Raw genomic sequence first — 54,989 nt, 5'->3', positions numbered from 1 at the left:
AACGGCATTCGTTTCGCCAGCCGCGCCACCAAGGGCGTTACCATCTTCAACACGGCTGAAGGCGAAAAGGTGGTTTCGGTCGAGCGGATCTCGGAACCGCAAGCGGACGAAGAAAGCGAGGAGACGGTCGAGGGCGGTGCCGATGCCGCTACGGCGCCTGATGCCGGTCCGGACGGTGCGGACTAAGTCCGGAACCCAGGTGTTGACATAGCAACGCCGGCCAGTTGGCCGGCGCGGCAGCAAGTTCAGGCTTTATCAGTAGTGGCGATATGGCTTGCGCGGGCCGAAGCCTTCGAAGCGCTTGGTGTTTGCCTTGACGCGGATGCGTTGCGCCTCCTGATGCAGCCCAAATACGGTGGCGATCAGCATGGCGACGGTCATTGCGGTGGCGAGCATGTAGATCAGCATGTGCGTGTTCTCCTGCGCCTAACAACGGATAGATGGGATTTTGGTTTCATCTTATTAAGGTGCAACCTAGTGAACGCTGCGTGAAGGCTTCGTGATCAGCGTGTTCATCTGTCGTTCATGTGTCGGAAAAGGTTCACGGCCGGCGCGCCGATCGGATTTGCCTTTGCGAGAGAGGCTCGCTAGAAGCACCTGCCATGACTGAACGCATCGCCCTCTATGCCGGCTCCTTCGACCCGCTGACCAACGGCCATCTCGATGTGCTGAAGGCCTCGCTGGCCGTGGCCGATATCGTTTATGCGGCGATCGGCATCCATCCAGGCAAGCAACCGCTGTTTTCCTTCGAGGAGCGGGTGAAGCTGATCGAAACGGCGACGAAGGCGGAATTTCGCAGCGACGGCGCCCGCATCAAGGTCGTCGCCTTCGACGGGCTGGTCATCGACGCAGCCAGGAAGCATGGCGCCTCGATCATGATCCGCGGCCTGCGCGACGGCACCGACCTCGACTATGAGATGCAGATGGCCGGCATGAACGAGACCATGGCGCCTGAGCTACAGACGGTTTTTCTGCCCGCCAGTCCTTCGGTACGCACCATTACCGCCACACTCGTCCGCCAGATTGCCTCGATGGGAGGCGACATCCGCCCCTTCGTGCCGGCGGCGGTTGCCGGTGCTCTCATCGCCAAATTCAAGAAATAAGATCCCGGGAGATAGATATGCAGCTGAAAAAGCTCGCCTCGTTCCTCATTGTGCTTGCCGGTCTTGTGACCGCATCGGTCTCGGCTTTCGCCGCCGACCCGGAAAACACCATGATCATCACGCTGAAGGACGGCGACGTCACCATTGCGCTTCGGCCCGATCTGGCGCCCAAAAACGTCGCGCAGATCAAGAAGCTGGTGCGCCAGGGCGCCTATGACAACGTCGCCTTCCACCGCGTCATAGACGGCTTCATGGCGCAGACCGGCGACGTCAAGTTCGGCAACATCAAGAAGGGTTTTAGCGCCCAGGCGGTCGGCACCGGCGGTTCCGATCTGCCCGACCTGCCGGCCGAATTCTCGCAGACCGAACATTACAAGCGCGGCGTGGTCGGCATGGCCCGCTCGCAGGACCCCAACTCCGCCAATTCGCAGTTCTTCATCATGTTCGCGCCGGCGCCGCCGCTCGATGGCCAGTACACCATCGTCGGCAATGTCGTCAGCGGCATGGAACTGGTGGACCACATCAAGAAGGGCGACCAGGCGGACAATGGCACGGTTTCCGATCCCGACCGGATGATCAAGGTGCGCATCGCCGCAGACAAGTAAAATTGTCAAATAACTCTGTTTTCTCAAAAGGATATCTGACATGGCCGAAATCAAGGACCGCGAGAACGCGCTCATCATGGAAACGACCAAGGGCACGGTCGTCGTCGAACTTTTCCCCGACCTGGCGCCGGGCCACGTCGCCCGCATCAAGGAACTGGCCAGGGAAGGCGCCTATGACGGCGTGGTCTTCCACCGCGTCATCGAAGGCTTCATGGCGCAGACCGGCGACGTCAAGTTCGGCAATTCGAGCAAGCCTTCCTTCGCGCCGTCCCGCGCGGGCATGGGCGGCTCTGAAAAGCCGGATTTGAAGGCCGAATTTTCCAACGCCAACCATGCTCGGGGCACCTGCTCGATGGCCCGTTCGCAGAACCCAAACTCGGCCAATTCGCAGTTCTTCATCTGCTTCGACGATGCCGCTTTCCTCAACCGCCAGTACACGGTCTGGGGCCAGGTCATCGAAGGCATGGACAATGTCGACAAGATCAAGCGCGGCGAGCCGGTGCAGGATCCCGACAAGATCGTGTCGCTGAAGGTCGCGGCCGACGTCAAGTAAGGGCAAACGACAATGATGGGCGTCGTCTGGTCGCTTCTCGGCATCCTGTCCGGCGCCTTCATTGCCATTCAGGCGCCGATCAATTCGCAGCTGGCGCGCGGCCTGGGTCTCCCGGTCGCGGCGGCTGCGTTTTCGTTCCTGTCGGGCGCGATCGTGCTCGGCATCATCTCCGTTACGGTGGTGAAGCTGCAAGGCATCTCGCTCGACTGGAAAGCGCCGGCGCCCTGGCTGTTCGTGGCCGGCGGCATGCTGGGCGGTTTCTATGTCACGCTGTCGACTATCCTGACGCCACGCATCGGTGCCGCCGCGCTGATGGCGTTTCTGGTCGCCGGCCAGTTGCTGGCCGGCATGCTCATCGACCGCATCGGCTTCCTCGGCGTCGCGGTGCGTGAAATCTCGCTCGGCCGCATCGCCGGCGCGGTGCTGCTGCTGGCCGGAGCGCTGCTCGTCCGGCTCTACTGATGCGTGTCGACCTCTTTGACTTCGATCTGCCGGAGGAGCGCATCGCGCTTCGCCCGGCGGAGCCGCGCGACAGTGCCAAGATGCTGGTGGTCAAACCTAGCGAAGGGCTCGACGACCGCAGGGTTGGCGACCTGCCGTCCTTGCTCAGGGCCGGCGACGTGCTGGTGTTCAACGACACCAAGGTCATTCCGGCGCAACTCAAGGGCATCAGGCAGCGTGGCGAGGCACAGGCGCAGGTCGAAGCCACGCTGCATATGCGCATGGCACCGGACCGCTGGCTGGCCTTCATGCGGCCGGGCAAGCGCATTGCCGCCGGCGACCGCATCCATTTCGGCCATGACGGCAATTCCTGCTTCCTCGGTCAGCTCGACGCCACGGTGATCGAGAAAGGCGAGGGTGGCGAAGCGCTGCTTGGCTTCGATCTGTCGGGGCCGTTCCTCGACGAGGCCTTGCACGCGGTCGGCCACATTCCGCTGCCGCCCTACATCGCCTCGAAGCGCGACGACGACGAACGCGACCGGGCCGATTACCAGACCATCTATGCAAGCGAGGAAGGGGCCGTTGCGGCTCCGACCGCGGGCCTGCATTTCACCCCGGAGCTTTTTGCAGCGCTTGACGCCAAGGGCATCGAACGCCGCTTCGTCACCTTGCATGTCGGCGCCGGCACGTTCCTACCGGTGAAGGCGGACGACACCGCCGACCACAAGATGCATGCCGAGATAGGCTCGGTAAGCGCGGAAACAGCCGACGCGCTGAATGCGGCCAAGGCGAGGGGCGGGCGCATCGTCGCGGTCGGTACGACCTCGCTGCGTCTGCTGGAGAGTGCCGCGCGTGAAGACGGTACTCTGGCTGCGTGGTCCGGTCCGACCGATATCTTCATCACGCCCGGCTACCGTTTTCGCACCGCCGACGTGCTGATGACCAATTTCCATCTGCCGCGCTCGACTCTGTTCATGCTGGTTTCGGCCTTCAGCGGCCTCGACACGATGCGCGCGGCCTATGCGCATGCCATCGAGAACCGCTACAGATTCTATTCCTATGGCGACGCAAGCCTGCTTTTCCGAGCGGAGACGAGCGACCGCCAGTCGCTCGACAATCAGGCGCCGGACGCCCCGATCCACGACAAGGAATTCAATGGCTAAGCCGTTCAGCTTCAAGGTTCTGGCAACCGACGGCAAGGCGCGACGCGGCGTGATCGACATGCCGCGCGGCGAAATCCGCACGCCGGCCTTCATGCCGGTCGGCACCGGCGGCACCGTCAAGGCGATGTATATGGACCAGGTGCGCGGTGTCGGCGCCGACATCATCCTGGGCAACACCTACCATCTGATGCTGCGGCCCGGCGCCGAGCGCGTGGCGCGGCTCGGCGGCCTACATGAATTCGCCCGCTGGCCGCATCCGATCCTGACCGACAGTGGCGGTTTCCAGGTGATGTCACTGTCGAAGCTGAGAAAGCTGACCGAAAAGGGCGTCACCTTCCGCTCGCATATCGATGGCGCCGCCTACGAGATGTCGCCGGAGCGGTCGATCGAGATCCAGGGACTGCTTGATTCCGACATCCAGATGCAGCTCGACGAATGCACGGCGCTGCCGGCCGAGATGAAGGAGATCGAGCGCGCCATGGAGCTGTCGCTGCGTTGGGCCGAGCGCTGCAAGACGGCGTTCGGCGATCAGCCAGGCAAGGCGATGTTCGGCATCGTGCAAGGCGGCGACAACGCAGCGCTCAGGGTGCGTTCGGCGCAGGCGCTGAGCGCGATGGAGCTGAAGGGCTACGCGGTTGGCGGCCTGGCCGTCGGCGAGCCGCAAGCGGTGATGCTCGACATGCTCGACATCACCTGTCCGGAACTGCCAGCGGACAAGCCGCGCTATCTGATGGGCGTCGGCACGCCTGACGATATCCTGAAATCGGTGGCGCGCGGCATCGACATGTTCGACTGCGTTATGCCGACACGGGCCGGCCGGCACGGCCTTGCCTATACAAGGCGCGGCAAGGTCAATCTGCGCAACGCCCGCCATGCCGACGATCCGCGGCCGCTAGACGAGGAAAGCGATTGCCCGGCGGCGCGGGACTATTCCCGCGCCTATCTACACCATCTGGTGCGCTCGCAGGAGGCGCTCGGCGCCATGCTTTTGACCTGGAACAATCTTTCCTACTATCAAAAGCTGATGCAGGACATCCGCGCTGCGATCGAGGCCGGCACCTTCGAGGCGCGCGGCGCGGAAATCACCGCGGGCTGGGCGAGGGGCGATATCCCCTTGCTGTGAAGCTTCAGGTGCTGAGCGAATTCGAGGCGCGCAGGCTGCAGCCGGTGATCTGGAAGGTGCCGTCGGGCTGCTGCTGCAGCGTGTAGACCGCCTCGTAATCCTTGCCATCGGGGCCGACGATCAGCACCTGCTGGACGATCGAACCCGGAGCGGTCTCCTCGACTTTGCCGAAGGAATAGGTCTGCGGCTTGCGCACCGGCGGATAGCCGTTGGTCACCATGTTCATGAAGGCATCGACGGTCGGGAAGATCCGCTTCACATTCGGGGCGGCAAAGCTGTAGGCGGTGGCGCCGTCATTGGCGATGAGGGCCTTTAGCTGACCGTCGATGACAGACTGCCCTGCCTTGATCTCGGCATCACCGGCGAATGCCGACGACGCGAAGAGGAATGGAAAGAATGCGAATGCGAAAAAGGCGCGGCGCATGGCCTGTCTCCGTTGTCCCTCGAAATGCCTTCCCTCAAAAACAGTGCTGTCCGAAGGCGCATCATAACATACGCTTGGCAGCGCATCGCGGTTTCAGCGATTGCGAATATTCGCTGGCGATCGGCGGCAGGCGGCATGCCGGTGTAGAGCTGCGGAAGATCGCGGCCCAGGCCTGGGCCGGCTAAGTACGGATTCCAGCGCTTGAAAGCCTGCCTCCAGTCTGCCAGAAGGGCCGCTGGACTTGGACGTTTAGCGGGACGAAGCCATGAAGGCGTTTTTCGTGCAGATAAAATGCGAACTCGGCAAATCCTATGAGGTTGCCAGCGCGCTTGCCGATGCCGAGATCGCCTCGGAAATCTACTCCACCGCCGGCAACTACGATCTGCTCGCCAAATTCTATGTCGACGACGAGGAAGACGTCGGCCATTTCGTCAACGAAAAGGTGCAGATTCTCCCCGGCATCAAGGACACGTTCACCGTCGTCACTTTTCGCGCTTTCTAGCTGGTAAACGCATTTGCCCGGGCACGAGGCAAAGGCTGATCAAGGTCATATTTCAGCTGCCTCAATTTTAGGCAGGCGCAACATACTGACCGCCCGTATCTCCCAAATCACCGATTGCGCTTGATTTTCTCCGGCGACGCCAGTGAAATGGCGTCACAGGGGAGTATGCGATTGGCAGCGTTCGATGAAATGCTTCCGGAAGTCTCCGGATTGAGAAGACCATATTCGGCTTATGATCGCTGGCTGAAGGAGCAGGACCCAGCCAGGTTGACCGAGAAGATGCAGGACGCCGAACGCGTCTTCCGCAAGACAGGTATCACCTTCGCCGTTTATGGCGAGCAGGAAGCCTCCGAACGGCTGATCCCGTTCGACATCGTTCCCCGCATCATTTCAGGCAATGAATGGCGCCGCCTCACGCAAGGCATCGAGCAACGCGTGCAGGCGCTGAACGCCTTCCTCGACGACATCTACCATCGCCAGGAAATCCTGCGCGCAGGGCGCGTCCCCAGGGAATTGATCGCCAGGAACGAGGCCTTCCTGCCGGAGATGATCGGGGTCAGGCCGCCGGCCGGCGTCTACACCCACATCATCGGCGTCGACATCGTCCGCATCTCGGAGGACGAATTCTACGTGCTGGAGGACAATGCGCGCACGCCGTCGGGCGTCTCCTACATGCTGGAGAACCGCGAGACGATGATGCAGCTGTTCCCCGAGCTGTTCCAGAAGATCAAGGTGCGGCCGGTGGAAAACTACCCGCAGCTTCTGCGCCAGTCGCTGGCGGCGGTGCGGCCGCAAAGCACCAAAGGTGCGCCGACCATTGCGGTGCTGACGCCCGGCAGTTTCAACTCCGCCTATTTCGAACACGCCTTCCTCGCCGACCAGATGGGCGTGCAGCTGGTCGAAGGCCAGGATTTGCGCGTGGTCGACGGCCATGTTGCGATGCGCACGACCGAAGGCTACAAGCAGATCGATGTGCTCTACCGGCGCGTCGACGATTCTTATCTGGACCCGCTGACCTTCCGGCCGGACTCCGCACTTGGCATACCCGGCATCATGGATGTCTATCGCGCCGGCAACATCACCATCGCCAATGCGCCTGGCACCGGCATCGCCGACGACAAGGCGATCTATTCCTACATGCCCGAGATCATCGAATTCTACACCGGACGCAAGGCGATCCTGGGCAACATTCCGACCTGGCGCTGCTCGGAGCCGGACAGCCTGAAATACGTGCTCGAGCACATCGACGAGCTGGTGATCAAGGAAGTGCACGGTTCCGGCGGCTATGGCATGCTGGTCGGGCCGGCGGCAACCAAGAAGGAATGCGAGACGTTTGCCAAGAAGCTCCAGGCAAAACCCTCGAATTATATCGCCCAGCCGACGCTGGCGCTGTCGACATGCCCGATCCTGACGGAAAAAGGGTTGGCGCCGCGCCATGTCGATCTCAGGCCCTATGTGCTGGTCTCTGACCGCATCCAGATCGTGCCCGGCGGGCTGACCCGCGTCGCGCTGAAGGAGGGTTCGCTGGTTGTGAACTCGTCGCAGGGCGGCGGGACAAAAGACACTTGGGTGTTGGATGATTGAAACGAGCAGGGGGACGCAGCAATCATGAGACGCCTCCTTCCTTATTCGCTACTCGCTACTCGCTATTCGCTCGACACCGGAGCAAGCTGATATGCTTTTAGGCCGCACCGCCAACGGGCTCTATTGGATGAATCGCTATATCGAGCGGGCGGAGAACATGGCGCGCTTGGTCGATGCCGGTTTGCGCATGGCGCTGACTCGTACCCAGAGCGCCTCGGAAGAGTGGAATTCGGTGCTGCTCAGCGCTGGTTCCGACGTCACCTTCAGCCAGAAATATTCTGACTATACCGCCGCCAATGTCGCCGACTTCCTGTTGCGCGACACGTCGAACCCATCGAGCACGATGGCGTCGATCGAGACGGCCCGTAACAATGCGCGCATGGTGCGCACTGCGCTGACGCGCGAAACCTGGGAAAGCATCAACGAAGCCTGGATGTCGCTGAAGCGGATGCTGGCCAAGCCGATCGACGAGCGCGACCTGCCCAGCGTGCTCGACGCGATCAAGCGCGAGACGGCGCTGATCCGCGGCTCGTTCTACGGCACCATGCTGCGCAACGAGATCTTCGACTTCTCGCAGCTCGGCACCTATGTCGAGCGCGCCGACAACACGGCGCGCATCCTCGACGTGAAATATTATGTGCTGCTGCCATCGATCTCCTGGGTCGGCTCGACGCTCGACAATTATCAGTGGGAATCGATCCTGCGTTCGGTCTCGGCGCATCGCTCCTACCGTTGGGTCTACGATGCTGATTACAAGCCGACCAACATTGCCGACTATCTGATCCTCAATGTCCGCATGCCGCGTTCGCTGATGTTCTGCTATCGCTTCCTGTCGGAGCATCTGAAATTCCTCGGCGACGATTACGGCGAGCGCCATGCCTGCCACGCAACGGCCGAGAAGACGCAGACAATGCTGAGAGCCGGGTCGATCAAGGGCATATTCGACGCCGGGCTGCATGAATTCCTGGCCAATTTCATTCGCGACAACACCAAGCTGGGCGAAGAGATCGCACAAGATTATCGGTTCAATTGAGCATGGTCCCGAAAGATGGGAGCCGGTTTTCTCAGACAAACGAAACCGTTTATCCGGAGATCGTGCTCACAAACGGAATAGAAGCATGCGGCTGAAGATCACCCATCGGACCGAATATCGCTACGATGCGCCGGTGCACTATCTGTTGCAGCGGCTGCGGCTGCTTCCGGTCAGCGGGTCGACGCAGACCGTTCTGTCCTGGGCTCTGGCGATCGAAGGCGCGCGCGAAGAGGTCCGCTTCGTCGACCATTTCGGCAACGACACAAGGCTGTTGAGCGTCGAGGGCGAGCGCGACTTCATCACGGTGGAGGCGTCGGGCGAGGTGGTGACGCGCGACACCGCGGGTGTCTCGGGGCCACACCAGGGCTTTACGCCGCTCTGGCTGTACAGCCATGAGACACCCTTGACGACGATCGGCAGCGGTGTTCGCGAACTCGCCGCATCGGTTGGCAAGGGCAGCGACATTGAAAGGCTGCACCGGCTGATGGCTGTCATCGGCGAGCGCGTTGTCTACACGCCCGGCACCACCAATGCGACGACGCCGGCGGAGGAAGCCTTGGCGCTGAAAACCGGGGTCTGCCAGGATCATACCCATATCTTTGCCGCCGCCGCCCGCGCCATGGGTTTTCCGGCCCGCTATGTCAGCGGCTATCTGATGCTGGATGCCACGGTCGAGCAGGCGGCCAGCCATGCCTGGGCCGAAGCGCATGTTTCGGGTCTCGGCTGGGTTGCCTTCGATGCCGCCAATGGCATCTCGCCCGACGAGCGCTATGTAAAGGTGGCGACGGGCCGCGATTACCGCGACGCCACGCCGGTGTCGGGAATTCGGCTGGGACAGGCGGAAGAACAGCTTGCGGTCACCGTCACGGTGGAGCAGTAATCCTCGCAAGATTGCTGCCGAGCGATTCATCGTTTCAAGGAAACGAAGAACCGCTCTATCCCCTTGTTTTAACGCAATTCCGGACGGAAAACCGCTTCACACTTTTCCTGGAATTGCTCTAGAAGAGATTCCATGACCTATTGCGTTGGCCTGAAGATCGACCGCGGGCTCGTGTTCATGTCGGACACGCGCACCAATGCAGGCATGGATTCCATCTCCACCTTTCGCAAGATGCATGTCTGGGAAGAGCCGGGCGAGCGCGTCATCGTTTTGATGTCGGCGGGCAATCTGGCGACGACGCAGGCCGTGGTCAGCCTGCTTGACGAGCGCACCAAGGCGATCTCCGAAAGACATTCCACGCTGCTCGAAACGCCGTCGATGTACCAAACGGTCCGCATTGTTGGCGACACGGTCAAAGAGGTCATCGCCAATTCGTCACCCGCTGGCGAAAAGGCGGATTCCTATTTCAATGCGTCCTTCATCCTCGGCGGTCAGATCAAGGGCAGCGAGCCGCGCCTGTTCATGATCTATCCCGAAGGCAATTTCATTGAATCGACCGACGACACGCCGTTTTTCCAGATCGGCGAGACCAAATACGGCAAGCCGATCATCATCCGCGCCTACGAAAGGACGATGAGTCTGGCCGAGACGGTGAAGCTGCTATTGGTGTCCTTCGATTCGACGTTGAAGTCGAACCTGTCCGTCGGCTTGCCGCTCGACCTGCTCTTCCTGGAGAAGGACGCCTTCAAGGTCGGATTGAAGAAGCGGATCGGCCAGGATGACCAATATTACCGTACGATCTCCGACGGCTGGTCGAATGCGCTGAAGACCGCCTTTGCCAGCCTGCCGGATTTCCCTGGCTGAGGCGTGCGGCATCCATTGCCGGTTGCATCTATTTCACGCGTTAATTAATAAAGAGACCAGCCGCGATGGATGGCCGCGGTCGATCATGTCGGGAGGACAGGATGAACAACGATGAGTTCCGGCAATGGTCGCGGCGCGCCGCCGACTGGGGCGCCGACTACCGCAATACGCTGCGCGAGCGGCCGGTGCGGCCGCTGGTCGAGCCTGGCGAAATTTTCCGAGGCATAGAGGCGTCGCCGCCCGAAGACGCCGAACCGATGGACCGGATCTTCGCCGACTTCGAAGAGAAGATCCTGCCGGGAATGACGCATTGGCAGCATCCGCGCTTCTTCGCCTATTTCCCGGCCAATGCGGCGCCGGTCTCGGTGGTGGCGGAATATCTGGTTTCGGCGATGGCCGCGCAATGCATGCTGTGGCAGACGTCACCGGCAGCGACCGAACTCGAAACGCGCACCGTCGACTGGATGCGCCAGGCGCTCGGCCTGCCGGAAGGTTTTTCGGGCGTAATCCAGGATTCGGCCTCATCGGCGACACTGGCCGCGGTGCTGACCATGCGCGAGCGGGCGCTCGAGTGGCAAGGCAACAAGCAAGGCCTGGCAGGGCAGGCGCGGCTGCGCATCTATTCCTCCGATCAGGTGCACACTTCGATCGACCGGGCGATCTGGGTGTCAGGCATCGGCGAGGACAATCTTGTGCGCATTCCCGTCGCCGGCCGCTTTCGCGCCATGGATACGGCAGCGCTCGAGGCGGCAATCATCGCCGACCGGGAAGCCGGCATGCTGCCGGCCGGCATCATCGCTTGCGTCGGCGGCACCAGCACCGGCGGCACCGACGACATTGCGGCGGTGGCAGAGGTGGCGCGGCGGCATGGGCTCTATCTACACGTCGATGCCGCCTGGGCCGGATCGGCGATGATCTGTCCGGAGTACCGGCATTTCTGGACCGGTGTCGAAGGCGCCGATTCGATCGTCTTCAATCCGCACAAATGGCTGGGCGCCCAGTTCGACTGCTCGATCCAGTTCCTGCGCGACCCCGAAAGCCATGTGAGGACGCTGGCCATCAAGCCGGATTATCTGAAGACGCACGGTCACGACGGCATCATCAACTATTCCGAATGGTCGGTGCCGCTTGGCAGGCGCTTCCGCGCGCTGAAATTGTGGTTCCTGCTGCGCGCCCATGGCCTGGAAAGCCTGCGCACAATGATCCGCAATCATGTCGCGTGGAGCGAAGGGCTGGCAGCGCGGCTGGCAAGGGAGCCGAATTTCGAGATCGTCAGCGAGCCGATGCTGTCGCTCTTCTCGTTCCGGCACAAGGCTGCAGCTGGCACTGATGCGGACGAACACAATCTGCGGCTGGTCAATGCGATCAACGACGATGGCCGCATCTACCTGACGCAGACGAAAGTCGATGGACTGATAGCAATCCGCTTCCAGGTCGGCCAGTTCGAGGCGACCGCCGCCGATGTTGATACGGCCTTCACCGTCATCACGGAAATCGCGCGCGCAATGGATTGATCGGGCACAATCTGGTTTTGCGTTCGTATTCACCTTGGCAATCACATGCATTTCATTAGCCGGCTTATGCCTTTTCATCGGTTTCGTTTTCGACTATAGACAAGAAAAACGAAAACGGGAGGTTGCCCATGTATCTGTCGCCGCGCCATGCCGAGATTATCCAGATGGCCAAGGATCATGGCCGCGTGCTGGTCGATGACCTGGCCACCCACTTCAATGTGACGCCGCAGACCATACGCAAGGACCTCAACGATTTGTGCGACCAGCGGCTGCTCTCGCGCATCCATGGTGGCGCGCTGTACCCCTCCGGCATCGAAAACATGGAGTATGAGGCGAGACGCAAGATCGCCGCCGACGAGAAGGAGGCGATCGGTCGTGCGGCAGCCAGGCTGATCCCCGACAATGCCTCGCTGTTCATCAACATCGGCACCACGACAGAGTCGGTAAGCAAGGCGTTGCTCGATCACAACGGTCTCATGGTCATCACCAATAACATCAATGTTGCCAATAGGATGCGGATATATCCGTCGATCGAAGTGGTGATCGCCGGTGGTGTCGTGCGCGGTTCCGATGGTGGCGTGGTCGGCGAGGCGGCAGTCGATTTCATCAGGCAGTTCAAGGTCGACTACGCGGTGATCGGCGCATCCGCCATCGACCATGACGGCGCTCTGCTCGATTTCGATTTTCGCGAGGTCAAGGTGGCGCAGGCGATCATCGCCAATGCAAGGCACGTCATCCTGGTTTCCGACCAGACCAAATTCGAGCGAACCGCCCCGGTGCGCATCGGCCACCTGTCGCAGGTCAACACCTTCATCACCGACCGCTGCGACATCCCGTCGGTGCGCAAGATCTGCCAGGAAGCCGAAGTGCAGTTGATCGAAACATCGGCGAGCTAGGGCGTTTTAGAGGCTTCATCACGGCCTCCTCACGCGCTCGTGATATTTCGTTTGACATTCGTTATCATTTCGAAATAATTCCGACACGGTTTCGTAAAAAGCCAAAAATGGTGCAATGCGAAATCGTTGGAGGAATTTGTGGACGCATCTCCGATCCGTGACATTTTCGTCATTGGTGGCGGCATCAATGGCTGCGGTATCGCCCGCGATGCCGTTGGGCGTGGCTTTTCCGTCTTTCTCGCCGAGATGAATGACCTCGCCAGCGGGACCTCCTCGGGCTCGACCAAATTGATCCATGGCGGCCTTCGCTATCTCGAATTCTACGAATTCCGCCTGGTGCGCGAGGCGCTGATGGAGCGCGAGGTTCTGTGGAAGAACGCGCCGCACATCATCTGGCCGATGCGCTTCGTGCTGCCCTATGCCAAGGGCCTGCGCCCGGCCTGGCTGATCAGGCTCGGTCTCTTCCTCTACGACCACATCGGCGGGCGCAAATTGCTGCCGGCGACCCGGACGCTGGACATGGCCAGGGATCCGGCTGGCAAGCCTCTGAAGCCGCTGTTCAAGAAGGCCTTCGAATATTCGGATGGCTGGGTCAATGACGCGCGGCTGGTGGCGCTGAACGCACGTGACGCCGCCGACCGCGGCGCAACGGTCCGCACCCGCACGAAAGTGACCGGCGCGCGCCGCGAAAACGGCTTGTGGACGATCCAGATCGAGGACCTGCAGACCGGCGAGACCGAGGAAATCAAGGCGCGCTTGCTGGTCAATGCCGCCGGACCCTGGGTCGATCATGTGCTTTCCGGCGTCGTCGGCCTCAACGATGTGCACAATGTCCGCCTCGTGCAGGGCAGCCACATTGTCATCGCCAGGAAGTTCGATGATCCACGCGCCTATTTCTTCCAGAACAAGGATGGTCGCATCATCTTCGCCATTCCCTACGAGGAAGAGTTCACCCTGATTGGCACCACCGACCAGGATTATCCCGGCGATCCGCATGACGTGAAGATCAGCGACACCGAGATCGATTATCTCTGCGCCGCGGCAAGCGAATATTTCGCCCAACCGGTCAAGCGCTCGGACATCGTCTGGACCTATTCGGCCGTCCGTCCGCTCTATGATGACGGAGCCTCCAAGGCGCAGGAAGCGACGCGCGACTATGTGCTCAAGGCCGACGGCGGCGAGGGCGCTGCCCCGATCGTCAATGCTTTTGGCGGCAAGATCACCACCTATCGCCGGCTGTCGGAATCGATGTTGGAAAAGATCGAGGGTTTTCTCGGCAAACGCGGCAAGCCGTGGACGGCAAACGCGCCGCTGCCGGGCGGCGATTTCCCGGCCACCGGTTTCGATGCCGAAGTGGCGAAATTGAAAACCGCTTATCCGTTCCTCGACGCGCGCCTGGCTCGCCGGTTGACCCGGCTCTATGGAACCCGCGCAAGGATGCTGTTGGGGCTGGCCAAATCGAACGTCGATCTCGGCCGCAACTTCGGCGCCGATCTCTATGAGGCCGAGGTGCGCTATCTCGTTCAAAACGAATGGGCCGTCACATCGGAAGATGTACTGTGGCGCCGGACCAAGCGCGGTCTGCATCTCAGCCGCGAGCAGGTGGCGGCGCTCGATGAATTCATGCGCGGCATAAGCCGGCGCCATGTCGCGGCTGCCGAATGAAGAGGGGTTTGAGCTGATGCGGAAGGCCTGGGAGGAGGCGTCATGCTGGAACTGAGAAACGTCACCAAGACGGTCGGCGCGGTCGAGCATATAAGCGACGTGTCGCTGACGCTCCAGCACGGCTCGCTCAATGTCCTGCTCGGACCGACGCTTTCCGGCAAGACAAGCCTGATGCGGCTGATGGCCGGCCTCGACGTGCCGACCTCCGGTTCGATCTGGTTCGACGGTCAGAATGTCACCGGCGTGCCGGTGCAAAAGCGCAAGATCGCCATGGTCTACCAGCAGTTCATCAACTACCCGGCGATGACCGTTTATGAGAACATTGCATCGCCGCTACGGGTGGCCGGCATCGAGCAGGCCAGGATCGACAGCCAGGTGCGTGAAGCCGCCGCTCTTCTCAAGCTGACACCCTATCTCGACCGCACGCCGCTCAGCCTGTCGGGCGGCCAGCAGCAGCGCACCGCGCTGGCGCGCGCCATCGTCAAGAACGCAAGCCTGGTCCTGCTCGATGAGCCGCTCGCCAATCTCGACTACAAATTGCGCGAGGAACTGCGCGCCGAATTGCCCAGGATATTCGCCGCCGCCGGCACCATCTTCGTCTACGCCACGACCGAGCCGCACGAGGCGCTGCTGCTCGGCGGCAACACGGCGACGCTTTCGCAAGGCAAGATCACCCAGTTCGGACCGACCATCGAGGTGTTCCGCAAGCCGGTGGATCTGGTGACAGCCAGGACATTTTCCGATCCACCGCTCAATACTATAGTGCTTGCCAAGAAGGGCCGGGATTTCCTGCTCGAGGGCGGCGTGAACCTGCCGGTGCCGGCCGAGCTCTCCGGCATTGCCGATGCCATGTACACGATCGGTTTTCAGCCGCACCACCTGTCGCTCGAGCGGCCCAATGCGGCGGCGGTACCGGTGCGCGCCAAGGTGACGATCACCGAGATTACCGGCTCGGAGAGTTTCATCCATCTCGATTTCGCGGATGCGCGCTGGGTCATGCTGACCCATGGTATCAGGCATTTCGAGCCGGACGAGGTGGTCGAGGTGTTCATCGATCCGCGCCACATCATGGTTTTCGACGAGCACGGCAGCGCCGTGACTGCGCCGAAGCTGGCGGCTTGAGGGCAAAGAGATGGCACGCATCGACGTCAACCATGTCAGGCATTCCTACCTGCCGAACCCGCAGAAGGATGCCGATTTCGCGCTGCGGGAAGTGCATCATGTCTTCGAGGACGGCGGCGCCTATGCGCTGCTCGGGCCCTCCGGTTGCGGCAAGACCACGCTGCTCAACATCATTTCGGGATTGTTGCACCCCTCGCACGGCCAGTTGCTGTTCAACGGCAAGGACGTGACCAATCTGTCGACGCAGGAACGCAACATCGCGCAGGTGTTCCAGTTCCCGGTCATCTACGACACCATGACCGTCTACGACAATCTGGCCTTCCCGCTGCGCAACCGCGGCGTGCCGGAAGCCGATGTCGATCGGAAGGTTCGCGAGACGCTGGAGATGATCGATCTGGCGTCGTGGGCGAAGAAGAAGGCGAGGGGCCTGACCGCCGACCAGAAGCAGAAGATATCGCTCGGCCGCGGCCTGGTGCGCTCCGACGTCAACGCCATCCTTTTCGACGAGCCGCTGACCGTCATCGATCCGCACATGAAGTGGGTGCTGCGCTCGCAGCTGAAGCAGTTGCACCGCCGCTTCGGCTACACCATGGTCTATGTGACCCACGACCAGACCGAGGCGCTGACCTTCGCCGACCAGGTCGTGGTCATGTATGACGGCGGCATCGTCCAGATCGGCACGCCGGCCGAACTGTTCGAACGGCCACGCCACACCTTTGTCGGTTATTTCATCGGCTCGCCCGGCATGAACGTCATGCCGGTGGCGATCGACGGCAAGACGGCGACGCTCGGCTCGCAGCGCATCGAACTGCCGGGCGCGCCAAAAGCAGGCAGCGGCGCCGTCGAACTCGGTATCCGTCCCGAATATGTTCGGCTCGGGCGCGAAGGCATGGCCGTGCAGGTCAGCAAGGTCGAGGATCTGGGCCGCCACAAGGTGGTGCGCGCCAAGCTCGAAGGCCGCGATATCTCTGCGGTGATCGGTGAGGACGAGACCCTGCCCGCCGATCCGAAGGTGCGGTTCGACCCGGCCGGCATCAACATCTATGCCGATTCCTGGCGTGTCGAGATGGAGGCCTAGATGGAGAAGACCTGGAACAACAAGGCCTGGTTCATGGTGCTGCCGGTTCTCCTGCTGGTGGCGTTCTCGGCGGTGATTCCGCTGATGACGGTGGTCAACTATTCGGTGCAGGACACATTCGGAAACAACGTCTTCTTCTGGAACGGCTCGGACTGGTACACCGAAATCCTGGAGTCGGAACGCTTCTGGCTGTCGATGGTCCGCAACCTGATCTTTTCCGCAACCATCCTCGCCATCGAGATTCCGCTCGGCATCTTCATCGCTCTCAACATGCCCAAGAAAGGCTGGGGCGTGCCGGTCTGCCTAGTGCTGATGGCTCTGCCGCTGCTGATCCCGTGGAACGTCGTCGGCACCATTTGGCAGGTATTCGGCCGCATCGACATTGGCTTGCTCGGCTACACGCTGTCGTCGCTCGGCTTCGATTACAACTACGTCAACGATCCGACCGACGCCTGGGTGACGGTCATCCTGATGGACGTCTGGCACTGGACAAGCCTCGTCGTTCTGCTCTGCTACGCCGGACTGGTCTCGATCCCCGATGCCTTCTACCAGGCGGCCAAGATCGATGGTGCATCGCGCTGGGCAGTGTTCCGCTACATCCAGCTGCCGAAGATGAACCGCGTGCTTCTGATCGCGGTGCTGCTGCGCTTCATGGACTCATTCATGATCTACACCGAGCCGTTCGTCGTCACGGGCGGAGGCCCCGGCAATTCGACGACGTTCCTGTCGATAGACCTGGTCAAGATTGCCATCGGCCAGTTCGATCTCGGGCCTGCGGCCGCCATGTCGATCATCTACTTCCTGATCATCCTTTTGCTGTCATGGGTGTTCTACACCGTCATGACCAGTGTCGATGCGGAGCGCTGAGATGAGCGGCGCCAACGAAGGAACGACGAGGCAGGACCGAGTGCGTGAGACGGCCGTTTCGGACGGGCTCGCCAGCACATTGTCGCAGGACCAGCTTGCACGGCTGATGCGCCGGCGCGGCGAAGAATCCCGGTTCTGGTGGTTGGTGCCGACGATCTACATCATCTTTCTGATGCTGCCGATCTACTGGCTGGTCAATATGAGCTTCAAGACCAATCAGGAGATCCTGGGCGCCTTTTCGCTGTGGCCGAAGAGCCCGACCTTGGCCAACTACATCGTGATCTTCACCGACCCGTCCTGGTACAAGGGCTACATCAATTCGATCATCTATGTCGTCATGAACATGGTGATCTCGGTTTCGGTGGCGCTGCCGGCGGCCTACGCCTTCTCGCGCTACCGGTTCCTCGGCGACAAGCACCTCTTCTTCTGGCTGCTGACCAACCGCATGGCGCCGCCCGCGGTGTTCGCGCTGCCGTTCTTCCAGCTCTATTCGGCCTTCGGCCTGATCGACACGCACATCGCGGTGGCATTGGCGCACTGCCTGTTCAACGTGCCGCTGGCGGTCTGGATCCTCGAAGGTTTCATGTCCGGCGTGCCGAAGGAGATCGACGAGACCGCCTATATCGATGGCTATTCCTTCCCGCGCTTCTTCCTGAAAATATTCATGCCCCTGATCGCCAGCGGCGTCGGCGTGGCCTGCTTCTTCTGCTTCATGTTCTCATGGGTCGAACTGCTGATCGCGCGCACCTTGACCACGACCGCCGCCAAGCCGATCGCGGCGATCATGACGCGCACGGTCTCGGCCTCGGGGCTCGACTGGGGCGTGCTCGCCGCCGCCGGCGTGCTCACCATCCTTCCAGGCGCGCTCGTGATCTGGTTCGTCCGCAACTATATCGCCAAGGGCTTTGCCCTGGGGAGGGTTTGACCATGAATCTCACCTGGATGGCATGGACGCTGCCGACGGCGATCTTTTTCATCACGATCCTGGTGCTGCTCTGTGGCATGGCGGTCTGGGAATACGTCTCGCCTGGCGGCAATCCCCGGGTCGGCGTCCTGCGCTTCGAGACGACGCGCGGCGACCGCCTCTTTGTTTCGCTGCTCGGCAGCGCCTTTATCCATCTCGCTTGGCTGGGTCTTGTCGGACCCAACCTGTGGTGGGCTCTCGCTCTCTCCGTAGTCTACGCCGTCGGCGTGTTCCGCTACGTATAGAGGGGGAAACTGTTGGAGCGACCGCGTGCCGGCGGCCGCTCCAGATCGCACTTGAAACTGAAAAGTGGAGGAAACGAAATGCGAAGGCAATTTTTAACATCAACGACTGCGCTTGTCCTGCTCTGGGGAGCAGGCCAGGCCTACGCCGGAATGGATGAAGCCAAGACCTTCCTCGATACCGAAATCAAGGATTTGTCGACGCTCGATCGCGCCGGCCAGGAAGCCGAGCTGCAATGGTTCATCGATGCCGCGAAGCCTTTCGCCGGCATGGACATCAAGGTGGTCTCCGAGACCATCGATACGCATAGCTATGAGTCCAAGGTTTTGGCGCCCGCTTTCACCGCGATCACCGGCATCAAGATCACTCACGACCTGATCGGTGAAGGCGATGTCGTCGAAAAGCTGCAGACGCAGATGCAGTCGGGCGAAAACATCTACGACGCCTACGTCAACGACTCCGACCTGATCGGCACCCACTGGCGGTACCAGCAGGCGCGCAGCCTGACCAAGTGGATGGCGAATGAGGGCAAGGATGTCACCAATCCCAACCTCGACCTCGCCGACTTCATCGGCACCAAGTTCACGACCGCTCCGGACGGCGACCTCTACCAGCTGCCCGACCAGCAGTTCGCGAACCTCTACTGGTTCCGCTACGACTGGTTCAACGACGAGAAGAACAAGGCCGACTTCAAAGCCAAGTACGGCTACGACCTTGGCGTTCCGGTCAACTGGTCGGCCTACGAAGACATCGCCGAGTTCTTCACCGGCCGGGAGATTGACGGCAAGAAGGTCTATGGCCACATGGACTACGGCAAGAAGGACCCGTCGCTCGGCTGGCGGTTCACCGATGCCTGGCTGTCCATGGCCGGCAATGGCGACAAAGGCCTGCCGAACGGTCTTCCGGTCGACGAATGGGGCATCAAGGTCAACGAGAAGTCGCAGCCTGTCGGCTCGTGCGTCGCGCGCGGCGGCGACACCAATGGCCCGGCTTCCGTGTATTCGATCCAGAAGTACCTGGATTGGCTGAAGGCCTATGCCCCGCCGGAAGCCCAGGGCATGACGTTCGGCGAATCCGGCCCCGTCCCGTCGCAGGGCACGGTCGCGCAGCAGATGTTCACTTACACCGCCTTCACCGCCTCCTTCGTCAAGGACGGGCTGCCGGTCGTGAACGCGGACGGCACGCCGAAATGGCGCTTTGCTCCGTCGCCGCACGGCGTCTACTGGAAGGACGGCATGAAGCTCGGCTACCAGGACGTGGGTTCATGGACGCTTCTCAAGTCCACGCCTGACGATCGCGCCAAGGCCGCCTGGCTCTATGCGCAGTTCGTCGTGTCGAAGACGGTCGATGTGAAGAAGAGCCATGTCGGCCTGACGCTCATCCGCGAGTCGACGATCCAGGACAAGAGCTTCACGGAACGCGCTCCGAAGCTCGGCGGCCTGATCGAGTTCTACCGCTCGCCGGCCCGTGTTCAGTGGTCGCCGACCGGAACGAACGTTCCGGACTATCCGAAGCTGGCACAGCTCTGGTGGCAGGCGATCGGCGATGCGTCGTCGGGTGCCAAGACGGCGCAGGAGGCGATGGACTCGCTTTGCTCCGAGCAGGAAAAGGTCATGGAACGCCTGGAAAAGGCCGGCATCCAGGGCGATATCGGCCCGAAGATGGCCGAAGAGCATGACCTCGCCTACTGGAACGCCGACGCGGTCAAGAAGGGCAATCTCGCTCCTCAGCTGAAGATCGAGAACGAGAAGGAAAAGCCGATCACCATCAATTACGACGAACTGGTGAAGAGCTGGCAGAAGTAAGTTTCTGCAACTACAGTTTGCCGGGGCATCGTGCCCCGGCAAACGCTACGGGAGCGAACGTTGATTTTCTCGCTTTTTCGGCGTGCCGCACCTTGGGCTCCAGCTATTGCCGGTGAGAACGGGCAACTGCTTTTCACACAGGATTTCAGCCTCCAACTGGCAAAGCTGCATCTGGCTGAATACGGCTATCAAAGCGAAACCGAAGCTACCTCGGATCGATTGGACCTTGTCCTGCAGAATCCCGAATTGCGGCTGGGCTATGAACTCGTTCCAGAGATCATCGCGGAATACGCATTGAGAAAGCTCTCCGCGCCAAGGGATTTTGAATACTTGCTGAGCGACCGCAGCGGCCAGTCGCATACCTTCAAGGTCGCTCGGCATCCGGTCTTTCAACCGATCCATGACAATCTCGCGCGCGAGCTTCTGCCTGCTTCCGCCGTGCGGGTCATCGCCGATGCATCCAGCTATGCGGACGCAGTATCCAAAGCGCTGAATTCAGGCGAGAAATTGAAAAACCTTTCTGTCTGCGTTGCGCCGATCGGGCTGCAACTTCATCAAGGTAGGCTTGAGATCAAACAGGATTGCCGAAATTGACCAGATATATCCTTGCCATCGACCAGGGCACGACTTCGACCCGGGCGATCCTGTTCGACGGCGAGATGAAGGTCGCCGGCAGTGGGCAAAAGGAATTCGCCCAGCACTATCCGGCCTCCGGCTGGGTCGAGCACGATCCCGAGGATATCTGGGCGAGCGTGGTGGCGACCGTGAAGGCGGCGCTGAAGAAGGCCGGCCGGAATGCTTCCGACGTGGCCGCGATCGGCATCACCAATCAGCGCGAGACTGTCGTCATCTGGGACCGGGCGACCGGCAAGCCGATCCACAATGCGATCGTCTGGCAGGACCGGCGCACCGCGCCGCTGTGCCAGAAACTCAGGAAGCAGGGGTTGGAGAAAAAGTTCACCCGCAAGACCGGCCTGCTGCTCGATCCCTATTTTTCCGGCACCAAGATCGCCTGGATGTTGGACAAGGTGAAAGGCGCGAGAAAACGCGCCGAGAAGGGCGAACTGCTCGCCGGCACCATCGACAGCTTTTTGATCTGGCGGCTGACCGGCGGCAAGGTCCACGCCACGGACGCCACCAACGCCTCGCGCACGCTGGTCTACAACATCGCTGAGAATGCCTGGGACGACGAGCTGCTGGCTATCCTCAACATCCCGGCAAAAATGCTTCCTGAAGTAAAAGACTGTGCCGATGATTTTGGAATCACGGAGAAAAATCTCTTTGGCGCCGAGATAAGAATCCTCGGTGTCGCCGGCGACCAGCATGCCGCGACCATCGGCCAGGCCTGTTTCGAGCCGGGCATGATGAAATCGACCTATGGCACCGGCTGCTTTGCCCTGCTCAACACCGGGAGTGATCTGGTGCGTTCGAAGAACCGGCTCTTGACTACCATTGCCTACAGGCTGAATGGCAAGACTACCTATGCACTTGAGGGTTCGATCTTCATTGCCGGCGCCGCGGTCCAATGGCTGCGCGATGGCATCAAGGTGATCGGCAAGGCCGAGCAGAGCGGCAAACTGGCTGATGAAGCCGATCCAACCCAAAACGTCTACCTGGTGCCGGCCTTCGTCGGGCTCGGCGCGCCGCATTGGGACGCCGAGGCACGCGGCGCGATTTTTGGCCTGACGCGCAATTCCGGACCGGCGGAATTCGCCCGCGCCGCGCTTGAATCCGTGGCCTACCAGACACGCGACCTGCTCGGCGCCATGCGCAAGGACTGGAAGGGGGCTTCGGCCAAGACCGTACTGCGGGTCGATGGCGGCATGGTGGCGTCGGACTGGACCATGCAGCGTCTGGCCGACATCCTCGATGCACCGGTCGACCGCCCGACCATTCTCGAGACGACCGCGCTCGGTGCAGCCTGGCTGGCCGGCTCGAAAGCTGGCGTTTGGCCGGATGCCAGGAAGTTCGCGAAGAGCTGGGCGCTGGAACGACGCTTCCAGCCGGACATGGATGGCTCCGTGCGCGTAGCCAAGCTCGCGGGTTGGCGCGATGCTGTGCGACGGACGCTGAGCGTGTCATAAACAGCCATCAGTGGTGTGTGATAGGCGCGAGGAATGCAGCCAGATTGGTATCCTGCTTGGCGCGACGAGGCTATCGAACAGCTGAAGGCCAAAAATGCACGCGCGAACAAGGAGTTTCGCCTCGGCGATTGCTCGCGCTATGACTACGACCTGACGGCCGGAACGCTTCTGTTCTCGCAAGACCGGGTCGCCAAGGTGGTCACCGAGATCCAGATTGTCGGCTCAACGAGCACCGAGGCCGGCAACTGGCTGTGGGCTTGGGCAAATTCAAGCCTGCCCAGCGAGCTCCTCAGCGATGCAAAGCTGGTTCGATCCTTCGGAGAGCAGAATGGCATTGACGAATTGGCCCAGTCTTACGTGACGGATGCGGACAACGCGCTGGAAGTGGTTGGTTGGGAGCTCAGTGCGGTGATGGCCCGTATCTGCGATGGGTTGGGTATCTATCGTTGTCCCAGCACAGAGGACGGCGGTGGCTTTTATCTGATGCTCAAGAGCATCAACTGGGCAAGCTGACGGCAACTGTTCGTCTTCCGGCCAATCAAAAAGCCCGCGCCGTTGCCGACGCGAGCTCCACTCAACGCATCTCAGCTACTAAAACGCGCTTTGATCAATAGGGCGAACGGCACTCCTTGCGAGGGCCGTAATTCGGCTGGAACGTGTTGTCCGAAGCACGGTAGCTGCGATAGTGATCATAGCACCACTGCACATGCGAATTGCCTTCATAGACGCGGTTGTTTTCATTGTTGATGATCGCGCCGGTGATCAGCGCGCCAGTCGCGAAGGCAGCCAGCGGGAACCAGTTGTCGCCATGGCGGCGATAGCCGCGATGGTATTCGCGATAGCCGCGGTGGCCGTTCCAATACACGCCACGATCATTGTTACGGGCAAAGTTCCGATTGCCGTTGAAATTGCGGCTGAAGTTGCGGCGTTCGCCATGGCGCTTCTTCCATTGGTAGTCACCGTTGCGGGCTTCGATGTTCAAGACATTTGACGAAGCTTCCGGTGCCTGCGGCGCGAACATCTGGGCGGCGTTGGCCGGACCGGCGGCTGCCGCGAACGAAACCGACAATGTGGTCGCCAGTATACCCGATACGATTTTGTTCACTATTTTTCTCCTTCGAAAGGGTGATTGACGTCCCTTGTGGCGAGACAACGGGTGATAGGAGGGAAGGTTCCTCGTTAAATACCAAGTTGCTGATTTGTAATGTTTCTCCGGCCTGCTTGCGGCGCGGCAGACCGGTCGTGCAATTGCTCTGCCAGGGCGGCGCTACTCATGATGGAAGCGGCCGCTCAGACTTGGTGGCCGCACTGGAAAAGCCAGGCTTACGAATGCTCTTTTTCCGGTTGACCGGTCGCGGCACTCTCCCTATGTTCCGCGCAATTTCGAGGGCTGCCTTTCGCGCCCGCGGGAGCGCGTAGCTCAGCCGGTAGAGCAACTGACTTTTAATCAGTAGGTCTCGGGTTCGAACCCCGACGCGCTCACCAAAATCGTTCTAAAATCCACTATGGCTGCGGGGAGACCGTCAGCGCTTCCAGAAATCGCGGTGCGGTGCGAGCATCTCGTCGGCGATGTCGGGGAAGGGGCCAAAGACCTCGATCTTTTTCTGGCCGGAGCCGAGGACGGTGCGCGAAGAGAGGCTCATCGTCGGATTCTCCGCGTGATCCCCGGTGAGCGCCAGTAGCTCGGTCTCCTCGACCCCGTAAACCAGCCGCCCGATATTGGCCCAATACATCGTGCCGGCGCACATGGCGCACGGCTCGAAGGTTGAGACCAGCGTGCATTGCCACAGGAACTCCGGCTCGTAGGCAGCCGCCGCGCGCCGGGCGAGCTCGGTCTCGGCATGGCGCACCGTGTCGAGATTGCCCTGCCGCATCACCACGCGGTCGTCCGGCCCGACCAGAACGCAACCGAACGGATGATGCCCATGCGCCGCCGCCTCGCGCGCGACCGCGTCGGCGGATCGAAGGTGGGCGAGCATCTGATCGCGTGTCATGGCGGAATCCTGGGACGCCGGCATCCAACCGATAGCGGCTCTTTGGGCGAAGATTGCTGCCAACGAACGCGAGTGGCAAGAGCAAACCGCCGCTTAGGGCCTTTGCGCCGGGATCTCAGATCTTTCCCTACAATCGCTGACCGGTCTTGGCGTCGAACAGATGAGCAGACGCGGCAAAGCGGAAAGCCAGATGAAAAGGCCATCCTCGCCGAGCTTCTCGAAGCAGCTTGGCGGCGCGAAATGCGAACAGCCTCAGACGGAAGGCTCCCCGAACACCAGCGATACATTGCCTCCGGCATGACGCTCGAGGCGGCCGGCGAGGTCGAGTTCCAGCAGCACCATGAAGATTTGGGCCGGGTGCAGGCCGGTGTGGCGGATGATCTCGTCGACCGCCACTGGCGTCGGGCCGAGTGCCTCGATGACGCGGGCGCGGTCGCTTTCGCCGGGCGGTGGTGTGGCCGAGAAGTCTGGCGGCTCTTCGAACGGCGGCATTTCGGGCGCCCGCATGCCGGTCAGCGGGGCGATTGCCCGCGAAATGTCCGATGCCTCGGTGACCAGGGTGGCGCCATCCTTGAGCAGGCCGTTGGTACCGGCGGCGCGTGGATCGAGCGGTGAGCCCGGTACGGCGAAGACCAGCCGGCCCATTTCGCCGGCAAGCCTGGCGCTGATCAGGGAGCCCGAGCGTTGCGCTGCCTCGACCACCACCAGCCCAAGGGCCGCACCCGCGACAAGGCGGTTGCGGCGTGGGAAATCCTGGGCGCGGGGCTGCCAGCCGAACGGCATTTCCGAAATGACGGCGCCGCGCTCGGCAATTTCCTCGCACAGGCCGGCATTTTCAGGCGGGTAAGGCAGGTCGAGGCCGCCGGCCAGGACGCCGATCGTGCCGGTCGCAAGGCTGCCCTGATGCGCCGCGGTGTCGATGCCGCGCGCCAGGCCGGAGACGATTGCGTAGCCGTCGCGGCCGAGGTCGGCTGCCAGCATGCGTGCCATCTTGATGCCGGCCAGCGATGCGTTGCGTGCGCCTACGATGGCGAGACCCGGCAACCGGAACACGGCGGCATTGCCCTTTACCGCCAGCAGCGGCGGCGGATGGTCCATGTTGCGCAATAGGGGCGGGTAGTCTGTCTCACCGATCCCGACAAAGCGGGCGCCGGCCTTTCCGGCTAATTCCAGTTCGGCCTCGGCTTCGGCAATGGAAGGGATACGGGCGATCCGGATGGCGCCGCCTGAAATCATCAGTTCCGGCAGTATCTCCAGCGCCGCCTCGGCCGAACCGAAACGGTTGATGAGGTCGCGAAAGGATGCGGGGCCGACATTCTGGGTGCGGATCAGCCGCAGCCAGTTCAGCCGCTGCCGGTCGCTGAGCCGCGGCCCGGCGGCCGGCCCACTCACCACGGCGGCAGGCTCGCTCACCCCTTGGCTCCGATCTTGCCTTCGGTGCCGGCAAGCAGGCGCGAAATGTTTTCCCGGTGCTTGATGAAAACGATGATGCTCATCACCACGCACAAGGCCGCATTCTGCGGTGTGCTCAGGACATAGAGGGCGATCGGCACGATGACCGCCGCTGTCAGCGCCGCAAGCGAGGAATACCGAAACAGGAATGCCATCACCAGCCAGGCGACGGCGAAGATCAGGGCCACCTGCCAGGCAAGGCCGATCAGCACGCCGAGATAGGTGGCGACGCCCTTGCCGCCCTTGAAACCGAGCCAGACCGGGAAGAGATGACCGAGAAAGGCGCCGAGACCGGCCCAGATCGCCAGGTCAGGCGCGAAATGGCCTGCTATCAGCACGGCGACCGTGCCCTTCAGCGCGTCGAGCAGCAGCGTCGCGGCGGCAAGGCCCTTGTTGCCGGTGCGCAGAACATTGGTGGCGCCGATATTGCCGGAGCCGATCTTGCGCACATCGCCAAGGCCAGCCGCGCGCGTCAGCAGGAGCCCGAATGGGATCGAGCCAAGCAAATAGCCAAACACGAGCGCTGGGATGAGGCTGTAAGTCATTGTTTCCCCCGCATTTCCCCTTGACGAGCCGGATCACGCGCGATGCGCGGTGGCCGGCTCAGACGGAGAACACTGTGCGGCCCGCAACCAGCGTTTGCAAGACCTTGCCTTGCAGCCGCGCGCCTTCGAAACAGGTGTTTTTCGAGCGCGAACGAATGCCGCTTTCGCTGACGATCCAGGGCTCGTCGAGATCGACAAGAGCAAGATCTGCGACAGCGCCCGGCTTCAGCGTGCCGCCGGGCAGGCCGAACAGTTTTGCGGGAGCGGTGGACAGGGTTTCGATCAGCCGGAGCAACGGCACATCGCCATTGTGGTAGAGCCGCAATGCGGCGCCCAGCAGCGTCTCCAACCCGATGGCGCCGGCCGCCGCATCGGCAAAGGGCAGGCGCTTGGTGTCGACATCCTGCGGATCGTGCGAGGAGACGATGATGTCGATCGTGCCGTCCCTGACCGCTTCGATCATTGCCAGACGGTCTTCCTCGGCGCGCAAAGGTGGCGTCAGGCGGAAGAAGGTGCGGTATTCGCCGACATCGTTTTCATTCAGCGACAGATTGTGGATCGCCACGCCTGATGTCACCGTCGCGCCATCGGCTTTGGCGCGCGTGACGGCGTTTGCCGCCATCGCCGTCGAGATCTTTGCTGCATGGTACGAACCACGCGTCAGCCGCGCCAGGGCCAGATCGCGCTCCAGCGGGATGGATTCGGCTTCGCGCGGAATGCCGGAGAGGCCGAGCCAGCTTGCGTAGAGCCCTTCATTCATGACGCCGGATGAACCGAGGTCCGCATCCTGCGTCTCATGCACGATGGTGGCGCCGAAGTCGCGCGCATAGGTCAGCGCGCGGCGCATCACCAGCGCACTCGATATGGTGTGGCGGCCATCGGTGAAGGCGACGGCGCCGGCTTCGCGCAGCAGGCCGAACTCGGTCATCTCGCGGCCGTCGAGGCCTTTGGTGATCGCCGCGGCCGGAAAAACATTGACGATCGCCGTGTCCTTGGCGGTGCGCAGCACGAACTCGACCAGCGCCACATTGTCGATCACCGGGTCGGTGTCAGGCATCATGACGACGGAGGTGACGCCGCCGGCCGCCGCCGCGACACTTGCCGACGCAATGGTCTCGCGATGCTCGCCGCCCGGTTCGCCGATGAAGACGCGGCCGTCGATCAGGCCTGGAATGATCGCCTTGCCGGCGCAGTCGATAACGGTGGCGCCCTCGGGCGCGCCCTGGTTCAGCGCCGCCTTGCCGGCGGCAACGATCTTGCGGCCGTCGACGATGACGGCACCGACTTCGTCGATGCCGCGCGACGGGTCAACGATGCGGGCGCGCTCAAAAACCGTCGTGCTCATGCGCCGCGGCCCTCTTGATTACGACGCGGGTCAAGCAGCGCTTCCATCACCGCCATGCGCACGGCAACGCCCATCTCGACCTGTTCCTGGATGACGCTCTGCGGACCGTCGGCGATTTCCGAGGCGATCTCGACGCCGCGGTTCATCGGCCCGGGGTGCATCACCAGCGCATCGTCCTTGGCCGCCTTCAGTTTTTCCGCATCGAGGCCGAAATAGCGGAAATACTCGCGCACCGAAGGCACGAACGCGCCTTCCATGCGCTCGCGCTGCAGGCGCAGCATCATCACCACATCGGCGTCCTTGAGGCCCTCGGCCATTGAACGGGTGACGATGACGCCCATCTTCTCGATGCCGGTGGGCAGCAGCGTCGACGGTGCGACGACACGCACCTGCGCGCCGAGCGCGTTGAGCAGCATGATGTTGGAACGCGCCACGCGCGAATGCAGGATGTCGCCGCAGATTGCCACGATGAGCTTCGACAGCGGGCCCTTGGCGCGGCGAATGGTCAGCGCATCGAGCAGCGCCTGTGTCGGGTGTTCATGCGCGCCGTCGCCGGCATTGACGACGGAGCAGCCGACCTTCTGCGCCAGAAGGGCGGCAGCACCGGCCGACTGGTGGCGGATGATCAAGATGTCGGGCCGCATGGCGTTCAGCGTCATCGCCGTGTCGATGAGCGTTTCACCCTTCTTCACCGAAGAGCTTGCCACCGACATGTTCATGACATCGGCGCCGAGGCGCTTTCCTGCAAGCTCGAACGACGACTGTGTGCGCGTCGAGGCTTCATAGAAGAGGTTGATCTGTGTGCGACCGCGCAGCGTCGAGGTTTTCTTCTCGGACTGCCGCGAGATCGCGACCGCCCGGTCCGCCCTGTCGAGCAACAGCTCGATGTCGGCGGGGGAAAGGTCGCGGATGCCCAGAAGATGGCGATGAGGATAGGGGGACGAAGCGTCGGTCATCTCAAGGCGCTGCTATAGGGTGGAGACTTTGCGGCTGCAAGCACCAGCTTTGCATTGCAGGCGTTCTCCTCAATTTTTTCGTGTAGATGGCCGATTGTATCGGCCGGTATTTTCATCGCGCGCGCTGCATGGCTTGGCTATATCTAGCCGACAGCCTCGGATTCGTGGCTTTCTGACGATAGAAGGATTGGGCGTGACCGACGACGTGACGAACCAGCCGCCGCCGCTGACGGGCGGCAACGCCTGGCGGGGCGATCCGTTGCTGATCCAGCTAGCGGAGCGTTTTTCCGATCCGGTGCGCAAAGATCTCGACGGTCTCGGCCGCTTTGTGCTGACGCAGGAGGCGCAGGAATTGGCGCGCCTCGCCAATGTCGAGACGCCGAAGCTGAGGACGCATGATCGCCAGGGACGGCGCATCGACGTGGTCGAGTTCCATCCCGCCTATCACGCCTTGATGCGCCGCTCTGTGGCCAACGGGCTGCATTCCTCGGTGTGGGAGAACGGCGACACCGAGATCGGCCGCCGCCATCAGGTCCGTGCCGCCCGGTTTTATCTGACGGCGGAGCTGGAGACCGGGCATCTGTGCCCCATCACCATGACCAACGCTTCGCTGGCGGCCTTGATGGCCAGCCCAAAACTGTTTCGCGAATGGGCGCCGCGCGTGACGACGCGCAAATACGACCAGAGCCAGAAGCCGCCGGTCGAGAAGACCGGGCTGACGCTCGGCATGGGTATGACCGAGAAACAGGGCGGCACCGATGTGCGCGCCAATGTTACGAGGGCGGAACGCGCCGGCAGCGGTTTTTATCGTCTGACGGGGCACAAATGGTTCATGTCGGCGCCGATGTCGGATGCGTTCCTGGTGCTGGCGCAGGCGCCGGAGGGGCTGTCGTGCTTCCTCGTGCCGCGCGTTCTCGGTGATGGTTCGGGCAACGGCTTCCGATTTCAGCGGCTGAAGGACAAGCTCGGCAACCGTTCCAACGCCTCCTCCGAAGTCGAATTCGTCAATGCCATCGGCGAGATGGTCGGCGAACCCGGTGCCGGTGTGAAGACGATCATGGACATGGTCACCCTGACCCGGCTCGATTGTGCCATCGCCTCGTCGGCGATCATGCGCGCGGGCCTCGCCGAGGCCGTTCATCATGCGCGCCACCGCCAGGTGTTCGGTTCGACCTTGATCGAGCAACCGTTGATGCAGCGCGTGCTGGCCGACATGGCGCTCGATGTCGCCGCCGCCACCGCGCTTTCGTTCCGGTTGGCGCGCTCCTTCGACGAGGCGGCGAGCGATCGCGGCGAGGCGGCGTTTGCCCGCGCCATGACGCCGGTCGTCAAATACTGGGTCTGCAAGATCGCGCCGCCTTTGCTCTATGAGGCGATGGAGTGCCTCGGCGGCAACGGCTATGTCGAGGAGGCGCCACTCGCCCGCTACTATCGCGAGGCCCCGGTCAACGCGATCTGGGAAGGCTCGGGCAATGTCATGGCGCTTGATGTGTTGCGCGTGCTTGGCCGTGCGCCCGGCCTGTTCGAGGATGTGCTGGCCGGTATCGACCGTGATCTCGGCGCCGGCGGACGCGGCACGATCGGCGTGCTGAAGGCGGCGATGCAGGTTGCCTCAACCGACGAAGGTTCGGCCCGGCTGCTGACCGAGCAGTTGGCGCTGTCGGCTGCGGCGGCGGAATTGCGCCGTCTGGGGGCAGGGCGGATCGCCGACGCTTTCGTCGAGACGCGTTTGGCCGGCCAATGGCGCAACACCTATGGCATGATCGATTCGCGCCACGATGCACGCATGATCATCGACACGCTCTATCCGCCGGTAAACTGAGCCGCGAGCATCGCAAAAACCGGCGCCATCCACAGTTTTGACGCGTTGGTGGGCATCCTCACGCGTATGGCTAATCGCCGTTAACCTTAACAAATGGTTTCCGTTGCGATGGCGGACGGCAAGGCCCACTGTCCCGGCGAGAGCAGGGAATGGTTCAAGTTGGCCGTCCCTTGCTTTGCGAAGCAGGAACACCGATGCGACAGGTACTGACCTCTTTTCTGGCCTTGCACTGGGCGATTGTTTTCGCCCTGCTTGCGCTCATCTGCATCGACGGAAACCGGGGTGTGGCGGCGGCGCTCGGCGTGCTGGGTGCCACAAACGAGGGTACCCGCTTCGTCGACCTCGACAATTTCGTTGTCGTGGCGCCGCTCGCCACCGCATTGCTTGTCGTCGCGGTTCTGTTTTTCTGGGCCTTTGTCGAAGCCCTGGTCAACGACGCGACCAGTGCGGGCGCCGACAGCGTTGCCCGCATCGCCTTCATCTGCGCGTCCGGCGTGTTGTCGCTGATCGTCATCGGTGGCGCCGTACAAGGCATCAACGGGCTGTTCATGGCTGTCGCCGTGCAACTGGCGGCACTTCTGGCGTCCTATGTCGCCATGCTTGCCGAGCGGCGGTCCGTGGTTGCGGCAGCGGCTTCCGGCGAAAGCGAGATCCATGCCGTCGCGCACGGTATGGCAAAAGCCGCGGCCCACAATTCACTGCTTTCACTCATATCGGGCCGAACGGTGTCCAAGACCGGCTCCCATCCCAGGGGAGGCCGCTGATGCGCTACATCTTCGGATTCTGGGCGGCGCCGATGGCGATTTTCTGGGGCTGGTTCTATCTGTCGGCCAATGACATCAATTTCGGCTACACGATGCTCAGCCGACAGATGCACGACTTCTTCTTCCAGCTCTATGGTCAGATGCTCGGCATCGATCCGGCGATCATTCCCGGCATGGTGGCGAAGACCTGCGTCTTCGACGGCTTGCTGCTGATGGCGCTTTGGGCCTTCCGCCGTCGCCGCGAAATCGCCGGCTGGGTCAGACAGCGCTGGGCGGCTCCGGTTCCGTTCGAGCGGATGCGTGGAGCGACTGAAGCCGGTCCAAAACTCCCTGCAGAATAAACGCGGCTGCCGCCGAATCGATCTTGCCGGCGCGCTTGCGGCGCGAGAAATCCATCTCGATCAGCGTCCTTTCGGCCGCGACCGTCGATAGTCTCTCATCCCAGAGGACGAAGGGAAGGTCGCTCATCTGTGCCATGTTGCGAACGAAGGCGCGCGATTTCTGCGCACGCGGCCCTTCCGAACCGTCCATATTGATCGGCAGCCCAATCACCACCGCGCCGGCGTTCTCCTTGTGCAGCAAGGCGAGCAGCACCGCCGCATCGAGCGAAAATTTCCTTCGCATGATGACCGGACGCGGATGGGCGAAGGAAAATCTCTGGTCCGAGACCGCGACGCCGATCGTCTTGTCGCCGAGGTCCAGTCCCGCCAGCGTCTTGCCGCCGGTCAGCCGCGCCGGCAATTCCTCGATCGTGATAATGCCCACCGGCGGTCCTTCGCCTTTCACCACCACGTGTTTTGTCAAACGCGTGGTGGACACAGTAACCCTTTGATCTCGGGGCCATCGGCGTTCTATCCTTTGGCAAGCCAAAAATCGAGGAATGCATTCATGAAACTGACCTGGTACGGCCACTCGGCCTTTCGCATCGAGACCGCTGATGCCAAGATCCTCATCGATCCCTATCTGATCGGCAATCCGTCCTGGACGGGCGGCTGGGAGGGCCCGGCCGAGGGGATCACGCATGTGTTGCTGACGCATGGCCACAGCGATCACATCAGCGGCGCCGTGGAAGTGCTCGGCAAAAGCGGCGCGCAGCTCGTCGCCAATTTCGAGATCTGCATGTATCTGGTCGGCAAGGGCGTCAGCGACAAGAAGATCAATCCCGGCAACATCGGCGGCACCGTCGATTGCCGCGGCTTCACCACCACTTTCGTCCAGGCGCTGCATTCATCTTCATTTCCCGGCGATGGCGGCCAGAACACTTATCTCGGCAATCCCGGCGGCCTCGTCCTGCATTTCCCGGAAGACAAGACGCTCTACCACATGGGCGACACCGACATCTTCTCCGACATGGCGCTGATCAACGAGTTGCACGAGCCGAAGATTGGCATTGTGCCGATCGGCGACCGCTTCACCATGGGCGGCGCGGTGGCGGCACTTGCCTGCCGGCGCTTCTTCAAATTCGACACCGTGGTTCCCTGTCACTTCGGCACCTTTCCGATGATCGATCCGACCGCCGACAAGTTCGAGGCCGGCATGGAAGGATCCGGCATCAAGGTGGCTTTGCCCAAGATTGGCGAGACGATTACGATTTAGAAGCAGCCAAAATGGAATGAAACCATGGCTTTGAGGCAATCTTTTTGCGTTTCCATACTGGTCGCGGCGTCGCCCGCGCTCGCCGCGGATGATTTCATCGAGGGCGTCTACCTGCAATCCGAGGAGCTTTGCAAACAGGCCCAAAAGGACACGCTGCAAACGCTGATCGACGCCGGCAACATCGTGCTTTCGGCGCACGGCCTGCAGAGCGTCGAATACAATTGCGAATTCCTGCAGATCAGCAAGGCGGCGGCGTCGCCAAGCTGGGCGGTGACGGCCATCTGCCAGGAACCGGGCTATGTCTTCCCGGATGTCCTCTCGGTGACGCAAATGAACGCCAAGCAGATCGATCTCGTGTCGGTCCGGCCGACCGCTGACGAAGGCGAGGCGAGCGGCAATGGCGGCAGCTACTATCTCTGCGAGGGCGTTACCCTGCCGTAGACAGCATCTTGCGCGCGATCGGTGGCCAAAAAGTAGGCCGCCGCCACAGCCTGGCCTCTCGCACGATGCATGTTGCGCAGCGCGCGCTGCGCCGCTATAGCCCGAACTGGTTTTCCCCGAGGCAAAAACATGTCCGTAGATCTTCAGACTGTGAAGCGCGTCGCGCATCTCGCCCGCATCGCGGTGAGCGAGGAAGATGCCGAACGGATGACCGGCGAGCTGAACGCCATTCTGGGCTTCGTCGAACAGCTGAACGAGGTCGATGTTTCCGGCGTCGAGCCGATGACCTCGGTGACGCCGATGGACATGAAGAAGCGCAGCGATGTCGTCACCGACGGCGGCAAGGCAGCCGACATCGTCGCCAACGCGCCGGCGACCGAAGAGAATTTCTTCCTCGTGCCGAAGGTCGTGGAGTAAACCGGCCGATGGCAATCGACATCGCCGTTGAAACGCCACTGCAGGACGACGTGCGCGGTCTGGTCGAGGAACTCAACGAGACCTTGCTCGAACTGACGCCACCGGAGCATTGCTACCATTTGACGGTCGAGCAGATGGCCGGTGTGGATACGACCGTTTTCATCGCCCGCGACAACGGCCTGGCCATCGGCTGCGGCGCGCTGAAACGCCATGACGGCGCCATCGGCGAGGTCAAGCGCATGTACATCAGGCCTTCGTATCGCGGGCAGAAGATCGGCGCGAAAATCGTCGAGCGGGTCGAGGCGCTGGCGCGCAATGAGGGGTTGAAGCGCCTGGTGCTGGAGACGGGCGATCGTCATCCCGCGGCGTGGACTGTCTACGAACGCGCCGGGTTTTCGCGCTGCGGCCCGGTGCTGGATTATCCCGATTCCGAGTGGTCGGTGTTTTACGAAAAGAGCCTTTGATGAGCGACCTGACCCATCTGACGATTTCACAGGCCCGCGCCAAGCTGCGTGGCAAGGAAATCACCGCGACCGAGATCACCGAGGCCTATCTCTCGGCCATCGATCGCGCCAATCCTGCGCTCAATGCCTACGTCGCGGTGACAGGCGACAAGGCGCGCGACATGGCCAAGGCGTCCGACGCAAGGCTGGTCAAGGGCGAGGGCGGTGCGCTGGAAGGCATCCCGCTTGGGATCAAGGATCTGTTCGGCACCGAAGGCGTCCATACGCAGGCCTGCAGTCATGTGCTCGACGGGTTCAAGCCGCGCTACGAATCGACCGTTACGTCAAATCTGTGGGCCGACGGCGCCGTTATGCTCGGCAAACTCAACATGGACGAGTTCGCCATGGGCTCGTCCAACGAGACGTCCTACTATGGCCCGGTCATCAATCCGTGGCGGCGTTCGCGCCTCGACACGGTGGTGATGCCGACGACGCATCAGGGCGACGGCGGCTTCGTCTCGGCCGGCGGCACCAGGACCGCGCGCAGCTTGGACAATGCGCAGCTGGTGCCGGGGGGGTCTTCCGGCGGTTCGGCCACGGCAGTCTCGGCCTTCCTGTGTGCCGGCGCGACCGCGACGGATACTGGCGGCTCGATCCGCCAGCCAGCCGCCTTCACCGGCACGGTCGGCATCAAGCCGACCTATGGCCGCTGCTCGCGTTGGGGCATCGTCGCCTTCGCCTCGTCGCTCGACCAGGCCGGACCGATCGCGCGCGACGTACGCGACGCCGCGATCCTGTTGAAGTCGATGGCCTCCGTCGATCCGAAGGACACGACCTCGGTCGACCGGCCGGTGCCGGACTATGAGGCGGCGATCGGCAAGCCCATCAAGGGCATGAAGGTCGGCATTCCCCGGGAATACCGCGTCGACGGCATGCCTGAAGAGATCGAGGCGCTGTGGCAGAAGGGCATTGCCTGGCTGAAGGACGCCGGCGCTGAGATCGTCGACATCTCCCTGCCGCATACGAAATACGCGCTGCCCGCCTATTACATCGTGGCGCCCGCCGAGGCTTCGTCCAACCTCGCCCGCTATGATGGCGTTCGCTACGGCTTGCGCGTGCCGGGCAAGGACATCGTCGACATGTACGAAAAGACCCGCGCCGCGGGTTTCGGCCGCGAGGTCAAGCGCCGCATCATGATCGGCACCTATGTGCTGTCGGCCGGCTACTACGACGCCTACTATCTGCAGGCGCAGAAGGTGCGCAATCTGATCAAGCGGGATTTCGAGACGGTCTTTGCCGCCGGCGTCGATGTCATCCTGACCCCGGCAACGCCGTCCGCCGCCTTCGGCGTCGCCGATGAGGACATGGCTGCCGATCCGGTCAAGATGTACCTCAATGACATCTTCACCGTCACGGTGAACATGGCCGGCCTGCCGGGCATCGCCGTGCCCGCCGGGCTCGACGCCAAGGGCCTGCCGCTCGGGCTGCAGCTGATCGGCCGGCCGTTCGACGAGGAAACGCTGTTCCAGACCGCCGCCGTCATCGAGCAGGCCGCAGGCACGTTCCAGCCGGAGAAGTGGTGGTAGGGACGTCGCTCGTCTAGCGCATGCCCTGAAAGTCGGAATCGATTTTCGGAAGGATCCTGCGCAAAATCAAAGTGTTAGCGTCCTTTGAGCGCCCACGCCCGCGCGGCGCTGCAATGGGGTGAGCGATGTTCTTCTACCTGTCCAAGATATTCTGGTTCTTCATCCAGCCGCTGAACCTGGCGATCTTCCTGCTGCTGGCGGGATTGCTCGCGGCCATGATCGGGCGCCGGCGGCTGGCGGCCACCGGCAGCGTGCTGGCATTTCTGATCCTTGCGCTGTCAGCGTGGACGTCGCTGGGCGCGATGATGCTCAATCCGCTGGAAGAGCGCTTCGCGCGCCCGCCGCTGCCGGAAAAGGTCGACGGCATCGTCGTGCTCGGCGGCGGCTTCGAGGGCGCCATCAATCTGGCGCGCGGCGGCTATGAGCTGAACAGCAGCGGCGATCGGATGGTCGAGACCGCGATTCTCGCCCGGCGCTTTCCCACCGCCAAGGTGGTCGTCTCCGGCGGCACCGGCGCGTTGTTTCTCGAAGGCGAGGGCGACGCCGCCACGGCCCCCCGCTTGCTCATCGCGCTCGGCGTGGCCGCCGATCGTCTGATCCTGGAGAACAAGTCCCGCAACACCTATGAGAACGCGGTCTTCACCAAGGAGTTGGTAACGCCGAAGCTCGGCGAGACCTGGCTGCTGGTGACCTCGGCCTTCCATATGCCGCGCGCCAAGGCGCTGTTCGACAAGGCCGGCTTTGCGACTGTTCCCTGGCCGGTCGACTATCGCACCTCGGGCAAAGAAGGCATCGGGCTATTCCGCGACAATCCAGCCGATTCGCTGCAGGCCACCACCATGACCATCCGCGAATGGATCGGGCTTTTTGCCTATTGGCTGTCAGGCCGGATCGATCAGCCTTTTCCAGGCGGCTGACCGATCACCGCCTGCCTGGCGGCCGAGAAGAACTGGCGCCGCACCAGAACGGCCAGCAGCAACAGCGTCGACAACACGAACACCATGGGGTCGACGAACCAGCCGAGATAACCGATCGAGAAGAACACCCCGCGCAGACCGGAGTTGAAGTGCTTTCCGGCCAGCATGTTCATTTGCGCCGCACGCCACACCGCCGTTTCGGTGACCGGATTGCGTGAGGCTTCGCCATGCGGGATCGGCACGGCGCCGATCAGGATCGTGCAATAGTTGAACAGTCGGTACGCCCAGCCGAATTTAAAGAACGAAAACGCCAGGATCAGCACCAGCCCGAACACCTTTATCTGGAAGGCCGCGCGCGACGGCGGGCCACCCAGGGGCAGGTCGCTGAGCACTTCAAGAACCCGGTCGGACGCGCCGAGCAGGGCAAAGCAGCCACCGATGGCGATCAGCGAGCTGGAGGCGAAGAAGGCGGTGCCTTGCTGCAGCCCGCTCATGATGGCGGTGTCGACGATGCGGATCTCGCGCTCGGCCATGGTCCGCATCCAGGCTTGCCGCTGTGCATTCATTGCCGTCGTCAGCGACACGCGGCTGACCAGCTTGCCGTCGGAGGCGAACGTGTGCAGCAGCCACGCGACGAGGAAGAAGGCCAGCGCCGCGAAATCGGCTGTCGAAAGATCGAGGGAATCGCCCATGGTCTGAATTTATCACATTCAGCGCGATCGCTTCGATGTCCGCATACAGCGATCGTACCAATGTCGCTGCCGGAGCAAACAAGGTCGGCGGGTGCAGCGCCGCGATTTCCAAAAGAGCGGAAACATCGTGGGAATTCCTATATATAGTCCTCGACCTGACTCCAGGAGACAACGCCGCGTGTTCCTTTCGGTTTTCGACCTGTTCAAGATCGGCATAGGACCCTCGAGTTCGCACACGATGGGGCCGATGACCGCCGCTGCGCGGTTTCTCGACGAGGTCGCGGGAAATGACTGGCCGCGTCCGGCGGGCGTCAACGTTGACCGGCTTGGCGCGAGCCTGCACGGGTCACTCGCCTACACCGGTATTGGCCACGGCAGTGATCGCGCCGTCATGCTCGGCCTTGCCGGTCTGACGCCGCAGACGGTCGATCCCGACCAGGCCGATGGCATTGCCGGCCGCATCGCCGCCGAAAAGCGCATTTCGCCGCCCGGCCATCCCGCCTATCGCTTCGATCCGGACACCGATCTGGTGCTGGACCGCAAGACGCCGCTCACCGGTCACGCCAACGGCATGGCGTTCTACGCCTATGATGCCGGCGGCCGCCTGCTGCTCAAGCGCATCTATTACTCGATCGGCGGCGGTTTCGTCGTTTCGGAAGAAGAACTGCAGCGGATGAAAGCCAAGGGTTCGGTGACGACCGAAGGCAAGAAAGTGCCTTATCCCTTCAAGAACGCGGTCGAGATGCTGGCGATGGCCGGCAAAAGCGGTCTCTCCATCGCCGATATGAAACGCGTCAACGAGGAGACGCAGATGTCGCGCGAGGCGCTCGACGCCGGCCTCGACGGCATCTGGAGCGCCATGAAGGGCTGTATCGACCGAGGCCTGTCGCAGGACGGCATCATGCCGGGCGGGCTGAAGGTGCGCCGGCGTGCCCGCATGCTGCACGACAAGCTGCAGGAGCAGTGGCAGCAGAACAAGCCCAATCCCTTGCTCGCCAATGACTGGCTGTCGATCTACGCCATGGCGGTGAACGAGGAAAATGCCGCCGGTGGTCGCGTCGTCACCGCTCCGACCAATGGTGCGGCCGGCACGCTGCCGGCGGTGCTTCGTTACTGGCTGCATTTCCATCCCGAGGCCGACCAGCCGAGCATTCGCGATTTCCTGCTGACGGCCGCAGCCGTTGGCGGCATCATCAAGACCAACGCTTCGATCTCCGGCGCCGAGGTCGGCTGTCAGGGCGAGGTCGGGTCGGCATCGGCGATGGCGGCGGCCGGCCTGTGCGCCGTCATGGGCGGCACGCCCGAGCAGGTCGAGAATGCCGCCGAGATCGCGCTCGAACATCATCTCGGCATGACCTGCGATCCGGTCGGCGGGCTGGTGCAGGTGCCGTGCATAGAACGCAATGCGCTGGGCGCGGTCAAGGCGGTGACCGCAGCGTCACTGGCCATCAAGGGCGACGGCATCCATTTCGTACCGCTCGATGCGGCGATCGAGACCATGCGCCAGACCGGCCTCGACATGAACGAGAAGTACAAGGAAACCAGCCTTGGCGGGCTTGCAGTCAACGTCGTGGAGTGCTGAAGGCTGGCCTAAACCGCCACTGTGGAGAAGTCGATCCGGTCGTTGACGCGTTCGCGTGCGGGACTAACCTTAAGCGATGTCTCTCAATCTCATAAAACTCTGTGTCGGCTGCGACAGCGTCGAGGATCTCGAAGAGTGGATCGCCTTCCGCCTCGACGAGCGGCGGCGCGCCGGTGAGCCGGTCGAGCAATATCACACCACCCGCATGATGCCGACGCGCGGCGCCGAGGTCACCGATGGCGGTTCGCTCTATTGGGTGATCAAAGGCAATGTGCAGTGCCGCCAGTTGATCACCGAAATCCGGCCGTTCACCGACAGCGAAGGCATCGGCCGCTGTCACCTGATTCTCGACCCCGAGGTTGTACGCACCGACTGGCAGCCGCGCCGGGCTTTTCAGGGCTGGCGCTACCTGAAGCCGGCGGATGCGCCGCTCGATCTGGGCAAGGGCAAGGCCGGATTGATCGAGATGCCGCCTAAACTCAGGCGCGAGCTTGCCGATCTGGGCCTGCTCTGACCCCAGGTGGCATCGCCGTCTGGCCCTTCGTGCCACCCGATGTGGGGCTTGCAAGCGATGTGGCAACGCCACATCTTGTTTTTCATGAGCGATAAGAAGCAGCCCGTGCCCGCGAGGGCCGATCCTGCGCCGATCAAGCCTCAATCCAACGCCGGCGAGATCGACGCCTTCATCCGTCAGGCGAGGACACTTGCCGCCTCGGCGACCGGTTCAGGCAGGCTGATCCTTGCCCTCGACGCGACGATGAGCCGCCAGCCGACCTGGGATCTGGCCTGCACGCTGCAGGGCCAGATGTTCGACGCCGTCGGCAAGGCCGGAACCCTCAGCGTGCAACTGGTTTATTTTCGTGGTCTCGAAGAGTGCCGTTCGTCGGCTTTCGTGAGCGACACCAATGCCTTGAAGCAGCTGATGACGCGGATCGAATGCCGCAGCGGCCACACCCAGATCGGCAAGGTCCTGACGCATGCGTTGAAACAGACGGCGGCCGCCAAGGTCAATGCGCTGGTCTACATCGGCGACGCGATGGAAGAGAATATCGACGATCTGGCCGAAAAGGCCGGCAGCCTCGGCCTTCATGGCGTTCCTGTCTTCGTGTTTCAGGAAGGCCATGATTCCGACGCCGAAAAGGCGTTCAAAGAGATTGCGCGGCTTTCCAAGGGGGCTTGGTTCCGATTTGATCGGCGGGCTGCCGCGACCTTGGCAGGGCTGCTTTCGGCCGTCGCCGTGTATGCGACCGGCGGGTTGAAGGCGCTCGAAGCCAGGGGCAGGCCGGAAGACCGGCTGATGATCGAGCATCTGCGGGGCGGCGGAAAATAATGGGCGCAATCATCGCTTTTGTAGCGTTGCTTCTGCTGCTTCTCGGCGCGGTGACGATCTTTCTGCGTGCCGAGCCGGCGAAACTGGCGAGCACGCTGCGAACGCTCGGGCCGGCTCTTCTGGCAGTTGTCGGCGTCGCCGTGCTTGTGGTCGGCCGTGAAGGCATCGGCGGCATGATCCTCACCGCGGCATTTGCCTGGTATGGTTCCATGCGCATGAAACGCCAGCCGGCCGGGCTTGCACCGGGCAAACGCTCGACGGTGCGCACAGCGGCATTGGAAATGGAGCTCGATCACGATACCGGCGGCCTCGAAGGACTGGTACTGGCTGGCCGCCACGAAGGCAAGATGCTTGGCGCGATGGGGCTGGCGGAATTGCAACACCTCTACCGCGAACTCTCCAGCGATCCGGAGAGCCGACAGCTGCTAGAGACGTATCTTGACGGCAGATTTCCCGTCTGGCGCAAAAACGCTGAGACGAACGGTGGCGAAGGGCTGGGTGTTACGCCAGGTCCGGGCGCCATGACTAAGGAGGAGGCCTACAAGGTCCTTGGTCTTGAAGCGGGGGCCGCCGCGGCGGATGTCCGCAAGGCGCACCGCCGCCTGATGCAGCGCCTGCACCCCGATGTCGGCGGCACGTCTTTCCTGGCGGCGCGGATTAACGAAGCCAAGGACGTCTTGCTCTCCAATCACAACTAGTCTCCTTCGATGCAGAACTTTTCCGGGAGATGACTTGCACGCCGTCCTACTGCTGGACGGCGTAGCACTCGATGTTCTTCTTCTTCAAAGCGGTGCAGGCCTTCCAGGCCGCGGTCTTCGAACCGAAGCCGCCGAAGCGGGCGCGGTAGTAGGTGACGCCGTCCTTGTCGAAGGCGACGGTGAAGCCGGACGCGTCGGCCAGCACCTTGGGTGCCTGCTTGGTGGTCTTGTCGAGGAAGGCCTGGGCCTCTGACTGCTTTGGCGACGAGGCGACCTGAATGGCCCAGCCCGACGGCACCGACGCGGTGTTGACCGGGTCGACAGCCGCCGGCGTCGGCTCGGCATAGGCCGCTACCACCTGCGCCGTCGCGACCTCGGGGGCTGAAACGATGACGGTCTTGACCTTTCTGGTCTTGACGACGGGAGCTGCTTCCTCGGCCCGCGCGGTATCGTCTTCGGCGACCGTGGCGTCCTCGGCAACGATGGCATCGTCCTGCGCTATGACAGGCTTGTCGTCCGGTGTCGGAGCGTCATGCTTGGGCAGGAGAACCTTGGCGAGGGCGGTGATCGGGTTGTTGTCACCGGCCTTGGCGACCAGATCGCCACCACCGCGAGTCGATGCCCTCGGCAGATAGGTGTTGATCAGGCTGGCCATCTGATTGTCGCGGCTGCCGCCCGAGGTGCCGCCCATGACCACGCCGACGATGCGGCGATTGCCGTCGGAAACCGACGAGACGAGGTTGAAGCCGGAGGCGCGGGTGTAGCCCGTCTTGATGCCGTCGACACCCTTGATGCGTCCAAGCAGGCGGTTGTGGCCGTTGATGCGCTTGCGCCCGTAGAGAAAGGAGCGCTGCGAGAAATAGCCGTAATACTGCGGAAAATGCTCGCGCAGCGCGATGCCGAGCGTCGCCATGTCGCGCGCGGTGGTGAACTGGCCGGGGTCGGGCAGGCCATTGGCGTTTCGGAACACGGTGCCGTTCATGCCCAGCGCACGTGCCTTGGCCGTCATCATGCGGGCAAAAGTGGTTTCATTGCCGCCGAGCATTTCGCCGAGCGCGGTGGCCGAGTCGTTCGCCGATTTGGTGACGATCGACAGGATCGCGGTCTCGACCGTGACGGAACCACCCGGCTTCACGCCAAGTTTCGTCGGCGCCTCGGCGGAAGCCTTGGCGGAAAACACCACTGGCGTGTTCCTGCTGATCTTGCCCTTCGCCATAGCTTCGAAGGTCAGGTACAGCGTCATCATCTTGGTCAGCGAAGCCGGGTAGCGCCTGCCGTTGGCATCTGCGGAGTAAAGCACCTTGCCGGTCTTGGCATCCACGACGATGGCCGCCTGCCTGGCCGCCAGCGACGAGGCAACGTCGCCAAAAACGAATGTCATCGCCAAGGCGATGATCATCATCGTTTTGAGAGGGGAGGTGGATTTGGAAACGATGCCCAACAACGCCTTACGCACTGGTACTTCCCTTGGATTTCTTCGTTGCGTTGGAGGCGGCAAAGGGTCCTGCCTCGCTTCCGGTCAAGCTACCGGCGCAGCGTTACCAATCCGTTTATGGTAACCGCCGCGTTCACCATTTTCTTCGGGTTTGAAGCTCTCTTTATTCGATTTTTAGCCATTGGCTGCGCAGGCGGGTCCGCAAGCCCGCGAAATCTTGACTTTTGTGCGGCGCACAATATATTATCTTGCATTGCACAAGGGCGCCCCGAAGAAGGACGCCTCAACCGTCAAGGGAATCGTGAAATGACCCAGACCTATGAGGACTTCAGCAAATACGGCAAAGAGTTCGCCGACACCGGATTGAAGAGCTTCGCGTCGCTGTCCAAGGGCGCGCAGGCGATTGCCACTGAGGCTGGTGAATACACCAAGAAGAGTTTTGAAACCGGCAGCGCCACTGTGGAGAAGCTGTTTTCAGCCAAGTCGCTGGAAAAGGCGATCGAGATCCAGTCGGACTACGCCAAGCAGTCCTATGAGGCGTTCGTCGCCGAGGCGACCAAGATCGGCGATCTCTATGCCGAACTCGCCAAGGAAGCTTACAAGCCATTCGAATCGATCGTTGCCAAGGCGAAGTAATTTCGCCCGGGCGAACTGATTTCGCCTGACGTGACCCGGATTCAGCCTTTGAACCCGAGAAAAAGCCCGGCCACGGAAACGCGGCCGGGCTTTTTCGTGTCAATTTCCGTTCCAGAGCCTCGCGCCCCTTCACGATTGCGAAAATCGTCCAAGTTTGGTGACCTAGCCATATTGTCAGCTAACCAGAAGGGCTTAAAATCGTACATCGAACACCTACATGTCGAACTCGCATGGGGAATCGAAAGAGGCAGGAATACGTGACTTCAGGTTTGACTGCCACGAGACGAGTGGTGCGGATGCAAGACGGCGACGGTAACGGCAATGGGGCCGGCCGTGGGACGGCCGTCATCACGCGTACCAAAACCAAGACCAAGAAGCCCAGCCTTTATCGGGTCCTCATCCTCAACGACGACTACACTCCGATGGAGTTCGTGGTTCACGTGCTGGAGCGTTTTTTCCAGAAGGATCGCGAAGCCGCCACACGCATCATGCTTCATGTTCACAATCATGGAGTGGGCGAGTGCGGGGTCTATACATTCGAGGTGGCCGAGACCAAAGTGTCCCAGGTCATGGATTTCGCCCGACAGAATCAGCATCCGCTGCAATGCGTGATGGAGAAGAAGTGAGGTAACATGCCGGCTTTCTCCCAAGGCCTGGAAAAGGCGCTTCACCAGGCGCTGACGCTCGCCAATGAGCGGCACCATGAATATGCAACCCTAGAACATCTGCTGCTCGCGCTCATCGACGACACCGAGGCGGCCGCCGTCATGCGCGCCTGCAATGTCGATCTCGATGAGCTCAAGCACACGGTTCTCACCTATATCGACACCGAGCTCGACAATCTCGTCACCGGTTACGACGAGGACTCCAAGCCGACCGCCGGTTTCCAGCGCGTCATCCAGCGCGCGGTGATCCATGTGCAGTCGTCCGGCCGCGAGGAGGTTTCGGGCGCCAACGTGCTCGTCGCCATCTTCGCCGAGCGCGAGAGCCATGCCGCCTATTTCCTGCAGGAACAGCAGATGACCCGCTACGACGCGGTCAACTACATCTCGCACGGCATTGCCAAGCGTCCGGGCGCGTCGGAGACACGCTCGCCGCGCGGTGCCGACGACGAGCAGGGCGGCCAGAACGGCGCCGAGCCGCAAGAGGAAGGCGGCAAGAAGAAGCAGCAGCAGGACGCGCTGACGGCTTATTGCGTCAATCTCAACAACAAGGCCAAGGCCGGCAAGATCGATCCGCTGATCGGCCGCGAATCCGAGATCAACCGCACCATCCAGGTGCTGTGCCGCCGTTCCAAGAACAACCCGCTCTATGTCGGTGACCCCGGCGTCGGCAAGACTGCGATCGCCGAGGGCCTGGCCAAGCGCATCGTCGAGGGCGACGTTCCCGAAGTGCTGCACAATGCCACCATCTTCGCGCTCGACATGGGCACGCTGCTCGCCGGCACGCGCTATCGCGGTGATTTCGAGGAACGGCTGAAGCAGGTCGTCAAGGAGCTCGAGGATTATCCTGGCGCCGTGCTGTTCATCGACGAGATCCACACGGTGATCGGGGCAGGGGCTACTTCAGGCGGCGCCATGGATGCGTCCAACCTGTTGAAGCCGGCGCTGTCGTCGGGTGCGATCCGCTGCATCGGCTCGACCACCTACAAGGAATTCCGCCAGTTCTTCGAGAAGGACCGTGCCTTGGTGCGGCGCTTCCAGAAGATCGACGTCAACGAGCCCACCATTGAGGACGCCATCGAGATCATGAAGGGCCTCAAGCCCTATTATGAGGAGTTCCACAAGGTGAAGTTCACCAACGAGGCGATCAAGGCCTCGGTGGAACTGTCGGCACGTTACATCAACGACCGCAAGCTGCCGGATAAGGCGATCGACGTGATCGACGAGACCGGCGCCTCGCAGATGCTGGTGCCGGAAGCCAAGCGCAAGAAGACCATCGGCATCAAGGAGATCGAGGCGACGATCGCCACCATGGCCCGCATCCCGCCGAAGACGGTTTCAGCCGATGACGAGAAGGTGCTGCAAGGTCTCGATATCGAGCTGAAGCGCGTCGTCTATGGCCAGGACACGGCAATCAGTGCGCTGACCTCGGCGATCAAGCTGGCGCGTGCCGGCCTGCGCGAACCGGAGAAGCCGATCGGCTCCTACCTGTTCTCGGGTCCGACCGGCGTCGGCAAGACCGAAGTTGCCAAGCAGTTGGCCGCGTCGCTCGGCGTCGAGCTGATCCGCTTCGACATGTCGGAATATATGGAGCGCCACACCGTCTCGCGGCTGATCGGCGCGCCTCCCGGCTATGTCGGCTTCGACCAGGGCGGTCTTTTGACGGACGGCGTCGACCAGCATCCGCACTGCGTGCTGTTACTCGATGAGGTCGAGAAGGCGCATCCGGACCTGTTCAACATCCTGTTGCAGGTTATGGACCATGGCAAGCTGACCGACCACAACGGCAAGCAGATCGACTTCCGCAATGTGATCCTGATCATGACCACCAATGCGGGTGCGTCGGATGCGCAGCGCGCGGCGATCGGCTTCGGCTCGACCAAGCGCGAAGGCGATGATGTCGAGGCGATCAACCGGCTGTTCACGCCGGAGTTCCGCAACCGTCTCGATGCGATCATCCCGTTCGGCTCGCTGCCGGTGCCGGTCATCCATCAGGTGGTGCAGAAGTTCGTCATGCAGTTGGAGGCCCAGCTTTCCGAGCGTGGCGTCACCTTCGATCTGTCGGCGGATGCGATCGCCTGGCTCGCCGACAAGGGCTATGATGAGCGCATGGGAGCGCGGCCGCTTGGCCGTGTGATCCAGGAGCACATCAAGAAGCCGTTGGCTGACGAGGTGCTGTTCGGCAAGCTCAAGAAGGGCGGCACGGTGCGCGTCACCGTCGAGAAGAAGGAAACCGGCGAGACCGGCCTGAAGCTCGAATCGCTGGCCGACGAGGCGCCGGTGAAGCCGAAGAAGGAAGAGCCGGAAGAAACGCCGAAGCCCAGAAAGGCCGTAGCGAAGAAGCCGGCGGCCAAGAAGCTGGCGGCGCCGAAGCCCGAAGCCAAGGGCAAGGACGGCGGCAAGCGCAGCCTGGTGCCACAACTGCCCCGAAAGAACTAAGCTCTACGAAAGTCGAAAAAGCCCCGGAGACGGGGCTTTTTTATTGAAGCGAGGAACACATGGCCGGGCAGATCATCGTCCTGAACGGTGCGCCGCGATCGGGAAAAACAAGCGTCGCCAAGGCTATTCAGGAGCGCTTCGATGGCGTCTGGATCAATCTTGGCGTCGACGTCTACGAGCAGGCTACACCGGCACGCTATCGGCCCGGGATAGGATTGCGGCCCGGTGGCGAGCGTCCGGACCTTGAGGCCCTCGTGCCCGGATTGTACGCCGCGCTCTACGAATCGATCGCCGCCCACAGCCGGCTGGGGCTGAATGTCGTGGCGGATGTCGGCCATCACGATGCCTATTCGAAGCCACTTCACATTCTGGCCGATTGCGCGCGCCGGCTTGTAGGTCTGCCGGTGCTGTTTGTCGGTGTTCGCTGCCCGCTGGAAATCATCATGGAAAGGCGTGCGGCCAGCGCTGCAGACAAGGGATATGTAACCGGCTCAGCGGACGATCCGCTGCCGTTGCCGGTGCGCCTGTGGCAGGAAGAGGTGCACCGGCCGGGCGTGTACGATCTGGAAGTCGATACCTCGCTCCTGAGCCCGGAGCAGTGCGCGGATGCGATCCGGCGACGGCTGGAGCAAGGCATCGCTCGGCCCAGCGCGATTGAGCAACTGGCTCAAACCGCAACCGATTAAGACGGTTTCGCAAGCGGACATGCGGCGTCAGCTTTGCAGCGCTGCCCGTATCTTTTCGGCGTTCTCGACCAGTACCTCCGGCTTCTCCATTCCTCCCGTGTGCGGCTTCAGCGGGATGCCGTCGAAGCGCGGGATGATATGTACGTGCAGATGATAGACGGTCTGCCCCGAGGCCGGCTCATTGAACTGCATGACGGTGACGCCATCGGCGCCGAAGGCCTGTTTCACCGCCAGCGCCACTTTCTGAACGACGGTGAAGAGCGGGCCGAAAATTGAAGGATCGGCATCGAGAAGGTTGCGCGACGGCGCTTTCGGCACCACCAGCGTATGGCCCGGCCCCTGCGGCATCACATCCATGAAGGCGATGACCGCTTCATCCTCATAGACACGGTGCGAAGGAATTTCGCCGCGCAGGATCTTGGCGAAAATGTTGTCGGTATCGTAGGCGGCCTCGGTCATGGCGAACGCTCCGGATTGTGCCTTTCGTGTAGCGAAGCCGCCGAAATTCGGCAAGACGATTGGAAAATTGACCATCGGGCGGCGCGGTTGCTACTCCTCGAGATCCTTGCGGAACGGGGTGTGCTCTTCCAGATATTCGCTCATCCGCTCCACCTCTTGCCGTTCGCGCCTGAGATAGTCGGCGACGGCGTTGCGCAGGCCTGGGTGCGCAATGTAGTGCGCGGAATGCATGGTCACCGGCCGGTAGCCGCGCGCCAGCTTGTGTTCGCCCTGCGCGCCCGCCTCGACCACCTTCAGCTTGCGCTCGATGGCGAAGTCGATCGCCTGATGGTAGCAGACCTCGAAATGCAGGAAGGGATGGTCTTCGATGCAGCCCCAGTTGCGGCCATAGAGTGCGTCGGAGCCGATGAAATTGATGGCGCCGGCAATATAGCGCCCATTGCGCCTGGCCATCACCAGCAGGATGTCGTCGGCCATGCGTTCGCCGATCATCGAGAAGAATTGACGGTTGAGATAGGGCCGGCCCCATTTACGGCTGCCGGTGTCCATGTAGAAGGCGAAGAAATCATCCCAGGCCTTTTCCGTGAGGTCCTTGCCGGTCAACCGGTCGATCGAAATGCCGTCGCCAAGCGCTTCGCGCCTTTCCTTCTTCATCGCCTTTCGCTTGCGCGAGGCAAGGGTGGCGAGGAAGTCGTCATAAGTTGAAAAGCCTTCGTTGAAGAAATGGAATTGCTGGTCGGTGCGGTGCAGGAAACCGGCTGCTTCTAGCACCTCCACATCGCTCTCTTGCGCGAAGGTGACATGCGCGGAAGAGACACCGAGCTTTTGCGTCACCGCCTTCAGGCCCGCCGCGAGGCCGGCCTTCACCTTGGCACTGTCCTCGCCCCTGGTGACCAGCAGGCGAGGGCCGGTGACCGGGGAGAACGGCACGGCACTTTGAAGTTTGGGATAGTAACGGCCACCCGCGCGCTCGAACGCATCCGACCAGCCATGGTCGAACACATATTCGCCCTGGCTGTGCGATTTGAGATAACAGGGCACCCCGCCCAGCAATCTGCCTTGCCCATCCTCCAGCCTGAGGTGGTGGCCCTGCCAACCGGTGCGCCGCACGGCGCATCCGGAATCCTCGAGCGCGCTTAGAAAAGCGAAGGAAACCAAAGGATTGTAACTGGTTTCTATATCGCCGCGCGCGGTTCCGGCAAAGCCGTTCCATTCATCACAGGTGAAGGCGCCGATGCCCGCGGCGACGCGGATCGAATAATCCGCATTGGCCGTTTGTCCGTCACCCTCGTCGCCCTGATCCATGAGGCTTATTTAAGCTCCGGCCGGCCTGGTACAAGTCACGTTTCAGACACTCAGGCGACTTTGACCAGATCGGGTTCGAACCCTTCGAATGTCATCTGGTCGGCATATCTGAAGGTCAGGTCGACCGCCGGCTGGTCATGCACCGTCCAGGTGATAACAGGCATTTTCAGCCTTTCACGCACGAAGCTGACAAATGGGTTTGGCAGGTCGCCGGCGGCGTAGGAGGTGAAGGCGATCTCATGCGCCAGCATGGCGAAATGCGCCTCGATCAACCCGACGTCCTTGCCATAGGCGGTGAGACCCCCTGGGATGCCCGGCGCGTCCTTCGGAAAATCGCGGACCAGCCAATGGTCGAACGACATGATCGCCGCCTTGCCCTTGTAGCGCTTGAGCATCTTGCCGACGCTTGCCACCAGGCCTTCGTCATAGCCGGGCGTGCCTTTCAACTCGACCACCAATGGCACGCGGCCGTTCACCAGGTCGAGCGCTTCCTGCAGCGTCGGCACATGGTCCGGCGTGCCACCGACCCTGAGCGCCGCGAGTTCAGCCGCGGTGCGCTGCCAGACGAAACCATCCTGGCCGGTCAGGCGCTTGAGATCGCCGTCATGGATGATGACGGGAACGCGGTCGGACGACAGGTGGACGTCGCATTCGATGGCATAGCCGCGTTCGGCCGCCGCGGCGAAGGCCGACAGCGTGTTTTCCCAGCGCGTCTTGTTCATGTCGTGGAAGCCGCGATGGGCGACGGGCCGGGCGGTCAGCCAGGATAGGTCGGTCATATCAGTCCCCTGGCTCATTCGATTTCGAAGACGGCTTCGATTTCCACTGCGGCATTAAGCGGCAGGCAGGCGGTGCCGACGGCGGAGCGTGCATGCTTGCCACGCTCGCCAAGGGCCGCCACCAGGAAATCGGAGGCGCCGTTGGCAACCAGATGCTGCTCGACGAACTCAGGTGTCGAGGCGACGAAAACGGTGATCTTCACCAGACGGCTAATCTTCTCGAGGTCGCCGAGTGCTGCCTTGGCCTGCGCCAGGATGTTGATCGCGCAGTATTTTGCCGCATCCTTGCCGCCTGCGGTATCGAGATCGCGGCCTAACAGCCCGCTCGCCTGCAGCTTGCCGTCCTTGAGCGGCAATTGCCCGGCGGTGAACAGCAGATTGCCGGTCCTGCAATAAGGCACGTAGTTGGCGGCGGGCGCGGCGGCGACGGGAAGCGTCACACCCAGATCGCTTAGCCGCTTTTCGATTGTTTCACTCATGGTATTTCCCTATTGCTTGGTGACGCCGCGCCGGCCGGGCCGAAATTGCTATTTTTGCCTCGCTTCCGCCACGACTTTTTTTAAGCTGGACCATCTTTCCCTGCGGCCTGCCATCAGTCGCGACGATCGGAGTACCTCATGCGCGCAACGCGCCTCGCATTCCATGCCGTCCTGTTGTCGGGGGCCTTCTCGATCGGCCCTGCCTTCGCGGCGCCGGCGCTGCAAGCCCACCGCGCCGTCTACGATCTTACCCTGAAGAAAGCGTCCGATCAGTCCGGCATCACCGGCATATCCGGCCGCATGGTCTATGAGTTCAATGGCTCGGCCTGCGAAGGCTATACGGTGAAATTCCGCTTCGTCACCCAGATCGTCACCGCCGACAACACCAGGTTGACCGACCAGCAGACGACCACTTTCGAGGATGCCGAGGGCAAGACCTTTTCGTTCGTGACAAAATCCTTCGTCGACCAGAATCTCGACAAGGAGGTCAAGGGCGTCGCCACGAAAGAAACCAAGGGCCTGAAGGTCGACATCGACAAGCCTGAAAAGAACAGCGTCGAGCTGGCGACGACCCAATTCCCGACCCAGCATCTGGTCGAGCTGCTCGGCAAGGCCGAAAAGGGCGAAAATTTTTACGAAACCAGCCTGTTCGACGGTTCCGAAGACGCCAACAAGGTGATGACCACCACCGTCGTCGTCGGCAAGAAAACCGATGCCGACAAGGCCGACCCGGAAGCTTCGGCACTGGCAAAGCTCGCCACCGACAAATACTGGCCGGTCGATATCGCCTATTTCGACGACACCAACAAGACGGGCGAAGAGGTGCCGGAATACCGTATCAGCTTCAAGCTGCATGAGAACGGCATCACCCGCGATCTCGTCATGGACTATGGCGACTTCTCGATGACCGGCAAGCTGGTCAACCTGTCGCTGTTCGACCAGACGAAACCCTGTCCCGCCAAATAGTGCCGGTCTAGGCAGTTGATTTGCCACGGCACGGCGTGGTCGTAACGATCGACTTGAACGTGCCGCAATCGTCTCCCAACCTGCTTCCCAGCGTCCAGGCGCGAGGGGGATCAGCTTGAGCAGGATCGATACATTCGTGGCGCCGCGGCCCAACCCGGCACTGATCAGGGCCATGACATCCGTCAACCGGATCGTCATGCTGCGCGGCATTCCCGGATTTCGCGATCTGTTGCCGTTCAATCGCCTGGCCGGTCTTCGCGGCGTCGCCAATGTCCGCCATATCGACTTTCCCGACGCCGATCTTGAGCGGCTGAAGGCCAGTTGCGGGGCAGGGAAGGCGACCTTCATCACGCCCAATCATCCCGAGTTCTTCACCGACTGGATGATCGACAAGGAGATTGTGTCGCAGGTCAGCCCGCTCACGGCCTCATGGGCAACCAATGGTGTCGTCAACGGCCTTGGCCGGCTGATGCAGAAGTTCTGGCTGGCCAACAATCTGATCGCCCAGATTCCGGGCAACAGCGGGGCAGCCAAGGAACACTCGATCGCCTGGGCCTTGAAAGGCCATGGCGTGCTGCTGCATCCCGAAGGCGGCGTCGGCTGGCATGCCAATGTCGTTGCGCCTTTGCTGCCGGGTGCCGTCGAGATGGGGCTGGAGGCCCTCAAGCGCGGTCAGGCCACGGATCCGGACTTCAAGGTCTGGATCGCGCCAGTCGTCTGGAAGCTTGCCTTCACCGGGAATGTCGAAGCGGCGCTGGCGAAGGAATGCGCCTATGTCGAGAAAAGCCTGAAAGTAGAACGCCTTGCGACCGACACGCTGCCGCAGCGCATTCACCATATCTATTCGACGCTGCTGGCCCGCGATGAAGCCGCCAGCGGCATGCCATTCGACCAAGGCGCTTCCCATGCCCAGCGCCAGAGGGTTTTGGCCACTGAGCTCGGCCGCCGGCTCGGCAAAAGCATCTCAGCCGACATTGATGTCACCGACACTGCCGAGCTTCTGCGGCGTGCGCGTCGCTGGCAGCGCGAAAACGCTGGCGATGCGGAACGGCAAAGGCAGGTCCGCGCGCTCGCCGATAGGGTTCAGAGACTGCAACGCCTCGGACCTTGGGCCTCGGCCAATCCGAGCATCACTCAGGAGGAGATCGCCGAACATCTGAAGCGGATCCGCAACGACTATTGCCGGGGCGGACTGCGCGACACGATGAACCGGTTCGTTCCGCAGCCGGCAGGGCCGCGTTGCGCCCACATCCGGGTGCCGGAGGCACTGGGCTTGCATGCGCATACGGGCTCGATCGACGATGCGGTTGCCGAGCTGCACCGTCGCATGCAGGATACAGTCACCAACATTGTGGCCGAGCTTGCGGCCAAGGGCAGCTTCATTTCCTATCCGAATCCATTCTATCGTCCCTGACATCCTGACGGGCCACGTGGCCGGCTGTGGTCAGGGATGGAAGGCAAACAGCAAGCTTCATGGCGGTCTATGTCGACGCAGCGATCTGGAACTGGGCCGGCCATCGCTGGTGCCATCTGTTGGCCGACGACACCGACGAGTTGCATCGCTTTGCCGCCCGGCTCGGCGTCAAGCGCTCATCCTACCAGGGGCCGCCCAAGACATCGGCGCCGCATTATGACATAACCGGCTTCGAGCGCGATCGAGCGGTGCGGCTCGGCGCCATCGAATGCAGCCGCGAAGAGATCGTCGCCGTCTTCCGGCGGGTGCGGGTGCCGAACGGGAAGATAAAGCGCTGACGGCAGGGCCCGGATCGTCGCACGCCGCACCACAGATCTCGCGGCGCTTGCGTTTATCGCGCATCCCCTCTATATGCGCGCTCATTCCACACACGGACTTTGGTGTCTGCCCGGGAGAAATCCGGCTGAAACCTCCGGTGGCGTTCGAGGACAAAGTCCAAAAATGCCTGTGTCCGTGGAGGTTAACCGGAAAGGAACTTTGAATGGCACTGCCTGATTTCAGCATGCGCCAGCTTTTGGAAGCTGGCATTCACTTTGGCCACCAGACCCACCGCTGGAACCCGAAGATGGCGCCCTACATCTATGGCGCCCGCAACAACATCCACATCATCGACCTCAGCCAGACGGTGCCTTTGCTGCACCAGGCGCTGAAGCAGGTTTCCGACACTGTCGCCAAGGGCGGCCGCGTGCTGTTCGTCGGCACCAAGCGCCAGGCGTCCGACATTGTCGCCGATGCTGCACAGCGTTCGGCTCAGTATTATGTCAACTCGCGTTGGCTCGGCGGCATGCTGACCAACTGGAAGACGATCTCGAATTCGATCCAGCGCCTGCGCAAGCTCGACGAGATGCTGGCCGGCGAGGCGCAAGGGTTGACCAAGAAGGAACGCCTGAACCTCGACCGCGAGCGCGAGAAGCTCGACAAGGCGCTGGGCGGCATCAAGGACATGGGCTCGACGCCGGACCTGATGTTCGTGATCGACACCAACAAGGAAGCGATCGCCATCCTCGAGGCCAAGCGTCTCGGCATCCCGGTCGTCGCCATCATCGATTCGAACTGCGATCCGGACAAGATCGACTTCCCGATCCCCGGCAATGACGACGCGGCCCGCGCCATCCAGCTCTATTGCGATCTGATCGCCAAGGCTGCGATCGACGGCATCGCCCGTCAGCAGGGCGCGCTCGGCGTCGACATCGGCGCTTCGATCGAAGCTCCCGTCGAACCCGCGCTCGACCCGGCTCCGGCTCCGGCGTCGGAAGCTCCCGAAGCTTGATAATCGAAGGCCGGTTGCGGCCTTCATCTTTCTCATATTCTGGCACGCTAGACAGACGCACCATCGAATACCGATGGTGCGTCGGTGCATTCTAGACAAAGAGGCGACAATGAGCATTTCGGCTGCACAGGTCAAAGAACTCCGCGACTTGACCGGCGCGGGCATGATGGATTGCAAGGCGGCGTTGACCGAGACCAACGGGAACATGGAAGAGGCCGTCGACTGGCTGCGCAAGAAGGGTATCTCCAAGGCCGACAAGAAGGCTGGCCGCACCGCGGCTGAAGGCCTGATCGGCGTCGACAATGGCGTGCGCGAGGCTGCCGTCGTCGAGGTCAATTCCGAGACCGACTTCGTTGCCCGCAACGCCGCGTTTCAGGAAATCGTCGCCAACGTTGCCAAGGTTGCCCTGGCCTATGGCACGACCGAAGCTGTGGCTGCCGCAAAGTATCCGGGTTCCGACAAGTCGGTTGCCGACACCATCAAGGACGCTGTCGGCACCATCGGCGAAAACATGGGCTTCCGCCGCTCGGCCAAGCTCACCGTTCCGCACGGCGCTGTCGCTACCTACGTTCACAACGCGGTTGCCGACGGCCTTGGCAAGCTCGGCGTGCTGGTCGCGATCGAGACCACGGGCAATGAGCATGCCGCCAACGCCTTTGGCCGCCAGGTGGCCATGCATGTTGCCGCCACCAACCCGCTGGCGCTGACCGCAGAGCAGATCGACCCGGCCGCGGTCGAACGCGAGAAGGCGATCTTCTCCGACCAGGCGCGCCAGTCCGGCAAGCCGGAAGCGATCATCGAGAAGATGGTCGAGGGCCGTCTGCGCAAGTTCTACGAGGAAGTCGTGCTCCTGAAGCAGGCCTTCGTGCTCAATCCCGACATCACTGTCGAGAAGGCGCTGAAGGATGCCGAGAAGGAGATCGGTGCCCCGGCCAAGATCACCGCCTACCTGCGCTTTGCACTGGGCGAGGGCATCGAGAAGGAAGAGACCGATTTCGCCGCGGAAGTCGCTGCAGCGGTCAAGAAATAGCCCTTTCCAGGGCTTACGAACTCAGGCAACTCGGCCGGGTGTCCGCAAGGAGGCCCGGCCGATTTCTTGTGCGGTGTCGATAAAGGCCCTGAGCTTCGGCGCCATCGCCGCCCGTCGCGGAAAATACAGGAATAGCCCCGGCTCCTCGATCGCTGTCTGCGGCAGCACCTGGACGAGGCGGCCCGCGGCAAGATCGGCGCGCGCCAGCGGCTCGAACATATAGGCGAGCCCGACGCCTGCAAGCGCAAGATCGATTGCCGCGAGCGAATCCGTCAC

General features: G+C 62.1%; 62 protein-coding genes and 1 tRNA gene (2 of these 63 only partly in view). 47 read left to right on the top strand and 16 right to left on the bottom strand.

The features are described 5' to 3' along the window. Positions 1-186, top strand: partial view of a DNA gyrase subunit A gene (gyrA, locus tag MESCI2_RS0111455; protein ID WP_027036718.1) — the 3' end only. It extends 2,616 nt beyond the left edge of the window; 186 of the gene's 2,802 nt are visible here — the last part of the coding sequence; the start codon falls outside the window, past its left edge; the stop codon is at positions 184-186. Between the two features lie 69 nt (positions 187-255). On the opposite strand, the gene MESCI2_RS1000000136725 is transcribed toward gyrA, so the two are convergent. Beyond that, the gene (locus MESCI2_RS1000000136725) at positions 256-408 is read right to left on the bottom strand and encodes a hypothetical protein (RefSeq protein ID WP_081714296.1); all 153 of its coding nucleotides are present in this window, start codon (positions 406-408) and stop codon (positions 256-258) included. 194 nt (positions 409-602) lie between these two features. On the opposite strand from MESCI2_RS1000000136725, the gene coaD reads away from it, so the two are divergent. The 6 genes from coaD (at position 603) to tgt (ending at position 4,988) form a co-directional block, all read left to right on the top strand. Then, positions 603-1,103, top strand: a complete 501-nt coding sequence (gene coaD / locus MESCI2_RS0111445) for a pantetheine-phosphate adenylyltransferase (protein ID WP_027036717.1) — start codon at positions 603-605, stop codon at positions 1,101-1,103. A gap of 110 nt (positions 1,104-1,213) precedes the next feature. After that, positions 1,214-1,708, top strand: a complete 495-nt coding sequence (locus MESCI2_RS0111440; RefSeq protein WP_245270326.1) for a peptidylprolyl isomerase — start codon at positions 1,214-1,216, stop codon at positions 1,706-1,708. Between the two features lie 40 nt (positions 1,709-1,748). Then, positions 1,749-2,261: a peptidylprolyl isomerase gene (locus MESCI2_RS0111435; RefSeq protein ID WP_027036715.1), complete on the top strand. Its 513-nt coding sequence runs from the start codon at positions 1,749-1,751 to the stop codon at positions 2,259-2,261. Positions 2,262-2,273: 12 nt separating this feature from the next. Next, a complete protein-coding gene (locus MESCI2_RS0111430; protein WP_027036714.1) occupies positions 2,274-2,723 on the top strand; it encodes a DMT family transporter in 450 nt (149 codons plus the stop codon). Further along, on the top strand, positions 2,723-3,865 hold the full coding sequence (gene queA / locus MESCI2_RS01000000134620; protein ID WP_050596544.1) for a tRNA preQ1(34) S-adenosylmethionine ribosyltransferase-isomerase QueA: 1,143 nt from the start codon (positions 2,723-2,725) through the stop codon (positions 3,863-3,865). The genes MESCI2_RS0111430 and queA overlap by 1 nt, the downstream gene beginning before the upstream one ends. Further along, positions 3,858-4,988 carry a tRNA guanosine(34) transglycosylase Tgt gene (gene tgt, locus MESCI2_RS0111420; RefSeq protein ID WP_027036713.1) on the top strand — a complete coding sequence of 377 codons (1,131 nt, stop codon included), beginning with the start codon at positions 3,858-3,860 and terminating at the stop codon, positions 4,986-4,988. The genes queA and tgt overlap by 8 nt, the downstream gene beginning before the upstream one ends. A gap of 4 nt (positions 4,989-4,992) precedes the next feature. Here tgt and MESCI2_RS0111415 read toward each other — a convergent pair whose 3' ends face one another. Then, entirely contained in the window at positions 4,993-5,412 is a 420-nt protein-coding gene (locus tag MESCI2_RS0111415) for a DUF4864 domain-containing protein (RefSeq protein ID WP_027036712.1), read from the bottom strand. 265 nt (positions 5,413-5,677) lie between these two features. Here MESCI2_RS0111415 and MESCI2_RS0111405 point away from each other — a divergent pair, with 265 nt between their 5' ends. The 17 genes from MESCI2_RS0111405 (at position 5,678) to MESCI2_RS0111325 (ending at position 23,026) form a co-directional block, all read left to right on the top strand. Then, positions 5,678-5,914 carry an Lrp/AsnC family transcriptional regulator gene (locus tag MESCI2_RS0111405; RefSeq protein ID WP_010909609.1) on the top strand — a complete coding sequence of 79 codons (237 nt, stop codon included), beginning with the start codon at positions 5,678-5,680 and terminating at the stop codon, positions 5,912-5,914. A 171-nt stretch (positions 5,915-6,085) separates the two neighbouring features. Further along, a complete protein-coding gene (locus MESCI2_RS0111400; RefSeq protein WP_027036711.1) occupies positions 6,086-7,498 on the top strand; it encodes a circularly permuted type 2 ATP-grasp protein in 1,413 nt (470 codons plus the stop codon). Between the two features lie 91 nt (positions 7,499-7,589). Continuing rightward, positions 7,590-8,531: an alpha-E domain-containing protein gene (locus MESCI2_RS0111395; RefSeq protein ID WP_027036710.1), complete on the top strand. Its 942-nt coding sequence runs from the start codon at positions 7,590-7,592 to the stop codon at positions 8,529-8,531. A gap of 85 nt (positions 8,532-8,616) precedes the next feature. Continuing rightward, positions 8,617-9,411, top strand: coding sequence for a transglutaminase family protein (locus MESCI2_RS0111390; protein WP_027036709.1), 795 nt, complete (start codon positions 8,617-8,619; stop codon positions 9,409-9,411). A 132-nt stretch (positions 9,412-9,543) separates the two neighbouring features. Beyond that, a complete protein-coding gene (locus MESCI2_RS0111385) occupies positions 9,544-10,275 on the top strand; it encodes a peptidase (RefSeq protein WP_027036708.1) in 732 nt (243 codons plus the stop codon). A gap of 101 nt (positions 10,276-10,376) precedes the next feature. Further along, a complete protein-coding gene (locus MESCI2_RS0111380) occupies positions 10,377-11,789 on the top strand; it encodes a pyridoxal phosphate-dependent decarboxylase family protein (RefSeq protein WP_027036707.1) in 1,413 nt (470 codons plus the stop codon). A gap of 128 nt (positions 11,790-11,917) precedes the next feature. Further along, positions 11,918-12,685 carry a DeoR/GlpR family DNA-binding transcription regulator gene (locus tag MESCI2_RS0111375; protein ID WP_027036706.1) on the top strand — a complete coding sequence of 256 codons (768 nt, stop codon included), beginning with the start codon at positions 11,918-11,920 and terminating at the stop codon, positions 12,683-12,685. A 138-nt stretch (positions 12,686-12,823) separates the two neighbouring features. Next, entirely contained in the window at positions 12,824-14,350 is a 1,527-nt protein-coding gene (gene glpD / locus MESCI2_RS0111370; RefSeq protein WP_027036705.1) for a glycerol-3-phosphate dehydrogenase, read from the top strand. 42 nt (positions 14,351-14,392) lie between these two features. After that, a complete protein-coding gene (locus MESCI2_RS0111365) occupies positions 14,393-15,472 on the top strand; it encodes an ABC transporter ATP-binding protein (protein WP_027036704.1) in 1,080 nt (359 codons plus the stop codon). A 10-nt stretch (positions 15,473-15,482) separates the two neighbouring features. Then, positions 15,483-16,550 (top strand): ABC transporter ATP-binding protein, encoded by a 1,068-nt coding sequence (locus tag MESCI2_RS0111360; protein ID WP_027036703.1) that lies wholly within the window; start codon positions 15,483-15,485, stop codon positions 16,548-16,550. Next, positions 16,551-17,417 carry a carbohydrate ABC transporter permease gene (locus tag MESCI2_RS0111355; RefSeq protein WP_027036702.1) on the top strand — a complete coding sequence of 289 codons (867 nt, stop codon included), beginning with the start codon at positions 16,551-16,553 and terminating at the stop codon, positions 17,415-17,417. It begins immediately after the preceding gene. Position 17,418: 1 nt separating this feature from the next. Beyond that, on the top strand, positions 17,419-18,342 hold the full coding sequence (locus MESCI2_RS0111350; protein ID WP_027036701.1) for a carbohydrate ABC transporter permease: 924 nt from the start codon (positions 17,419-17,421) through the stop codon (positions 18,340-18,342). 2 nt (positions 18,343-18,344) lie between these two features. Further along, positions 18,345-18,626: a DUF2160 domain-containing protein gene (locus MESCI2_RS0111345; RefSeq protein WP_027036700.1), complete on the top strand. Its 282-nt coding sequence runs from the start codon at positions 18,345-18,347 to the stop codon at positions 18,624-18,626. Positions 18,627-18,704: 78 nt separating this feature from the next. Continuing rightward, the gene (locus tag MESCI2_RS0111340; RefSeq protein WP_027036699.1) at positions 18,705-20,429 is read left to right on the top strand and encodes an ABC transporter substrate-binding protein; all 1,725 of its coding nucleotides are present in this window, start codon (positions 18,705-18,707) and stop codon (positions 20,427-20,429) included. A gap of 60 nt (positions 20,430-20,489) precedes the next feature. Beyond that, the gene (locus MESCI2_RS0111335) at positions 20,490-21,023 is read left to right on the top strand and encodes a hypothetical protein (protein WP_027036698.1); all 534 of its coding nucleotides are present in this window, start codon (positions 20,490-20,492) and stop codon (positions 21,021-21,023) included. Continuing rightward, positions 21,020-22,513 carry a glycerol kinase GlpK gene (gene glpK, locus MESCI2_RS0111330; RefSeq protein WP_027036697.1) on the top strand — a complete coding sequence of 498 codons (1,494 nt, stop codon included), beginning with the start codon at positions 21,020-21,022 and terminating at the stop codon, positions 22,511-22,513. The genes MESCI2_RS0111335 and glpK overlap by 4 nt, the downstream gene beginning before the upstream one ends. A 33-nt stretch (positions 22,514-22,546) precedes the next feature. Further along, the gene (locus tag MESCI2_RS0111325) at positions 22,547-23,026 is read left to right on the top strand and encodes a DUF6882 domain-containing protein (RefSeq protein ID WP_027036696.1); all 480 of its coding nucleotides are present in this window, start codon (positions 22,547-22,549) and stop codon (positions 23,024-23,026) included. Between the two features lie 94 nt (positions 23,027-23,120). Here MESCI2_RS0111325 and MESCI2_RS0111320 read toward each other — a convergent pair whose 3' ends face one another. Further along, on the bottom strand, positions 23,121-23,618 hold the full coding sequence (locus MESCI2_RS0111320; RefSeq protein WP_027036695.1) for a BA14K family protein: 498 nt from the start codon (positions 23,616-23,618) through the stop codon (positions 23,121-23,123). A gap of 304 nt (positions 23,619-23,922) precedes the next feature. Between MESCI2_RS0111320 and MESCI2_RS0111315 the strand changes: the two genes are divergently transcribed. Next, positions 23,923-23,998 (top strand) — tRNA-Lys (locus MESCI2_RS0111315). 38 nt (positions 23,999-24,036) lie between these two features. On the opposite strand, the gene MESCI2_RS0111310 is transcribed toward MESCI2_RS0111315, so the two are convergent. The 5 genes from MESCI2_RS0111310 to MESCI2_RS0111290 form a co-directional block, all read right to left on the bottom strand. Beyond that, complete coding sequence (locus MESCI2_RS0111310; RefSeq protein WP_027036694.1) at positions 24,037-24,507, bottom strand: nucleoside deaminase; 471 nt, start codon at positions 24,505-24,507, stop codon at positions 24,037-24,039. Between the two features lie 252 nt (positions 24,508-24,759). Then, entirely contained in the window at positions 24,760-25,899 is a 1,140-nt protein-coding gene (gene dprA, locus MESCI2_RS0111305; protein ID WP_027036693.1) for a DNA-processing protein DprA, read from the bottom strand. 17 nt (positions 25,900-25,916) lie between these two features. Then, complete coding sequence (gene plsY / locus MESCI2_RS0111300) at positions 25,917-26,504, bottom strand: glycerol-3-phosphate 1-O-acyltransferase PlsY (RefSeq protein ID WP_027036692.1); 588 nt, start codon at positions 26,502-26,504, stop codon at positions 25,917-25,919. Positions 26,505-26,562: 58 nt separating this feature from the next. Further along, on the bottom strand, positions 26,563-27,849 hold the full coding sequence (locus tag MESCI2_RS0111295; RefSeq protein WP_027036691.1) for a dihydroorotase: 1,287 nt from the start codon (positions 27,847-27,849) through the stop codon (positions 26,563-26,565). Next, the gene (locus tag MESCI2_RS0111290; protein ID WP_013531794.1) at positions 27,846-28,805 is read right to left on the bottom strand and encodes an aspartate carbamoyltransferase catalytic subunit; all 960 of its coding nucleotides are present in this window, start codon (positions 28,803-28,805) and stop codon (positions 27,846-27,848) included. Before MESCI2_RS0111290 ends, MESCI2_RS0111295 begins: the two co-directional genes overlap by 4 nt. A 193-nt stretch (positions 28,806-28,998) precedes the next feature. On the opposite strand from MESCI2_RS0111290, the gene MESCI2_RS0111285 reads away from it, so the two are divergent. From MESCI2_RS0111285 to MESCI2_RS0111275, 3 genes are all read left to right on the top strand, one after another. Next, the gene (locus tag MESCI2_RS0111285; RefSeq protein WP_027036690.1) at positions 28,999-30,627 is read left to right on the top strand and encodes a DNA alkylation response protein; all 1,629 of its coding nucleotides are present in this window, start codon (positions 28,999-29,001) and stop codon (positions 30,625-30,627) included. Between the two features lie 194 nt (positions 30,628-30,821). Beyond that, positions 30,822-31,391 (top strand): hypothetical protein, encoded by a 570-nt coding sequence (locus MESCI2_RS0111280; protein ID WP_027036689.1) that lies wholly within the window; start codon positions 30,822-30,824, stop codon positions 31,389-31,391. Then, the gene (locus tag MESCI2_RS0111275) at positions 31,391-31,732 is read left to right on the top strand and encodes a DUF6105 family protein (RefSeq protein ID WP_027036688.1); all 342 of its coding nucleotides are present in this window, start codon (positions 31,391-31,393) and stop codon (positions 31,730-31,732) included. The genes MESCI2_RS0111280 and MESCI2_RS0111275 overlap by 1 nt, the downstream gene beginning before the upstream one ends. On the opposite strand, the gene ruvX is transcribed toward MESCI2_RS0111275, so the two are convergent. Further along, positions 31,650-32,156 carry a Holliday junction resolvase RuvX gene (gene ruvX / locus MESCI2_RS0111270; protein WP_027036687.1) on the bottom strand — a complete coding sequence of 169 codons (507 nt, stop codon included), beginning with the start codon at positions 32,154-32,156 and terminating at the stop codon, positions 31,650-31,652. The two genes, MESCI2_RS0111275 and ruvX, sit on opposite strands and share 83 nt — an antisense overlap. A 123-nt stretch (positions 32,157-32,279) precedes the next feature. Here ruvX and MESCI2_RS0111265 point away from each other — a divergent pair, with 123 nt between their 5' ends. The 6 genes from MESCI2_RS0111265 to MESCI2_RS0111240 all read left to right on the top strand — a co-directional run bounded on the left by MESCI2_RS0111265 (position 32,280) and on the right by MESCI2_RS0111240 (position 36,791). Continuing rightward, on the top strand, positions 32,280-32,987 hold the full coding sequence (locus tag MESCI2_RS0111265; protein WP_027036686.1) for a metal-dependent hydrolase: 708 nt from the start codon (positions 32,280-32,282) through the stop codon (positions 32,985-32,987). A 24-nt stretch (positions 32,988-33,011) separates the two neighbouring features. Continuing rightward, positions 33,012-33,428, top strand: coding sequence for a hypothetical protein (locus tag MESCI2_RS0111260; protein WP_027036685.1), 417 nt, complete (start codon positions 33,012-33,014; stop codon positions 33,426-33,428). A 129-nt stretch (positions 33,429-33,557) separates the two neighbouring features. After that, entirely contained in the window at positions 33,558-33,845 is a 288-nt protein-coding gene (gene gatC, locus MESCI2_RS0111255; protein ID WP_023812958.1) for an Asp-tRNA(Asn)/Glu-tRNA(Gln) amidotransferase subunit GatC, read from the top strand. A gap of 8 nt (positions 33,846-33,853) precedes the next feature. Continuing rightward, positions 33,854-34,309, top strand: coding sequence for a GNAT family N-acetyltransferase (locus MESCI2_RS0111250; RefSeq protein WP_027036684.1), 456 nt, complete (start codon positions 33,854-33,856; stop codon positions 34,307-34,309). Further along, on the top strand, positions 34,309-35,874 hold the full coding sequence (locus tag MESCI2_RS0111245) for an amidase (protein WP_027036683.1): 1,566 nt from the start codon (positions 34,309-34,311) through the stop codon (positions 35,872-35,874). The genes MESCI2_RS0111250 and MESCI2_RS0111245 overlap by 1 nt, the downstream gene beginning before the upstream one ends. A gap of 125 nt (positions 35,875-35,999) precedes the next feature. Continuing rightward, complete coding sequence (locus MESCI2_RS0111240) at positions 36,000-36,791, top strand: YdcF family protein (RefSeq protein WP_027036682.1); 792 nt, start codon at positions 36,000-36,002, stop codon at positions 36,789-36,791. Here the strand turns inward: MESCI2_RS0111240 and MESCI2_RS0111235 are convergent. After that, positions 36,770-37,483, bottom strand: coding sequence for a DUF599 domain-containing protein (locus MESCI2_RS0111235; RefSeq protein WP_027036681.1), 714 nt, complete (start codon positions 37,481-37,483; stop codon positions 36,770-36,772). The genes MESCI2_RS0111240 and MESCI2_RS0111235 overlap by 22 nt on opposite strands. Positions 37,484-37,661: 178 nt before the next feature. Here MESCI2_RS0111235 and MESCI2_RS0111230 point away from each other — a divergent pair, with 178 nt between their 5' ends. From MESCI2_RS0111230 to MESCI2_RS0111215, 4 genes are all read left to right on the top strand, one after another. After that, positions 37,662-39,065: an L-serine ammonia-lyase gene (locus MESCI2_RS0111230; protein WP_027036680.1), complete on the top strand. Its 1,404-nt coding sequence runs from the start codon at positions 37,662-37,664 to the stop codon at positions 39,063-39,065. A gap of 76 nt (positions 39,066-39,141) precedes the next feature. Beyond that, positions 39,142-39,579, top strand: coding sequence for a DUF1489 family protein (locus tag MESCI2_RS0111225; RefSeq protein WP_013531780.1), 438 nt, complete (start codon positions 39,142-39,144; stop codon positions 39,577-39,579). An 84-nt stretch (positions 39,580-39,663) separates the two neighbouring features. Next, complete coding sequence (locus MESCI2_RS0111220) at positions 39,664-40,395, top strand: hypothetical protein (RefSeq protein WP_027036679.1); 732 nt, start codon at positions 39,664-39,666, stop codon at positions 40,393-40,395. Then, a complete protein-coding gene (locus tag MESCI2_RS0111215; RefSeq protein ID WP_027036678.1) occupies positions 40,395-41,093 on the top strand; it encodes a DnaJ domain-containing protein in 699 nt (232 codons plus the stop codon). Before MESCI2_RS0111220 ends, MESCI2_RS0111215 begins: the two co-directional genes overlap by 1 nt. A gap of 46 nt (positions 41,094-41,139) precedes the next feature. Here the strand turns inward: MESCI2_RS0111215 and MESCI2_RS0111210 are convergent, their stop codons facing one another. Continuing rightward, on the bottom strand, positions 41,140-42,549 hold the full coding sequence (locus MESCI2_RS0111210) for a D-alanyl-D-alanine carboxypeptidase (RefSeq protein WP_027036677.1): 1,410 nt from the start codon (positions 42,547-42,549) through the stop codon (positions 41,140-41,142). 285 nt (positions 42,550-42,834) lie between these two features. On the opposite strand from MESCI2_RS0111210, the gene MESCI2_RS0111205 reads away from it, so the two are divergent. The 4 genes from MESCI2_RS0111205 to MESCI2_RS0111190 all read left to right on the top strand — a co-directional run bounded on the left by MESCI2_RS0111205 (position 42,835) and on the right by MESCI2_RS0111190 (position 46,951). Continuing rightward, on the top strand, positions 42,835-43,164 hold the full coding sequence (locus tag MESCI2_RS0111205) for a phasin family protein (RefSeq protein ID WP_013531776.1): 330 nt from the start codon (positions 42,835-42,837) through the stop codon (positions 43,162-43,164). Positions 43,165-43,460: 296 nt separating this feature from the next. Beyond that, positions 43,461-43,790, top strand: coding sequence for an ATP-dependent Clp protease adapter ClpS (gene clpS, locus MESCI2_RS0111200; RefSeq protein ID WP_023812950.1), 330 nt, complete (start codon positions 43,461-43,463; stop codon positions 43,788-43,790). A 6-nt stretch (positions 43,791-43,796) separates the two neighbouring features. Beyond that, on the top strand, positions 43,797-46,265 hold the full coding sequence (gene clpA, locus MESCI2_RS0111195; protein ID WP_027036675.1) for an ATP-dependent Clp protease ATP-binding subunit ClpA: 2,469 nt from the start codon (positions 43,797-43,799) through the stop codon (positions 46,263-46,265). Between the two features lie 59 nt (positions 46,266-46,324). Then, the gene (locus tag MESCI2_RS0111190; RefSeq protein WP_027036674.1) at positions 46,325-46,951 is read left to right on the top strand and encodes a chloramphenicol phosphotransferase CPT family protein; all 627 of its coding nucleotides are present in this window, start codon (positions 46,325-46,327) and stop codon (positions 46,949-46,951) included. Between the two features lie 27 nt (positions 46,952-46,978). On the opposite strand, the gene MESCI2_RS0111185 is transcribed toward MESCI2_RS0111190, so the two are convergent. From MESCI2_RS0111185 to MESCI2_RS0111170, 4 genes are all read right to left on the bottom strand, one after another. Continuing rightward, positions 46,979-47,410 (bottom strand): HIT family protein, encoded by a 432-nt coding sequence (locus MESCI2_RS0111185; protein ID WP_027036673.1) that lies wholly within the window; start codon positions 47,408-47,410, stop codon positions 46,979-46,981. 90 nt (positions 47,411-47,500) lie between these two features. Further along, complete coding sequence (locus MESCI2_RS0111180) at positions 47,501-48,715, bottom strand: GNAT family N-acetyltransferase (RefSeq protein WP_027036672.1); 1,215 nt, start codon at positions 48,713-48,715, stop codon at positions 47,501-47,503. Positions 48,716-48,765: 50 nt separating this feature from the next. Continuing rightward, positions 48,766-49,494: a glycerophosphodiester phosphodiesterase gene (locus MESCI2_RS0111175; RefSeq protein WP_027036671.1), complete on the bottom strand. Its 729-nt coding sequence runs from the start codon at positions 49,492-49,494 to the stop codon at positions 48,766-48,768. Positions 49,495-49,508: 14 nt separating this feature from the next. Further along, on the bottom strand, positions 49,509-49,973 hold the full coding sequence (locus MESCI2_RS0111170; protein WP_027036670.1) for a RidA family protein: 465 nt from the start codon (positions 49,971-49,973) through the stop codon (positions 49,509-49,511). 138 nt (positions 49,974-50,111) lie between these two features. Between MESCI2_RS0111170 and MESCI2_RS0111165 the strand changes: the two genes are divergently transcribed. From MESCI2_RS0111165 to tsf, 5 genes are all read left to right on the top strand, one after another. Then, the gene (locus MESCI2_RS0111165) at positions 50,112-50,939 is read left to right on the top strand and encodes a cell envelope integrity EipB family protein (RefSeq protein WP_027036669.1); all 828 of its coding nucleotides are present in this window, start codon (positions 50,112-50,114) and stop codon (positions 50,937-50,939) included. Positions 50,940-51,054: 115 nt separating this feature from the next. Beyond that, complete coding sequence (locus MESCI2_RS0111160; RefSeq protein WP_027036668.1) at positions 51,055-52,353, top strand: hypothetical protein; 1,299 nt, start codon at positions 51,055-51,057, stop codon at positions 52,351-52,353. 59 nt (positions 52,354-52,412) lie between these two features. Next, positions 52,413-52,691 carry a DUF4031 domain-containing protein gene (locus MESCI2_RS0111155; protein ID WP_027036667.1) on the top strand — a complete coding sequence of 93 codons (279 nt, stop codon included), beginning with the start codon at positions 52,413-52,415 and terminating at the stop codon, positions 52,689-52,691. 203 nt (positions 52,692-52,894) lie between these two features. Then, the gene (gene rpsB, locus MESCI2_RS0111150; RefSeq protein WP_027036666.1) at positions 52,895-53,683 is read left to right on the top strand and encodes a 30S ribosomal protein S2; all 789 of its coding nucleotides are present in this window, start codon (positions 52,895-52,897) and stop codon (positions 53,681-53,683) included. 109 nt (positions 53,684-53,792) lie between these two features. Continuing rightward, positions 53,793-54,713, top strand: a complete 921-nt coding sequence (gene tsf, locus MESCI2_RS0111145; RefSeq protein ID WP_023812936.1) for a translation elongation factor Ts — start codon at positions 53,793-53,795, stop codon at positions 54,711-54,713. Between the two features lie 21 nt (positions 54,714-54,734). Here the strand turns inward: tsf and MESCI2_RS0111140 are convergent, their stop codons facing one another. Further along, a protein-coding gene (locus MESCI2_RS0111140) for a LysR family transcriptional regulator (RefSeq protein ID WP_027036665.1) crosses the window boundary here: on the bottom strand, positions 54,735-54,989 show its 3' portion. 672 nt of this gene lie beyond the right edge of the window; only the last 255 of its 927 coding nucleotides appear in the window; the start codon falls outside the window, past its right edge; its stop codon occupies positions 54,735-54,737.

The organism is Mesorhizobium ciceri WSM4083, from assembly GCF_000519305.1.
GTDB lineage: Bacteria > Pseudomonadota > Alphaproteobacteria > Rhizobiales > Rhizobiaceae > Mesorhizobium > Mesorhizobium ciceri_B.
The sequence above is the reverse complement of the archived record's forward strand: the minus strand, read 5'-3'. Positions and strand labels throughout refer to the sequence as shown.

Bases quoted from the DNA above. Each gene is read 5' to 3' on its own strand.
- MESCI2_RS1000000136725 (WP_081714296.1), bottom strand. From the start codon at position 408: ATGCTGATCTACATGCTCGCCACCGCAATGACCGTCGCCATGCTGATC.
- coaD (WP_027036717.1), top strand. From the start codon at position 603: ATGACTGAACGCATCGCCCTCTATGCCGGCTCCTTCGACCCGCTGACC.
- MESCI2_RS0111440 (WP_245270326.1), top strand. From the start codon at position 1,214: ATGATCATCACGCTGAAGGACGGCGACGTCACCATTGCGCTTCGGCCC.
- MESCI2_RS0111435 (WP_027036715.1), top strand. From the start codon at position 1,749: ATGGCCGAAATCAAGGACCGCGAGAACGCGCTCATCATGGAAACGACC.
- MESCI2_RS0111430 (WP_027036714.1), top strand. From the start codon at position 2,274: ATGATGGGCGTCGTCTGGTCGCTTCTCGGCATCCTGTCCGGCGCCTTC.
- queA (WP_050596544.1), top strand. From the start codon at position 2,723: ATGCGTGTCGACCTCTTTGACTTCGATCTGCCGGAGGAGCGCATCGCG.
- tgt (WP_027036713.1), top strand. From the start codon at position 3,858: ATGGCTAAGCCGTTCAGCTTCAAGGTTCTGGCAACCGACGGCAAGGCG.
- MESCI2_RS0111415 (WP_027036712.1), bottom strand. From the start codon at position 5,412: ATGCGCCGCGCCTTTTTCGCATTCGCATTCTTTCCATTCCTCTTCGCG.
- MESCI2_RS0111405 (WP_010909609.1), top strand. From the start codon at position 5,678: ATGAAGGCGTTTTTCGTGCAGATAAAATGCGAACTCGGCAAATCCTAT.
- MESCI2_RS0111395 (WP_027036710.1), top strand. From the start codon at position 7,590: ATGCTTTTAGGCCGCACCGCCAACGGGCTCTATTGGATGAATCGCTAT.
- MESCI2_RS0111390 (WP_027036709.1), top strand. From the start codon at position 8,617: ATGCGGCTGAAGATCACCCATCGGACCGAATATCGCTACGATGCGCCG.
- MESCI2_RS0111385 (WP_027036708.1), top strand. From the start codon at position 9,544: ATGACCTATTGCGTTGGCCTGAAGATCGACCGCGGGCTCGTGTTCATG.
- MESCI2_RS0111380 (WP_027036707.1), top strand. From the start codon at position 10,377: ATGAACAACGATGAGTTCCGGCAATGGTCGCGGCGCGCCGCCGACTGG.
- MESCI2_RS0111375 (WP_027036706.1), top strand. From the start codon at position 11,918: ATGTATCTGTCGCCGCGCCATGCCGAGATTATCCAGATGGCCAAGGAT.
- MESCI2_RS0111365 (WP_027036704.1), top strand. From the start codon at position 14,393: ATGCTGGAACTGAGAAACGTCACCAAGACGGTCGGCGCGGTCGAGCAT.
- MESCI2_RS0111360 (WP_027036703.1), top strand. From the start codon at position 15,483: ATGGCACGCATCGACGTCAACCATGTCAGGCATTCCTACCTGCCGAAC.
- MESCI2_RS0111355 (WP_027036702.1), top strand. From the start codon at position 16,551: ATGGAGAAGACCTGGAACAACAAGGCCTGGTTCATGGTGCTGCCGGTT.
- MESCI2_RS0111350 (WP_027036701.1), top strand. From the start codon at position 17,419: ATGAGCGGCGCCAACGAAGGAACGACGAGGCAGGACCGAGTGCGTGAG.
- MESCI2_RS0111345 (WP_027036700.1), top strand. From the start codon at position 18,345: ATGAATCTCACCTGGATGGCATGGACGCTGCCGACGGCGATCTTTTTC.
- MESCI2_RS0111340 (WP_027036699.1), top strand. From the start codon at position 18,705: ATGCGAAGGCAATTTTTAACATCAACGACTGCGCTTGTCCTGCTCTGG.
- MESCI2_RS0111325 (WP_027036696.1), top strand. From the start codon at position 22,547: ATGCAGCCAGATTGGTATCCTGCTTGGCGCGACGAGGCTATCGAACAG.
- MESCI2_RS0111310 (WP_027036694.1), bottom strand. From the start codon at position 24,507: ATGACACGCGATCAGATGCTCGCCCACCTTCGATCCGCCGACGCGGTC.
- plsY (WP_027036692.1), bottom strand. From the start codon at position 26,504: ATGACTTACAGCCTCATCCCAGCGCTCGTGTTTGGCTATTTGCTTGGC.
- MESCI2_RS0111295 (WP_027036691.1), bottom strand. From the start codon at position 27,849: ATGAGCACGACGGTTTTTGAGCGCGCCCGCATCGTTGACCCGTCGCGC.
- MESCI2_RS0111290 (WP_013531794.1), bottom strand. From the start codon at position 28,805: ATGACCGACGCTTCGTCCCCCTATCCTCATCGCCATCTTCTGGGCATC.
- MESCI2_RS0111280 (WP_027036689.1), top strand. From the start codon at position 30,822: ATGCGACAGGTACTGACCTCTTTTCTGGCCTTGCACTGGGCGATTGTT.
- MESCI2_RS0111275 (WP_027036688.1), top strand. From the start codon at position 31,391: ATGCGCTACATCTTCGGATTCTGGGCGGCGCCGATGGCGATTTTCTGG.
- MESCI2_RS0111265 (WP_027036686.1), top strand. From the start codon at position 32,280: ATGAAACTGACCTGGTACGGCCACTCGGCCTTTCGCATCGAGACCGCT.
- MESCI2_RS0111260 (WP_027036685.1), top strand. From the start codon at position 33,012: ATGGCTTTGAGGCAATCTTTTTGCGTTTCCATACTGGTCGCGGCGTCG.
- gatC (WP_023812958.1), top strand. From the start codon at position 33,558: ATGTCCGTAGATCTTCAGACTGTGAAGCGCGTCGCGCATCTCGCCCGC.
- MESCI2_RS0111250 (WP_027036684.1), top strand. From the start codon at position 33,854: ATGGCAATCGACATCGCCGTTGAAACGCCACTGCAGGACGACGTGCGC.
- MESCI2_RS0111245 (WP_027036683.1), top strand. From the start codon at position 34,309: ATGAGCGACCTGACCCATCTGACGATTTCACAGGCCCGCGCCAAGCTG.
- MESCI2_RS0111240 (WP_027036682.1), top strand. From the start codon at position 36,000: ATGTTCTTCTACCTGTCCAAGATATTCTGGTTCTTCATCCAGCCGCTG.
- MESCI2_RS0111235 (WP_027036681.1), bottom strand. From the start codon at position 37,483: ATGGGCGATTCCCTCGATCTTTCGACAGCCGATTTCGCGGCGCTGGCC.
- MESCI2_RS0111225 (WP_013531780.1), top strand. From the start codon at position 39,142: ATGTCTCTCAATCTCATAAAACTCTGTGTCGGCTGCGACAGCGTCGAG.
- MESCI2_RS0111220 (WP_027036679.1), top strand. From the start codon at position 39,664: ATGAGCGATAAGAAGCAGCCCGTGCCCGCGAGGGCCGATCCTGCGCCG.
- MESCI2_RS0111215 (WP_027036678.1), top strand. From the start codon at position 40,395: ATGGGCGCAATCATCGCTTTTGTAGCGTTGCTTCTGCTGCTTCTCGGC.
- MESCI2_RS0111205 (WP_013531776.1), top strand. From the start codon at position 42,835: ATGACCCAGACCTATGAGGACTTCAGCAAATACGGCAAAGAGTTCGCC.
- clpS (WP_023812950.1), top strand. From the start codon at position 43,461: ATGCAAGACGGCGACGGTAACGGCAATGGGGCCGGCCGTGGGACGGCC.
- clpA (WP_027036675.1), top strand. From the start codon at position 43,797: ATGCCGGCTTTCTCCCAAGGCCTGGAAAAGGCGCTTCACCAGGCGCTG.
- MESCI2_RS0111190 (WP_027036674.1), top strand. From the start codon at position 46,325: ATGGCCGGGCAGATCATCGTCCTGAACGGTGCGCCGCGATCGGGAAAA.
- MESCI2_RS0111185 (WP_027036673.1), bottom strand. From the start codon at position 47,410: ATGACCGAGGCCGCCTACGATACCGACAACATTTTCGCCAAGATCCTG.
- MESCI2_RS0111180 (WP_027036672.1), bottom strand. From the start codon at position 48,715: ATGGATCAGGGCGACGAGGGTGACGGACAAACGGCCAATGCGGATTAT.
- MESCI2_RS0111175 (WP_027036671.1), bottom strand. From the start codon at position 49,494: ATGACCGACCTATCCTGGCTGACCGCCCGGCCCGTCGCCCATCGCGGC.
- MESCI2_RS0111170 (WP_027036670.1), bottom strand. From the start codon at position 49,973: ATGAGTGAAACAATCGAAAAGCGGCTAAGCGATCTGGGTGTGACGCTT.
- MESCI2_RS0111165 (WP_027036669.1), top strand. From the start codon at position 50,112: ATGCGCGCAACGCGCCTCGCATTCCATGCCGTCCTGTTGTCGGGGGCC.
- MESCI2_RS0111155 (WP_027036667.1), top strand. From the start codon at position 52,413: ATGGCGGTCTATGTCGACGCAGCGATCTGGAACTGGGCCGGCCATCGC.
- rpsB (WP_027036666.1), top strand. From the start codon at position 52,895: ATGGCACTGCCTGATTTCAGCATGCGCCAGCTTTTGGAAGCTGGCATT.
- tsf (WP_023812936.1), top strand. From the start codon at position 53,793: ATGAGCATTTCGGCTGCACAGGTCAAAGAACTCCGCGACTTGACCGGC.